This is a genomic window from Actinomadura opuntiae, from assembly GCF_030283205.1.
GTDB lineage: Bacteria > Actinomycetota > Actinomycetes > Streptosporangiales > Streptosporangiaceae > Spirillospora.
The window spans coordinates 112996-170486 of sequence record NZ_JASNWF010000011.1 but is presented as its reverse complement, the minus strand read 5'-3'; the positions used below and the strand labels follow the sequence as shown (position 1 = coordinate 170486).

The following is a 57491-nucleotide window of genomic DNA, read 5'->3' as shown; positions in this document are numbered from 1 at the left end:
GCGGTGCGAGGCGAGCCAGTCGTTGAGCGGCCGCTCGGCGGCGATGTGCAGCGTCCGCTCGAGGTCGTAGAGCTGCCGGCCGTGGTCGGCGGCCGCGGCGCGCCGGTCGCCGACCGGGAAGGCGGCGGCGACGGCGTAGAGGGCGAAGAGCGACAGCCCGAACGCGAGTTCGCGCGCGAGCGGCGGGCGGTGGCCCGCAGGCGCGGAGGGGTCGGCTTCTGGGGTCACTAACCAGTAGTAACCCAAAAACTTGGCCTATACACATATATATGATCGGTTTCGCGTTTACCAGGCGATCGACGGGGTTATGGGGATCACTGCGACCGGCAGAGCGCCGCACCGCCCCGCGCGCCGCCCCCGAAGGAAACGATGTCCATCAGCGAGCGCTTATGGAACGAGACCTACGAACGCCAGATCCGGAACCGCCTGCAGGCCAGGGAGAACTTCCCGGTGGCCGCCCGGCTCCTTCCCGCCCGGCACCGGGCGCACCTGCTCGACGTCTACGGCTACGCCCGGCTCGTCGACGACATCGGCGACGAGGCGCCGCCGGATGAGCGCACCGGCCTGCTCGACCTCGTCGACCGCGACCTCGACCGGATCTACGCCGGCGGCGTCCCCGAGATCCCGGTCATGCGCGCGCTGGCCCGCACCGTCCACGAGTGCCGGATCCCCGCCGAGCCGTTCCGGCGGCTAGTGCAGGCGAACCGCCGGGACCAGGTCGTCACCCATTACGGGACCTTCGACGAACTGCTGGAGTACTGCACGCTGTCGGCCGATCCGGTCGGGCACATCGTCCTGCACGTCTTCGGCGCCGCCACCCCGGCGCGGCTGCGCCTGTCCGACCGGATCTGCTCGGCGCTGCAGGTCATCGAGCACTGCCAGGACGTCGGCGAGGACCACCGCAACGGCCGGGTCTACCTGCCGGCGGACGACCTGCGCCGGTTCGGCTGCACCGACGAGGACTTCCGCGCCGCCGCGACCCCGACCCGCCTGCGCGGTGTCATCGCCCTCCAGGCGGGAAGGGCAGGACGGCTGCTCGCCGAAGGGGCGCCTCTCGTCCGGAGCCTTCCGGGTTTCGCGCGCGTCGCCGTGGCGGGGTACGCGGCGGGCGGCTTCGCGGCCCTGGCGGCGCTCGACCGCCGCGCCTACGACGTCCTGGAAGGCCCGCCACGCCCGGGGAAGAGGCGGCTGCTCGCCGAGTGGTCGCGGATGTTGGGAAGGAGATGGGATGGACGCAGCCGGCGCCTACCGGCACTGTGAACAGGTCGTCCGGTCGCAGGCGCGCAACTTCTCGTACGGGATCCGCCTCCTGCCCCCGCCGAAACGCCGCGCGCTCAGCGCCGTCTACGCCTTCGCCCGGCGGATCGACGACATCGGCGACGACAACGACGCGCCTCCCGATGCGAGGCTGGCCGCGCTGGCGGCCGAGCGCGAGCGGCTCGCCGCCTTGGACGCCCACCCGGACGACCCGGTGCTGGTGGCGCTGGCGGACGCGGCGCACCGCATGCCGATCCCGCTGGAGGCGTTCGGCGAGCTGATCGACGGCTGCGAGGCCGACGTCCGCGGCGCGGCCTACGACACCTTCGACGACCTGCTCTGGTACTGCCGGTGCGTGGCCGGCTCGGTCGGCCGCCTGTCGCTCGGCGTGTTCGGCACCCGCGGCGACCTGCGCGCGGCCCGCGCCCGCGCGGACGCGCTCGGCGTCGCGCTGCAGCTGACCAACATCCTGCGCGACGTGCGCGAGGACCGGCTCGGCGGCCGCGTCTACCTGCCGGCCAAGGACCTCGCCAAGTTCGGCTGCACCCTCGACCAGGACGCCTCCGGCCGGTTCACCGACCCGCCGGAGCAGCTGGCCGACCTGATCCGGTTCCAGGCGGCCCGCGCGGGGGAGTGGTACGGCACCGGGCTGCGGCTGCTGCCGATGCTCGACCGGCGCAGCGCCGCGTGCACGGGGACCATGGCGGGCATCTACCGGCGGCTGCTGCGGCGCATCACCGCCGACCCGCAGACCGCGCTCCGGACCCGCATGTCGCTGCCCACCCGGGAGAAGGTCGCCGTCGCCGCGGCGGCGCTCACGGGGATACGGCGGTGAGCCCGCCGGGGAACGTCGCCGTCGTCGGCGGTGGGCTGGCCGGGATCAGCGCCGCGTTGGCGCTCCAGGAATCGGGCGTTCGGACCACCCTTTACGAGGCGCGTCCGCGGCTCGGAGGCGCCACCCACTCGTTCGACCGCGACGGCCTGACCGTCGACAACGGCCAGCACATCTTCCTGAAGTGCTGCACCGCCTACCGCGGGCTGCTGGAGCGGCTCGGCGCGCAGGGCCGCGTTCGCGTCCAGGACCGGCTCGACGTCCGCGTCCTCACCCCGGGCGGGCCGGCCGGGAGGCTGCGCCGGGCCAAGGCGCCCGGGCCGCTGCACCTGCTGCCCGCGCTGGCCCGGTACCGGCTCCTCTCGCCGGGCGACCGGCTGCGCGTCGCGCGCGCGTCGCTGGCCCTGCAGCGCCTCGACCCGCAGGACCCCGCGCTCGACGGCATCGCCATGGGCGACTGGCTGGCCGCCCACGGCCAGCGCGAACGCGCCCGCGCCGCGCTGTGGGAGCTGTTCCTGATCTCGGCGCTCAACATCGGCGTGGACGACGCCGCGATGGGCCCCGCGACGATGGTGTGCAAGGAAGGGCTGCTCGGCCGCTCCGACGCCGCCGACATCGGCGTCCCGACCGTCCCGCTCGGCGAGCTGCACGGCGCGATCGCGGCGCGGCGGCTCCAGGAGCTCGGCGGCCGGATCCACCTGAAGGCGAAGGTCGCGGCGGTCGAGGCCGGACCCAAGCTCGTGGTCGACGGCGAACCGGTCGCCGCGGACGCCGTCGTCGTCGCGGTGCCGCACCGCGCCGCGGCCCCGCTCGTCCCGGCGCAGGCGTGCCCGGACCGGGACCGCTGGGCCGGCCTCGGCTCCAGCCCGATCATCAACGTGCACGCCGTCTACGACCGGCCGGTCATGGACCTGCCGTTCACCGCGGCGATCGGCTCGCCCGTGCAGTGGGTGTTCGACCGCACCGAGATCAGCGGCCTCGACCGCGGCCAGTACCTCGCAGTGTCGGTGTCGGCCGCCGACGGCTGGATCGACACGCCCGCCGCCGACGTCCGCGCCGCGTTCCTGCCCGAGCTGGAACGGCTGTTCCCGGCCGCCCGGCGGGCCCGCCTCACCGACTTCTTCGTCACCAGGGAACGCCATGCGACGTTCCGCCAGAGCCCCGGCAGCGGCGCGCTGCGTCCCGCGTCCGCGACCCGGCTGCCGGGCGTCTTCCTCGCCGGCGCGTGGACCGACACGGGCTGGCCCGACACCATGGAGGGGGCAGTGCGCAGTGGACTGACCGCCGCCCGGCTGGTCCGGCGGCACCTGGACGGGGTGAGCGGCCGATGACCGCCGTCCCCGCCGCGATCACCGACGGCCGCGCCCTGGTCGAGGAGGCGATGCGCGCCTGCGTGGACCGCCTCGACCCGGCCAACCGCCGCGTGATCGCCTACCACCTCGGCTGGACCGACGCCGACGGCCGGCCCGCCGCCGCCGGCGGCAAGGCGCTGCGCCCCGCGCTGGCGATGCTGTCGGGACGGGCCGCCGGCGCGCCGCCGCAGAACGCCCTGCCCGGCGCGCTCGCGGTGGAGTTCGTGCACGCGTTCTCGCTGCTGCACGACGACATCATGGACGGCGACCGGACCCGCCGGCACCGCCCCGCCGCCTGGACCGTGTTCGGCGCGGCGGCCGCGATCCTCGCCGGCGACGCGCTGCTGGCCCTGTCGGAGGAACTGCTGCTGGAGCAGCACACCCGCGGCGCGCACTGGGCCGCGGAGGCGCTGACCGCCGCCACCCAGCGGCTCATCTCCGGCCAGGCCCTCGACATGGGGTTCGAGACGCGCGCCGACGTCACGCTCGAGGAGTGCCTGACGATGGCGTCCGACAAGACCGGCGCGCTGTTGGCCTGCGCCTGCTCCATCGGTGCGATGCTCGGCGAGGCGCCGGCGGAGCTGGTCACCGCCCTCACCGGGTACGGCACGGAGATGGGCCTGGCGTTCCAGCTGGTGGACGATCTGCTCGGCATCTGGGGGAGCCCGGAGACGACCGGCAAGCCGGTGCTGTCGGACCTGCGCGCCCGCAAGAAGTCGCTGCCGGTCGTGGCGGCGCTGACCGCCGGGACCGCCGAGTCGGCGCGGCTGGCCGAGCTGTACGCGGCGCCCGGCGACCCCACCGAGGCCGACCTGCGGGAGATGGCCGGGCTGGTCGAGGCCGCGGGCGGGCGCGCGTGGGCCGAGGCCGAGGCGGACCGCCGCGTCGCGCTGGCCGGCAAGTACGTCGGCGACGTGGAGATGGACGACGCGGTCCGCACCGAGTTCCGCGACGTCGCGCTGTTCGTCACCTCCCGGGACCACTGAACGACGCGGCTCCGCCGGCGAGGACGGAGGCCGTGAGAAAGCAGGATGCCGAATGACCACGACGCAAGCCCCCGGACTCACCGAAGCGGCCGGGGCCGCCGTCGACGCGGCCCGCGACCACCTGCTCGGCCTGCAGTCGGCCGAGGGCTGGTGGAAGGCCGAGCTGGAGACCAACGTCACCATGGACGCCGAGGATCTGCTGCTGCGCCAATTCCTCGGTATCCGCACCGCGGACGAGACCGCCGAGGCGGCCCGCTGGATCCGCTCGCAGCAGCGCGACGACGGGACGTGGGCGAACTTCTACGGCGGCCCGCCGGACCCGTCCACCACCATCGAGGCCTACGTCGCGCTGCGGCTGGCCGGCGACGCGCCCGACGCCGAGCACATGCGCAAGGCCGCCGCCTACGCGCGCGAGGCCGGCGGCATCGAGGGCAGCCGGGTGTTCACCCGCATCTGGCTCGCGCTGTTCGGCCAGTGGTCCTGGGACGACCTGCCCGTGATGCCGCCCGAGCTGATGTTCCTGCCGAGCCGGTTCCCGCTGAACGTCTACGACTGGGCCTGCTGGGCGCGGCAGACGATCGTGCCGCTGACGATCCTGGGGTCGCTGCGGCCCGTCCGGTCGCTGCCGTTCGACCTGCCCGAGCTGCGCGCGGGCCGGCGGCCGGAGCGCAGGGCGACCGGCTGGGGCCGGGCGTTCAACGCCCTCGACCGGTTCCTGCACGTGTACGAGAAGGCCCCGGTGCGGCCGCTGCGCACCGCCGCCCTGCGCCGCGCGGCCGAGTGGATCGTGGCGCGGCAGGAGGCGGACGGCTGCTGGGGCGGCATCCAGCCGCCCTGGGTGTACTCGCTGATGGCGTTGAGCCTGCTCGGCTACGACCTGGACCATCCGGTGATGAAGCGCGGCCTCGCCGGGCTCGACCGCTTCACGATCCGCGACGAGAAGGGCCGCCGGCTGGAGGCGTGCCAGTCGCCCGTCTGGGACACCGTGCTCGCGATGAACGCGCTGTCGGACGCGGGCGCGCCCGCCGGCGACCCGGCACTGCTGCGCGCCGCCCGCTGGGTCGTCGGCGAGGAGATCCGCGGGCCGGGCGACTGGTCGGTGCGGCGGCCGGACCTGCCGCCGGGCGGCTGGGCGTTCGAGTTCGACAACGACCTGTACCCCGACACCGACGACACCGCCGAGGCGATCCTGGCGCTGCGCCGCTCCGGGCTGCCCGAGGCCGAGGTCCGCGGGCCGATCGACCGGGCCGTCCGGTGGATGGCGGGGATGGCGTCCAAGGACGGCGGGTTCGCCGCCTTCGACGCCGACAACACCCGGGAGCTGTGCACCAAGCTGCCGTTCTGCGACTTCGGCGCGGTCATCGACCCGCCGTCGGCGGACGTCACCGCGCACGTCGTCGAGGCGCTCGCCAAGGAGGGCCACGCGGAGTCGCCCGTCGCCAAGCGCGCCGTCGTGTGGCTGCTGAAGGCGCAGGAGCCGGACGGCTCATGGTTCGGCCGCTGGGGCGCCAACCACGTCTACGGCACGGGCAGCGTGGTGCCCGCGCTGATCGCCGCGGGCGTCCGCCCGGGCAAGCCGCAGATCCGCCGTGCCGTGGCGTGGGTGGAGCACCACCAGAACCCCGACGGCGGCTGGGGCGAGGACCTGCGCTCCTACGACGACCCGTCCTGGATCGGGCGCGGCGAGTCTACCGCGTCGCAGACCGCGTGGGCGCTGCTGGCGCTGCTCGCGGCCGGAGAGCGGTCGCCGGCGGTGGAGTCCGGCGTCCGCTGGCTCGTGGAGCACCAGCGCCCGGACGGCACCTGGGACGAACCCCAGTTCACCGGCACCGGCTTCCCCGGCGACTTCTACATCAACTACCACCTGTACCGGCTGGTGTTCCCGATCAGCGCCCTCGGCCGCTACCTGGGGCGTGCGGCGTGACGCGGCCGACCGGGCACGAGCACGTCGAGGGCACGCCCGGCGAAGCGCCGCGCTCCACCGTGCCGACCACCGAATTCACCTTGCCGAAGGAGGTTCGACCATAATGCCGATGCCAGTGCGCCAGAGCGTCCGCGTCGCATCGCACATCTTGAGCAACAAGGTGCGCGGCAAGGACAAGTTCCCGCTCATCATGGAGCTCGAACCGCTGTTCGCCTGCAACCTCAAATGCGCGGGCTGCGGCAAGATCCAGCACCCGGCCGACGTGCTGAAACGGCGCATGCCGGTCGAGCAGGCCATCGCCGCCGTCAAGGAATGCGGCGCCCCGATGGTGTCGATCGCGGGCGGCGAACCGCTCATGCACCCGCAGATCGGCGAGCTGGTCGACGAGCTGGTGAAGATGAAGAAGTTCGTGTTCCTGTGCACGAACGCGCTCCTCATCCCCAAGAAGCTCGACAAGTTCAAGCCGTCGCCCTATTTCGCCTTCACCGTGCACATCGACGGCCTGCAGGAACGGCACGACGAGTCGGTCTGCAAGGAGGGCGTGTTCGACGAGGCGGTCGCCGCCGTCAAGCTGGTCAAGGAACGCGGCTTCCGGGTCACCACCAACACCACGTTCTTCAACACCGACACCCCGCAGACCGTCATCGACGTCCTGAACTACCTCAACGACGACCTGCAGGTCGACGAGATGATGCTCTCGCCGGGCTACGCCTACGACAAGGCGCCCGACCAGGAGCACTTCCTCGGCGTGCAGGAGACGCGCGAGCTGTTCAAGAAGGCGTTCGCCGACGGCAACCGCAAGCGGTGGCGGCTCAACCACTCGCCGCTCTTCCTGGACTTCCTGGAAGGCAGGGCCGACTTCGGCTGCACGGCATGGGCGATCCCGTCCTACTCCCTGTTCGGCTGGCAGCGTCCGTGCTACCTGATGTCCGACGGCTACGCGAAGACCTACCAGGAACTGCTCGACGACACCGACTGGGAGTCCTACGGCCGCGGCCGCGACCCGCGCTGCGCGAACTGCATGGCGCACTGCGGCTACGAGCCGACCGCGGTCTTCAAAACACTCGGCTCCCTGAAGGAATCCTTGCGCGCCCTGCGCGAGAACTGAAATTACCCAGGGGGCTGTGTTTTCCCAGGGGGGCGACCCCCTGGAACCCCCGTCAACGACTGGCGGGTTGTTCTACGCTCCGCTAGCGCTCCGCGTAGAACAACCCGCCAGTCGTCGGGCGTGCCCCGCTCCGCTCGCTCCGCGTGCCCGCCCGTGCTCACCCCAGCGCCTGGGGCGTCATACTCCGTACATTTGCTCGCGTAGGTGTTGCAGGGTCTTGCTGAGTAGGCGGGAGACGTGCATCTGGGAGATGCCGAGCTCCTCGGCGATCTGCGACTGGGTCTTGTTGCCGAAGAACCGCAGCAGCACGATCGTGCGTTCCCGTTTCGGCAGCTCGGCCAGCAGGCCGTGCAGGGCCTCGCCGTCGACGACGTGCTGCAGCGCGGCGTCCTCGCAGCCGAGCCGGTCCGCGAGCGGGCTCGCCTCGGGGTCGCCGTCGCTGCTGCCGTCCAGGGAGAGCGGGCGGTAGGACTCCCACGCGAGGAGGGCGTCGGTGACCTCCTCCGCGGTGACCCCGAGGAGGGCGGCGAGTTCGCCGGGTGTGGGGGAGCGGCCGTGCGTCTGCACGAACCGCTGGGTGGCCTGCTGGATCTGGGGGCGCAGCTCCTGGATGCGGCGCGACACCCGGATCCCCCAGGTGCGGTCCCGGAAGTAGCGGCGGACCTCGCCGAGCACCATCGGATAGGCGTAGACGACGAACTGGCCGCCGCGTTCGGGATCGAACCGGTTGATCGCGTTGACGAGGCCCAGATAGGCCACCTGGGCCAGGTCCTCCACCGGTTCGCCGCGGTGGGCGTAGCGGTGCGCGATCCGCTGCACCAGCGGCGCGTACATCCGGACGAGCGCCGCGCGCAGTTCTTCCCTGCGCGCCGCGCCCACGCCCGGACGGTTCATCTCCATCAGCAGCGCCTCGGCGGACCCGTCCGCCGGGGGACCGTCCGCTCGGGGCGGAACCGCGGCCGACGACGCGGGGGAGCTCAGGTCGATCACCTCCTGTCGATACCGGGGATCTAATACATCGTCTCACGATGTATTAGGCCGCAATAAGCCCGTCCGAACAAACCGTCGTGTGCGGGGGTGCGGCTAGGTATCAGCTCGAGCCGGGCAGCTGCCCGAGCGTCACCGACACCTGCTTCTTCGTTCCGTCGGGCTGCTGGACCTGCACCTTGATGCTGTCACCGGGCTTGAGGCCGGCCAGCAGGCTCCCCAGCGACGTCGGGTCGGGGGTGGGCGTGCCGTTGACCGCGGTGATCAGGTCGCCGGGCTTGATCCCGGCCTGGTCGGCCCCGCCCCCCTTCGCCACCCCGACGACGGCGACCGCGACGGGCCGCCCGCTGGCCGGGTCGACGATCGCGCGGACGGTCACGCCCAGCGCCGCCCGCCCGGACTGCGACACCTTCCCGTTCTGGATCAGCTGCGGGACGATCTTCTTCACCGTGTTGCTCGGCGTGGCGAACCCGATCCCCACGGCCGCGCCGCCCATCTGCGGGTCGGAAGCCGCCGCGGTCGGGATGCCGATGACCTGGCCGCTCAGCGTGACCAGGGCGCCGCCGCTGTTGCCGGGGTTGATCGGCGCGCTGGTCTGGATGGCGTCGGCGATCGTCGCGCCGGGGAACGCCCCCTCCTGCTTGGTGGACACCGTCCGGTTCAGCGCGGACACGATCCCGTTCGTCACGCTTCCCGCCAGGCCGAGCGGATTGCCCATTGCCAGCACGATCTGCCCGACGTCGGCCTTGCCGGAGTCGCCCCAGCTCGCCGGCCGCAGGGAGCCGCCGTCCACCTTCACCACCGCAAGGTCGTCGGCCGCGAACGAGCCGACGAGGCTCGCATTGAGCGGGCTGCCGCCCCCGGACGTCGTGACCTCGATCTTGTGCGCTCCGGCGACCACGTGCGCGTTCGTCACGATGTCGCCCTTGGCGTCGTAGACGACGCCCGACCCCTCGCCCTGGTCCGTCGCGATCTTCACCACCGACGGGAGGACGCTGTCCACCACCTTCTCGTACTGCTGCTGCAGCTGCTGCGCGCTCCCGCTGACCGGCGCCGACGCGTCCGCGCGCGCTTTCGGGGACCCGTCCGAACCGCTGCATCCCGCCAGCGCCACCATGCCCGCCGCCGCCAGCGCGCCCGCCTTGACCCTTGTCTTCCTTTCCACAGGTTCACCTCCGGATATGTCGTTCCCGCCACGCGAGAATTAGCCGTTACGGACCGTGACGCCGCCGGGCCCGACCGGCTGAAGTGCGGAGACAGTCCCCGTTTGTGGGCAGGGTCACTCGGCGGCGCCCCGGACCCCGAAGCGACCGGGGCGGAACTAACTGGAGGGCGACCGTCCGCTTGATGCTAGGTTGGGGGCATGGACGCGACCTTCGCCGCGGTGGACCGGCTGCTGGACGACGGGACCGGGCACCGGCCCCGCGCCGACGCCCGGCGCAACGTGGAGCGCCTGGTGGCGGCCGCCCACGAGGCCGCCCGGGAGTCCGGGTCGCAGATCACCGCGCACGACGTCGCGCGCCGCGCGGGCGTCGGGATCGGCACCTTCTACCGCCGCGTCGGCTCCCTCGAGGACCTGCTGAAGGCCGTCCTGGACGAGCTGATCGGCGAGATCACCGCGGCGGCCGACGCGTGCCTGGCCGCCGACGACCCGTGGGAGGGGTTCCGCGAGTTCGCCGCGGCCTACGTCCGCCGCCGCAACGAGTTGTGCGACATCAACGAGGCGCTCGGGCACGTCCTCGACCATTCGCGCGCCGACCTGCGCGACCGCATCCGCAGGCTGGTCGAGCGCGCGCAGGAGGCGGGCGCCATGCGCGCCGACGTCAGCTGGACCGACGTGGCGTTCCTGCTGGTGTCACCGGCGACCGGCCCGCACACGCTCGGCCTGCGGGCGGGCGACCGGCAGTGGGACCGCAACCTGCACATCATCCTGGACGGCCTGCGCGCCCCCGGCTCCGGTGACCTGACCGGCGAGCCCCCGCAGGAGCTCTGACAGGGTCAGGGCCGGCGCCGCGCGGGGGAGACGGCGCCGGCCCTGAGTGCAGGGGGTCAGCTCAGGCCGTCGTCGAGCGCCTTGGTGAGCACGCCCGGGTCACCGGACATCTCCCAGATCATTGCGCCCAGCAGGTGCTTGCTCTTCAACCAGGCCGTCTTCTTGCCGATCGACCAGGCGTCGTCGAACGACCACCACTGGCCACCGTCGCCGGTGAAGCACGACGTCGCGACGGCCTGCTCGTCGTGCGCGATCGCGCAGTTCGGCACGCTGGAGATCAGGTTGCCGTAGCCGCGTGTCCCCGCCTCCTCCGGGAACTGGCCGGGCGCCGCGCCCTTGGCGGCCTGCCATTGGCCGCCCTTGCCGCCGTCGGACACGCCCTGCCAGCCGCGGCCGTAGTAGGCGAGCCCGATCGTCAGCTTGCGCGGGTTCACCCCTGCGCCGAGGTAGGCGTCCACCGCGTTCTCGACGCTGAAGTGGAACGGGTACGGGTCGTCGGTGTCGGTGTAGAGGTTGCCCTGGTGGCCGGTGCGGTTCGGCTCCCAGGAGTTGTCGCTGCCCGAGCCGTGGAAGTCGTAGCCCTGGACGTTGAAGATGTCCAGCGACCTGGCGACCTGGGGCAGGTCCCAGCCGGACTGGATCTTCGCCGGGTCGGCGGGGGTGAACGCGGTCAGCTCGTAGCGCTCGCCGCCCTGCGCGGTCAGCGCGTCCAGCTGCCGGCGGAACTCGGCGATCAGCAGCGTGTTGTTCTGCTTGTCGGCCGCGCTGACGTGGTTGCCCGGGTGCCCTTCCGAGCCCGGCCACTCCCAGTCGAGGTCGATGCCGTCGAAGATCCCGGCGGCCGTGCCCGGCCCGCCCGCGTTCTCGTATTCGGGCAGGTTTCCCTTGATGTAGGTGTCGATGCAGGAGCTGACGAACTTCTTGCGCGAGGCGTCCGTCGCGGCGACGTCGGAGAAGTACTTGGAGTACGTCCAGCCGCCGATCGAGATGAGGACCTTCAGCTTCGGGTACTTCGCCTTCAGCTTCCTCAGCTGGTTGAAGTTGCCGCGCAGCCTCTCCCAGCCGGTGTCGGCGACGCCGTCCACCGACTGCGCGGCGCTGAACGGGCGGCCGTAGTCGGCCTCGGCGTCGCCCGCGCCGTCGCCCTGGTTCGGGTCCTCGGGGTCGGACGTGGTGCCCTTCGTGACGCCCTGCAGGCAGGTCAGGTTCTTCGGGTCGATGTTGGCGAACGCGTAGTTGAGGTGGGTGAGGCGCGCGGCGTTGCCGGTCGTGTCCAGGTTCTTCACGAAGTACTGCCGCCCGTAGATGCCCCACTGGACGAAGTACCCGACGCGCGCGTAGCCGCCGACCACGTCGTCGGTCGTGACCTTCACCGCCGCGCTCTCCGCCGACAGGTTGTCGTACAGGTCGCGGGCCCGCACGGTGAAGGAGTACTCGGTGGACGGTGACAGTCCCGCGACGGTCGCGGAGGTCCCGGTCACCGTCGTGGCGACCTTCCCGTCCAGCAGCACGTCGTAGTTGGCGACGCCGGTGTTGTCGGACGAGGCGTTCCACGCGAGCTTGACGCCGGCGGAGTCCTTGCCGGTGCTGTGCAGCCCGGACGGAACGGACGGCGCCTGCGTGTCATCGGCCGGGTCGTTCGTCTTCACGGTCACCGGCGCGCTCGCGGGGGAGAGGTTCCCCTTCCGGTCGCGTGCCTTGACCGTGAACGTGTACTGGGTGTTCGGCGTCAGGCCCGTGACGGTGGCGCCGGTGTCCGGCACCGTCGTGGCGAGCGCCGACCCGTTGTACACCTCGTACGCCGTGACCGGCAGGCTGCCGGCCTTCGCCGCGTCCCAGCTCAGCGAGACGGTCTTGGTCGTCTTCACCGTCACTTTCAGCCCGCCCGGCGCGCTCGGCGGGACGTCCGCGGACCCGTCGCAGTTGGCGTCGTTGACGCGGCAGCTCGTCGGCTCCGCGCCGGACCTGCTGACGGTGAACGCCGGGCTGTACGGCTCGGTAGTCCTTCCGGCTCCGACCGTCGAGTTGTAGTAGGTGGACGTCAGGGTCACCGTGGTGCCGCTCTGGCTGATCGACCCGTTCTCGGCGTCGCTCGCCGTCACGCCCGCCGGAAGGTCGAACACGATCGTCCAGCCGTTCACGGCCGTGTCGGTGTTGTTCGCGACGACGAACTTGGCCCGCGTCCCGTTGACCGAGTACTCGGCCGTCACCGCCTTCACCGTCGGCGGCGGATCGCCGCTCCCGTCGCAGCTCGCCCCGTTCAGCAGGCAGTTCGCCGGCTGCGCGGCGGAGCTGAGCGTGAACGTCGGGCTGTACGGCTCGGTGCTCCCGCCCGCCTTGACGGTGTTGATGTAGAACGCGGGCGTGAGCGTCACCTTCGTGCCGTTCTGTGACACCGTCGCGTTCTGCGGGCTGCTCACCGTCACGCCCGACGGCAGCTCGAACGTGAGCTTCCAGCCGGTCACGTCGGACGTTCCGGGGTTGCTGACCACGTACTTCCCGGTCGTCCCCGACAGGCTGAACGCCGCCGTCAGCCGCGCCGCCGCGTGCGCGGGAGCGGCCGCCAAGGCCGCGACGACCACGAACGACACCAGGAGCGCGAGGAATCTTCGCATGCCGAACACCTACTTCCGGGGTGGAGGGATCTCGGTGGACGCGTCAGGGGAGGGCGTCGAGGAGCGGCCGGTGGGCGTTCATGAACTCCCAGCCGTAGTAGCGGTCCCAGTTGATCGACCACGTCATCAGCCCGCGCAGGTCCGGCGACGTCCCGCCGCGCAGCGCGTACGAGCCGCACCCCTGCCCCTTCACCAGGCAGGTGACGGCCTGCTGCACCTGCGCGGGCGGCGTGTACCCGTTGCCCGCGCTGACGGCGGCGGGCAGCCCGATGCCGATCTGGTCGGGACGCAGCCCCGGGAACGCGTGACCGGTGTTCGCGACCGGGAACCCGGCCTTCAGCATGTCGGTCATCGCGACGTGGAAGTCGGCGCCGCCCATCGTGTGGTACTGGCCGTCCAGGCCCATCACCGGGCCGGAGTTGTAGTCCTGGACGTGCAGGACGGTCAGGTCGTCGCGCAGCGCGTAGATGACCGGCAGGTACGCGCCCGTCCGGTCGTCGCTACCGCCCGAGCCGCCGTAGAACTGGTATCCGACCTGCACGAAGAACGTCTCCGGTGCCATCGTCAGCACGAACTTCGCGCCGTACCGCGCCTTGAGCGAGCGCAGCGCCGAGATCAGGTTGACGATCACCGGCGTGGTCGGAGCGCGGAAGTCGGTGTCGCCGGGATCCAGGGACAGCGAGTGGCCCTCGAAGTCGACGTCGAGCCCGTCCAGCCCGTACCGGTCGATGATCTCCGACACCGACTGGACGAACGCGTCCCGCGCCGCCGCGGTGGTGAGCCGCACCTGACCGTTCTGGCCGCCGATCGACAGCAGCACCTTCTTGCCCCGCGCCTGCTTGGCGCGGACGGCCGCGATGAAGTCCGCGTCGCTCTCGGCGTTCGGGCAGTCGCTCACCGGGCACCGGGTGAACCCGATCTCCCCGGACGTCGGCGACGTCGGCTCGCCGAACGCCAGGTCGATGATGTCCCAGGCATCGGGGACGTCCGCCATCCGCACGTAACCGGAGCCGTTGGCGAACGTGGAGTGCAGGTATCCGATCAACGCATGCTTGGGGAGCCCGCTGTCGGTGCAGCCGCTCGTCCGCCCGCTGACAGGCGCCGACTTGGCGGACTCGCCAACATCGTTGTAGGCGGCCACCACGTACGTGTGGGAACTACATGCCTTCAGGCCCGACACGGTCGCGCTCGTACCGGTCACCGTGGCCCGCACATCGGATCCTTCATAGACCCGGTAGCCGGTGACCGTCCCGGAGGACGCACCCCATGACAACGCCAGCGAACCGTCCGTGACAGCGCCCAGCTTCGGCGCACCGGGGGTACCGGGCACTCCCGGCACGGGCTGCCCGCCGGGGCCGTCAAGCACGACATCGTCCGCGTAATAGGTCCCGTTGCCGTACCAGCCGTGCAGGAAGACCTCTGTCGAAGTCTGTGCCGCACCTGTGGTGAAGGAGACCGACAACTGGGTGAAGCCGGTAGCGGACGGCGTCCAGCGAGACGCCCCGCCGGTCACGCCCAGGTAGACGTACGAGCCCCGCACCCAGGCCGACAGCGTGTACGCGGTGTTCGGCTTCACGCTCACGGTCTGCGTGCACTGCCCGGTATCGCCCGCCGTCACGCCGCCGGCCAGCGCGTACGAGCCCGTCCGCACCGGACTGGTCGTCACCGACCCGCCCGAGCACGACCACCCGTCCAGCGAACCGCTCTCGAAACCGCCGTTGACCAGCACGTTGTCCGCACGCGCGGGCCCGGTGACGCCGATCAGCAGCCCGGCCACGAGGACCGCCACGGCCCAGATCCGCGCGCTCACGGCAGCGTGTCCAGGTGCGCGCCGACGGTCCTGGCGAAGCCGCCGCCGTCGGTGACGTCCCAGTTGATGGACCACGTCATCGCGCCGCGGATGTCCGGATAGGTGTGCGGCGGCTTGAACGATCCGCACCCGGTGCCCTTGGCGAGGCAGTCAAGGGCGTCATCGACGATCGACGGCGCCACGACCCCGCCGCCCGCCGCGCCGGGCCCGGCCGGCAGTCCCAACGCGACCTGGTCGGGCCGCAGCCCGTTCTCCAACTGGATGCACGCCAGCGCGGTCATGAAGTCGACCGAGCCCTGCCCGTACACCTTCTGGTCGCAGCCGAGCATCGCGCCCGAGTTGTAGTACTGCATGTTGACGACGGTGAGGATGTCCTTGATCTTCAGCGCCAGCTGGAAGTAGGACCCGCCGGTCGACTGCATGTCCACCGTCTGCGGCGCCATCGTGATGATGAGGTCGCCGGCCTTCGCCCGCAGCGAGCGCAGCGCCTGCTCCATGTACGCGGGGTTCAGCCCGTTCTCCAGGTCGATGTCCACGCCGTCGAACCCGTACTCGGACATCAGCGCGCTCATCGAGCCGGCGAACGCCGCCGCCGACGCCGCGTCCGACACCCGGATCGCGCCCTTCTCCCCGCCGACCGACAGGATGACCTTCTTGCCCTTGGCGTGCAGCGCCGCGATGTCCGCCTTGAATTGCGCGTCGGTGTACCCGCCGAGCGCGCTGGACAGCTCCGGGTGGAGTTGGAACGCGACCTCGCCGGGCGTCGCGGTGGCCTCCCCGAACGCCACCGCGATCAAGTCGTACTGGTCGGGCACCTGCGACAGCTTCAGCTCCTGCGCCGCGTTCACGAAGTCCTGCCAGTATCCGGTCAGGAAGTGCCGGGGGAGGGGCCCGGTGGCGCACCCGCTGGTCGTCCCGGTGACCGCGTCGCTCGCGTCGGACTCTCCGTCCGCGCCGTACGCCTTCACCATGTACGTGTGCGTCGAGCACTTGTCGAGCCCCGAGATGACGGCACTGGTGCCGCTGACCGTCGCCCGCACATCGGCGCCCTCGTACACCCGGTATCCCGTCGGCGTCCCGGATCCGGCGCTCCATGACAGCGTCAGCGACGAGTCGGTCCGCGCGGTGATCCCGGGCGCGCCGGGCCGGCCCAGCCCGCCCGGCTCGCTCGCCCCCTCGCACGGCTGCCCGTTGAAGGTGCATTTCTCCGGACTCCCGGGACCGCTCCCGAGGAACCCGAACGTCACCGACCCGCCCGCCGGGATCGTGGCGTTGTAGTCGCGGTTGACGAACGTCTGGTGCTGCCCGTCCTTGGTCAGGACGGCGTCCCAGAACGACCCGATGGACGTCCCGGCCGGCAGGTCGAACGCGACCCGCCACCCGTTGATCGCGGTGCCGGACCCGTTGGTGAGCGTGAACCGCGCCTGCCAGCCCGACCCCCAATCCGAGGTCTTGGCGAACACGGCGGACGGCCGGCCGTCGGCCCGGGCCCCGGGCGCCAGGGCGAGGACCAGCAGGAGAGCGGCGAGGACACTGAGAACCGAGCGGGAGCGCAAGACTCACTCCAGGTGCCGAAGGTGACGGATTCCCCCGAACCCCGAGTCGCTATTTGATAGGAAGGTTTCCTATTAATTCGACAACGTAACCGCCGCCCGCCCGCCCGGCAACCCCCGCCCGGACACCCCCGCGCCAACCACCCCAGCTAGCACACCGAACCACCCGACAGCCCACCGAATCTCGGCACAAACCACCAAAACAACCGAGCATCCCCGGCAAGCCCTGCCAACGGCAGGAGCGTCCGCAGCCTTCAGTAGGCGGCCTGGAGCCGGTCCCGATGGGCGTCGATCATCGTGCGGAACATGGCGACGACCTCGGTGCCGAAGGCCGCCACCCGCTCCGGCGCGGGATCGTCGACCTCCAGGCTGCGGCGCAGGACCTCGGCGAGCAGGTCGGCCCGCTCGGCCAGTGGGAGCGCGCCGGAGTCGGCGCCGAAGAACCCGAGCATGACGCTGCCGAGGACGTGGCCCGCCGCCTCCGGGCTCAGGCCGGCGCGCAGCACCCCGGCGTCCTTCATCAGCGTCAGGTAGTCGGGGTTGCCCGCCATCTCCTGCTGGGCTGAGCGGACCGTCTCGTCCTCGGCCAGGCCGCCGAGCACCTCGGCGTCGGCGAGCAGCAGCGCCCGCACCAGCGGACGTCCCGCCACCTCGACGAACATGGCGCGCATCAACGCGTGCGGCAGCGCGAACCACGGGTCGCGGCGCAGATCGACGAGGACCTTCTCGAAGAGGTCGACGGCCTCGCGTTGCAGCACCGCCCAGAACAGCGCCTCACGGGTGTGCCAGTGCAGGTAGACGGTCCCCTTGCCGATACCGGAGAGGCGGGCGACGTCGTCGATGGTGACCCGCCGGTAGCCGTGCTTGTTCAGCAGGTCGGCGGTGACGTCGAGGATGCGTTCCGCGCGCTGCTGCCGGGCACCGGAGCCGGCGGCCAGCCGGGAAGGACGGGGCACGCACTCAGCATACCGACCGAGACGATTGACCAATTTTAAAAATTAGTCATACCGTAGAAGCGCAGCACGGCGACCGACCGCCCCTCCAGAGAGAAGACGTCTCCCATGCCAGTCACAGGTACGGACCGGCCGCTGCGGACGCGCTGGTGGGCGGTGGGCGCGCTGACCCTGAGCATCCTGGTCATCGGCCTGGACACCTACGTGCTCGCGACCGCGCTGCCGACCCTGTCCGCGAAGCTGGACGCCTCCACCAGCCAGCTCCAGTGGATCACCGCCGCCTACACCCTGGCCTGGTCCGGGCTCCTGCTGCCGGCCGGCAAGCTCGGCGACCGCATCGGCCGGCGCGCGGTGCTCGTGGCCGGCCTGGCGGTCTTCGGCGCCGCGTCGGTGGTCGCCGGCCTGGCCGACGACGCCGACCAGCTGATCGCCACCCGCGCGTTCATGGGCGCCGGCGCCGCGATGATCATGACGCTCGCCCTCGCGCTGATCCCGGTCCTGTTCCCCGACGAGGAGGAGCGCAAGCGCGCGGTCACCGTGACGACCGTCGGCACCATGCTCGGCATGCCGCTCGGCCCGCTGCTCGGCGGCTGGATCCTGGCCCACTTCGCCTGGGGCTGGGTGTTCCTCATCAACGTGCCGGTGGTCGTGCTGAGCCTGGCCGGTGTCCTGCTGTGGGTGCCCGAGAGCCGCGACCCGTCCGCTCCGTCCCTCGACTGGCCGGGCGCGCTCGCGGCCGTCGCCGGCGTCACCGGCCTGGCCTACGGGATCATCCAGCAGCCCGTCCACGGCTGGGGCGACCCCACCGTGCGTGCCGGCCTCGCCGGCGGCACGCTGTTCCTGGCGCTGTTCCTGCTGCGCCAGCGCACCGCCGCGACGCCCCTGGTCGACCTGCGGCTCTTCCGCAACCGCGGGTTCACCTGGGGCACCATCGCCTTCGCCATGATCAGCTTTGCCATGATGGGGGCGCTGTTCGTGCTGACCGTCTACCTCCAGATCGTGCAGGGCAACGACGCGGAGGGCACCGGCCTGCGGCTCCTGCCGATGATCGGGGCGATGCTGGCCGCCGCAGCCCTCGGTGAGCAACTCGCCGCGAGACTGGGTCAGAAGGCGGTCATCCTCACCGGGATGCTGGTATCGGCCTGCGGACTGGGCGTGCTCGCCAACGCTGGCAGCGGCTACGGGATCGTCGCGCTCGGCCTCGCCGTCTTCGGTGCGGGGCTCGGCTTCAGCATCCCGCTGTCGGTCGACGTCGTGCTCGGCGCGCTGCCCGTCGACCAGGCGGGCACCGGCAACGGGATGTCCCGGACGCTGCAGAACATCGCCGTGTCGTTCAGCACCGCGATCATCGGCAGCGTCCTCAACAGCGGCTACCGCGACCGGCTGGCGAGCGCGCTAGGCGGCCTGCCCGAGACCGCCCGTCGCTCCGCGAACGCCAGCGTGGCAGGCGCGCACGGCGTCGCCGCGCACCTGCCGACCGGCGCGTCCGGGCGTCTGACCACGGCCGCAGACCGCGCCTACGCACACGGCATGAGCACGGCCCTAGAAGTCGGCACGACCGTCCTGGCAGTCACCTTCGCCCTAACCCTGGCCTTCCTGCCAAGCCATGCCCACACGACGCCCCCGACGCCGCAACGGCAGCCGAACCAGAACCAACGCCTTAACGCGACCTCACCAAACCCGAACGCGCGCCCAAGAAGAAACCCGAACCAGATCAGCGACAGCACCCCGAGGGGGCGTGGGGGGCGGAGCGCCCCACATCGGGGGTCCGGGGGTCGCCCCCCGGGCAATACGACGAAGGAGTGGCGGGAAAGGAGCCACAGGCTCCGACCACACCACTCCCAACTCCGAAGTGGGCGATACTGGGATTGAACCAGTGACCTCTACCGTGTCAAGGTAGCGCTCTCCCACTGAGCTAATCGCCCGCGCGCGTGGTCTCCGGGGGAGTCACGGCGGTTGAGGTGGAGACGGGATTTGAACCCGTGTACACGGCTTTGCAGGCCGTTGCCTCGCCTCTCGGCCACTCCACCAGAAGAGACCTTCTGGGTCACAGCCTGAAAGGCCCCTCAGAGCGGAAGACGGGATTTGAACCCGCGACCCTCACCTTGGCAAGGTGATGCTCTACCCCTGAGCCACTTCCGCGCGTGCTGCCCGGTGCCTTGCGGCCCGTTGCGGCGACGGGGAAAACCTTAGCGCGTCCGGGGCCGTTCCCCAAACCGGGTTTCCCGGCGTGCCGGGCCGGATGCTTCGACGCGGGTCGAAGGGTGCGGCGCATAGGGTCGTGGCATGGCGGAACTTGTCGTTACTTCGGACATCGCGCCGGTGGCGGCGCTGCTGGCCGACCGGGCGCGCGCGGCGATGCTGACGGCGTTGCTGGACGGGCGTCCGCTGGCGGCGGGGGAGCTGGCGCGGGCGGCGGAGGTGAGCGCGCAGACGGCGAGCGCGCATCTGGCGCGGCTGCTGGACGCGGGGTTCGTCTCGGTGGTGAAGCAGGGGCGGCACCGCTACTACCGGCTGCAGAACGCCGAGGTGGCGCAGGTGATCGAGGCGCTGTCGCGGCTCGGTCCGCCGGTGAGGGTGCGGAGCCTGCGGCAGTCGCGGGACGCGCGGCGGCTGCACCAGGCGCGGACGTGCTACGACCATCTGGCGGGCGAGGCCGGGGTGGCGCTGTTCGCGGCGCTGGTGGACGGCGGCCTGCTGGAGCGGGACGGCGAGGAGTCGTACGAGGTCACCGAGAAGGGCGAGGACCGGCTGGGCGCGCTGGGGCTGGACGTGCCGGCGCTGCGGCAGGCGCGCCGCAGGTTCGCCTGGCACTGCCTGGACTGGACGGAGCGGCGCCCGCATCTGAACGGGGCGCTGGGCGCGGCGCTGACGGACCGGATGATCGAGCTGGGCTGGTTCGAGCGGGGGCCGACGCGGCGGGCGCTGACGGTGACGGAGGCGGGGCTGAAGGGCCTGGCAGATTCGTTCGGGTGCGTGCTGGTGTGAGCTTCGCCTATGCGGGCGGGCGGCTGGCCACGGGGCTCGCGGAGGTGACGGGCGATCCGGCGGCGCTGGATTCGCGCGGCTGGTGGGCGGTCGTGGTCACCTACGAGGGCGAGGTCACGTGCGCGCGGTTCGAGCGCGTCCGGGAGGCGCCTCACCCCGGCGGTGCTTGGCCGGGCGTGGGGGAGTGGGAGAGCTCGCTGGACGAGGCGGCGTACGTCGCCGGTGTCGAGCGGATCAGGGCGGAGATCGCGGACGGGGTCGTCTACCAGGCGAACCTGTGCCGGGTGTTGTCGGCGGAGCTGCCGGCCGGGGCGGACATCGCCGGGCTCGGGGCGCGCCTCGCGCGGGGTAATCCGGCGCCGTACGCGATGACGCTGCGGATCCCGGGGCTGGAGGTCGCGTCGGCGTCGCCGGAGCTGTACCTGTCGCGGGACGGGGACGTGGTGGAGTCCCGCCCGATCAAGGGCACCGGCCGGACGGCGGCCGATCTGCTGCCCAAGGACCGCGCCGAGAACGTGATGATCGTCGATCTCGTCCGCAACGACCTGGGCCGCGTGGCGGCGACGGGATCGGTGCAGGTCCCGGCACTGTGCGAGGTGGAGGAGCATCCCGGCCTCGTCCACCTGGTGTCGACGGTCCGGGCGCGGCTGGAGGACGGCGCGGGCTGGCCGGAGCTGCTCGCCGCGACGTTTCCTCCCGGTTCGGTGACGGGCGCGCCGAAGTCGAGTGCGCTGACTCTGCTGGATGAACTCGAACCCGTCCCCCGCGGCCCGTACTGTGGGGCCGTCGGCTGGGTGGACGCGGATTCCCGGCGCGGCGCCCTCGCGGTGGGCATCCGGAGCTTCTGGGCGCGGGACGGCCTGTTGCGCTTCGGCACGGGCGCCGGCATCACGTGGGGGTCCGATCCGCACCGCGAATGGCGCGAGACCGAGCTGAAGGCGGCTCGGCTATTGGAGGTGGCTTCGGGTGACGGCGCAGGCCCACGGGGGCGGGCGGGCCAGGATCTGGCTGAACGGCGAGCTGGTCGACCCTGAGCGGGCCGTGGTGTCGGTGTTCGACCACGGCATGCTGGTCGGCGACGGCATCTTCGAGACGGTGAAGGCGGCGCACGGCGAGCCGTTCGCGCTGACCCGGCACCTGCGGCGGCTGGCGGCCTCGGCGGCGGGCCTCGGCCTTCCCGAGCCCGACCACGACGCGCTCGCGCAGGGCGTGCTGGAGGTGCTGGCGGCGGCGCCGAGGTGGCCGCTGGCGCGGATCCGGATCACCTGCACGAGCGGCCCCGGGCCGCTGGGCTCGGCGCGCGGCGACGCGGGCCCGACGGTGTCGATCATCGTGGACGAGCAGGCGCCGTTCCCCGCCACCGCCGACGTCACCGTGGTGCCGTGGCAGCGCAACGAGCGCGGCGCGCTCGCCGGCCTGAAGACGACCTCGTATGCCGACAACGTGCTGGCGCTCGCCTACGCCAAGGAGCGCGGCGGCGGCGAGGCGATCTTCGGCAACCTCGCGGGGAACCTGTGCGAGGGCACCGGCAGCAACGTGTTCGTCGTCCGCGGCGGGCGGCTGGTGACGCCGCCGCTGTCGTCGGGCTGCCTGGCCGGGGTGACGCGGGCGCTGGTGCTGGAGTGGTGCGGCGGCGAGGAGGAGGACCTCCCGCTGGAGGAGCTGTACCGCGCGGAGGAGGCGTTCCTGACGTCCACGACCCGCGACATCCAGCCGATCCGGGCGGTGGACGGCACCGTCCTCTCCGAGGCCCCGGGGCCGATCACCGCCAAGGCGATGGAGGCGTTCGCAGCCCGCGCCGCCGAGCTGATGGATCCCTGACCCAAGAAAACGATCTCGTGGGTCTTTACGTGATCGCGTTCTTCGGTGACGTTAAGTGGTGACGCTTGTAGGAGGTCACCCATGGTCATCTCCCGTAGGGACTTCTCCAGAAGGCGGATCGGCGCGGCGGCCGCACTCGTGCTGGCGGGCGCGGCGCTCGCCGGCTGCGGCGGCGGCGGATCCTCGACCGATCCGAATCGGGGCAAGGACGCCAAGAGCTTTACCCTCACCGTCACCCGGAACGCCATCGCCGGCGGCAAGAACGCCGGCGAGGCCGAGTGGATCGCCAACACCGTCATCCCGAAGTTCGTCGCCGCCGAGAAGGCCAAGGGGATCACCGCGAAGGTGACCTTCCGCGGGCAGGGCGTGGACGACGAGGCCTACAAGACCAAGCTCGCGCTGGACCTGAAGTCGCGGTCCGGCGCCGACATCATGGACATCGACGGCATCTGGCTCGGCGAGTTCGCCCAGGCCGGGTACATCAAGCCGCTCGGCGAGGAGGTCGGCGTCAAGGCGGACGCCTGGGACGGCTGGTCGCAGATCCCTGGATCGGTCCAACAGCTGGCGCTGTTCGACGGCAGGAAGTACGGGATCCCGTCCGGCACCGACGGGCGCCTGCTCTACTTCAACAAGAAGCTGTTCGCGGAGGCCGGCCTGCCCGCCGACTGGCAGCCCAAGAGCTGGCAGGACATCATCGCGGCCGGACGCGCGCTCAAGAAGCTCCCCGGCGTGACCCCGATCCAGTTGGACGCGGGCACCGCGATGGGCGAGGCCACCAGCATGCAGGGCGTCCTGCCGCTGCTGGCCGGCGCGGGCGCGCAGATCTACCAGGACGGCAAGTGGACCGGCGGCGGCCAGGCGCTGAAGAACGTCCTCGGCCTGTACGCGCAGATCTACGGCTCCGAGGGCCTCGGCGATCCGAAGCTCCAGGAGGAGGCCAAGGGCCGCGACAAGTCGTTCGAGGAGTTCGCCGCCGGCAAGATCGGCGTCCTGGCGGAGGGCGACTACCTCTGGCGCGACGTACTGAACCCCAAGGACGGCGTCGCGAAGATGAAGACCCGCGACTCCGACGTCGGGTTCGCGCTGATCCCGGCGGTCTCTCCGGGCAAGGGCGTGCGCGGCCAGTCGTTCGTGAGCATGTCGGGCGGGCCGCTCACCGTGATGAACCCGAACACCAAGTACCCGCAGCAGGCGTTCGAGTTCATGGCGTTCATGAACTCGGCGGAGATGGTCAAGGCGCGCACCGCGGGCACGCCCGAGATCACGTCCCGGACGGACGTGAACAAGCAGATCCTCGCGGGCGACCCGCTGCTGACGTTCGTCTCCGAGAAGGTCCTGCCGGTCACCTCCTACCGTCCCGGCCTGGCGGTCTACCCGCAGGTGTCGACGGCGCTGCAGGAGGCGACGGCGGCGGTCGTGTCGGGCAAGGGCCCCGAGCAGGCCGCCGCGCAGTACACCAAGAAGCTGGAAGGGATCGTCGGTGGCCCCTCTCACGTCTCCACCCGGTGAGGCGGCGCGCCGCGGCACGGCCGCGGCGCCCGCCGGCGGGGACGCGGCGGGGCTCGGACGCGGGCGCGCGGCGGCGTTCGTCGCGCCCGCGCTGGTCCTCGTCGCGGTGTTCCTCGTATTCCCGGCGCTCTGGACGCTCTACCTCGGCACGACCGACTACCGGCTGACCGGGATCGCCGCCAGCGACCCGAAGTTCGTCGGCGCGCGCAACTACGGCGACGTGCTCGGCGACGGCGACTTCCACCATTCGCTGTGGCTGACGCTGCAGTTCGTGCTCGGCTCGGCGGTGATCGGGCAGACGCTGCTCGGGTTCGCGATCGCGTGGGTGATGCGCGACCGCAAGGGGCTGGTGCGGCGGGTCGTCGAGGCGCTGGTGCTGCTGGCGTGGATCCTGCCCGGCTCGGTGATCGCGTTCCTGTGGATCGCGCTGCTGGACCGCGACGGCGGCACGCTGAACGCGCTGCTCGGCACCCCCGGCACGGCCTGGCTGATCGACCATCCGATGGCGTGCGTCATCGTGTTCAACGTCTGGCACGGCACCGCGTTCTCGATGATGCTGTACGGCGCCGCCCTCGGGAACGTTCCACCGTCGCATCTGGAGACGGCCCGGCTGGCCGGCGCGTCCACGCTCCAGACGCTGCGGGACGCGGTGTTCCCGCGCATCCGCGGGCACGTGCTGACCAGCCTGCTGCTGATCAGCCTGTGGACGTTCAACGACTTCACCCCGTTCCTGATCACGGCCGGCGGGCCGGACAGGCGGTCGGAGATCATGTCGGTGTACGTGTACCGGACCGCGCTCGGCGACGGCCGGCTCGGCTTCGGCGCCGCCATCTCGCTCGTCATGATCGTGATCAACCTGGTGATCGCGCTGGTGTACCTGCGCGCGCTGCGCGAGCGGGGCCGCCGCGAGTCGCGAGAGGCGGTGGCGGCGTGAACACGGTCGTCCGCGAGACGCTGCGGAGGATCGGGCTGGCGACGTTCGTGTCGGCCGTCCTCGGCTTCTTCGCTCTGCCGCTGCTGTGGCTGGCGTTCACCCCGTTCGACGCGAACCCCGGCATCGCGGCGTCGCTGCCCGACTTCACCCTGCACAACTTCAAGGTCCTCATGGACAACCCGTACGCGCTGGAATCGATGCGCAACTCGGTGCTGCTCGCCGCCGGGACGGCGCTGCTCGTGGTCGGCTGCGCGGCGCTCGCGGCGTACGCGCTGAGCCGCGTCCGGGTGCCGGGACGGGACGCGCTGCTGTACGTCCTGCTCCTGCTGTCGTCCATCATCACCGGGACGGCGGCGATGGTGCCGATCTTCCTGCTGGCCTTCAACCTGCACCTGATCGACTCGCGGCTCGGCGTGGTCCTCGTGCTCACCGGCGGGCTGCTCCCGGCCGCGATCTTCCTGCTCAAGGACTTCACGGACTCGACGCCCACGTCCTACGAGGAGGCCGCGCGGGTGTTCGGGGCGTCGCCGCTGCAGATCCTGCGGCACGTGGTCGTCCCGGTGATCCGTCCCGGCCTCGCCACGGTCGGGGTGTGGACGGTCGCGCAGGTGTGGGGCGACTTCCTGATGCCGTTCCTGCTGCTCCGCAACCCGGACAAGGCGCCCGCGTCCGTGATCATGTACACGTTCTACACCGAGGGCGGGCAGCCCGACCTGCCCCTGATCTCCACGTTCTCGCTGCTGTACTCCCTGCCGGTCGTGGTCATGTACCTGTTCGTGAGCCGCCGGTACGGGTTCCGCTTCCACGGAGGGATCAAGCGCTGATGGCGGCCATCACCATTCGGGAGCTGACCAAGGTCTATCCGGGCGGCGTGCGGGCCCTGGACGCGCTCGGCCTCGACGTGGCGGACGGCGAGTTCTTCGCGCTGCTCGGCCCGTCCGGCTGCGGGAAGACCACGCTGCTGCGGACCGTCGCGGGGCTGGAGACCGCGACGTCCGGGACGATCGCGCTCGGCGGCACCGACGTCACCCGGCTGCCGCCCGGCCGCCGCGACGTCGGCATGGTGTTCCAGGACTACGCGCTCTTCCCGCACATGAGCGTCCTGGACAACATCGCCTACCCGCTGAAGATCAAGAAGCGGAGCAAGGCCGACCGGCACGCCCGCGCCGCCGAGGCGGCCCGGTACCTGGGCCTGGACGGGCTGGGGAAGCGGCGTCCCGGCGAGCTGTCGGGCGGGCAGCAGCAGCGCGTCGCGCTGGCCCGCGCCCTGGTCGCCGAACCGCGGATCTTCCTGCTGGACGAGCCGCTGTCCAACCTCGACGCGCGGCTGCGCCTGGAGGCCCGCACGTTCCTCAAGCGGCTGCAGAAGGAACTGGCCGTGACGACCGTCTTCGTCACCCACGACCAGGCGGAGGCGCTCGCGCTCGCCGACCGGATCGCCGTCATGGAGAAGGGGCGCATCCGGCAGCTCGGCACGCCCACAGAGGTGTTCCGGCGCCCCGCGAACCTGTTCGTCGCGTCGTTCATCGGATCGACCCCTATGAACCTGCTGCCCGCACGCGTCGAGGAAGGGCGCGTCGTCGCGGCCGGCGCCGCCCTGCCCCTGCCGGACGAGCCGCGCGTGGCCCTGTCGGTGGGGGAGGAGATCGTCTGCGGGGTACGACCCGAATATCTCGACTACAGCGACCACCCGGTCGACGGCGCGTTCGCCGGGCGCGTGTCGGTGGTCGAGCACCTGGGCGGCAGCGCCCTGGTGACGCTGGACGTGGAGGGCGAGCCGTTGCACGTCGTCGTGGGGGAGGGGTGCGAGCCCGAGCCCGGTGACGAGGGCTGGGCGCTGCCCCGGCCCGGCCGCGTCCTGCTGTACCGCGACGGCGAGCTGGTGACCGCGGCGGACAGGCCCGGCGCGCCGGAACCGAGGATGGCCCCGACCGGGAAGGACAGCGGATGACCGTTCATCGGGGGAGATGGACTCTGGAGGACCGCCTCGAACAGGGCCTGCGGGAACTGCCGTTCGACGTGCCGCCCGGCACGGCGGCGGTCACGGTGGAGCTGTCGTTCGACGGCGGCGTCATCGACCTCGGCTGCGCCGGGCCCGGCGGGTTCCGCGGCTGGTCGGGCGGCGCCCGCCGCGCGTACACGGTCGCCGCGGACTGGGCGACGCCCGGCTACCTGCCGGGCGAGCTGGAACCGGGCACCTGGCACGTCTGGCTCGGCCTGCACCGGATCCCGCCCGACGGCGTGCCCTACGAGGTCACTGTGACCACCTCGTCGTCGCTGCCGCCGCGTCCGGAGGCCCCGGCGCCGCCGCCCCGCCCCGAACGCCCGCCGCGCCGGGATCTGCCCGCCCCGTCCGGGATGCGGTGGCTCGCCGGCGACCTGCACTCCCACACCGTGCACAGCGACGGGACGCTCACCGTCCACGAGCTGGCCTGCCTCGCCGCGTCGCGCGGGCTGGACTACCTCGCCGTCACCGACCACAACACCGTCAGCCACCACCCCGAACTGCCCGCCGCCGGCGCGCACGCGGGCGTCCTGCTGCTGCCCGGCCAGGAGGTCACCACCGACCTCGGGCACGCCAACGTGTTCGGCGACACCGGCTGGGTCGACTTCCGCCGCCCGAGCGCCGACTGGGCGGCGTTCGCGCAGGCGCGCGGCGGGCTGATGTCGATCAACCATCCGCTCAGCGGCGACTGCGCGTGGCGCCGCCCGCTGCCGCCCGAGTCGCGGCCGGGGTTCGCCGAGATCTGGCACTCGTCCTGGTGGGACCGGCGCTGGGGCGCGCCGCTGGCCTGGGCGGACGTGTGGCGGCCCACCGGAGTCGTCCCGCTCGGCGGCAGCGACTTCCACGACCCCGCGCAGTTCAAGAACCTCGGCGAGCCGGTCACCTGGGCGCTCACCGAGGACGACCGGGTCCTGGACGCCCTCGCCGCCGGGCGGGTGGCGATCGCGGCGGGCCCGGACGCCCCCGTCCTGCTGCGCGTCGAGGACGAGTTGATCGCGCTGGACGCCGACGGCACCGTCCTGATCCGGCCGGACGGGCGGCGCCTCGCCGTCCGCGGCGACAAGGTCCGGATCCCGGCGGAGGGGCCGGGGACGCACCGCCTGGAGACCCACGAGAACGAGGTGATCGCACTGTGCGGCTGAACCCCGCCGAGATCGTCGTCGTGCCCCACACCCACTGGGACCGCGAGTGGTACCTGCCGTTCCAGCGGTTCCGGCTGCGGCTGGTGTCGCTGATGGACGGCGTCGTCGACCGCATGGAGGCCGACCCGCGCTGGCGCTTCACCCTCGACGGCCAGATGGCCGCCGTCGACGACTACCTGGAGATCCGTCCGGAACGCCGCGAACGCGTCGCCGCGCTGGTGCGGGACGGGCGGCTGGCCGTCGGCCCCTGGCAGATCCTGCACGACGAGTTCCTGTGCTCGGGGGAGAACATCGTCCGCAACCTCGAGCTCGGGATGCGCCGCGCCGACGAGCTGGGCGCGGCGATGATGGTCGGCTACCTCCCCGACCAGTTCGGACATTGCGCGCAGACGCCGCAGATCCTCCGGCTCGCCGGGATCGAGCACGCGTGCGTGTGGCGCGGCGTCCCCGACCGGGTCCGCACCCGGTCGTTCGCGTGGGAGGCGCCGGACGGCACCGCGGTCCGCACCCAGTACCTGCCCGAGGGCGGCTACGGCAACGCCGCGTCGATGTTCGAGGACTTCGGCGACGGCGCGTCGCTGCTGCCCGGCCGCGCCGCCGGGTTCGCCGAGGCGATGAGCCCCTGGTACCCGGACGGCGGGGCCCTGCTGGCGATGTACGGCGCCGACCACACCGCGCCCGCCGCCGACCTCGCCGACCGGATCGGCGGCGCCGGCGCCGACATGCGCCTGGACACCCTCGCCGGGTACTTCGCCGCCCAGGACCCGTCCAGCGGCGGCCTCCCGCGCGTGCAGGGGGAGCTGCGCTCGCACGCCCGCGCCAACATCCTGCCCGGCGTGATCTCGGTCCGCCCGCGGCTGAAGCAGCTGATGGGACGCGCCGAGCGGCTCGTCGAGCGCTACGCCGAGCCGCTCGCCGCGCTCTGGTACACCGGCGACGCGCAGCGGTTCCTCGACCTGGCCTGGCGTCGGCTCATCGAGGTCAGCTGCCACGACTCGGTCACCGGCTGCGGCAGCGACGAGACCGCCGAGCAGGTCGCCGCCCGGATGGCCGAGGCCGAGCAGCTCGGACGGGCCGTCTGCGACCTGGTCACCGCCGAGCGCGCCGCCGCCGTCCCGCTCGGCGCGCACCTGGCCTTCAACCCGACGCCGCACGCCCGGACGGGCCTGGTGTTCCTCGACGTCCCAGGCGACGGCGGAGCGGGCCTGGCAACGGGCGACGGGCGCCCGGTGCCGGTCCAGGTGCTCGAGACCGCGCCGACCGTGCTGGACGACGCCGTCCATCCCGCGTCCGCCCTGCCCGTCCTGCTGGAGCGGGTGTACGGGCGGGTGCTGTTCGGGCAGGAGATCCGCGACTGGTCGGTATCGCGGGACGACCGCACCCTCACCTTCCACGTCACGGCCCGCGCGGACACCCCGTTCGACATCGGCGACGTGCGGGCGGCGCTGCGCGACGCCGAAGGGGAGTGGCGGGTGCGGATCCTGGCCGACCCGCGCCGCGAGGTCGCCGCGCTCGTCGATGCGCCGCCGCTGGGCCTGGTGACCGTCCGCCCCGGAGGTCCGGACGCCGCCCCGGACGTCCCGGTCACAGCCGACGGCCGCGTCCTCGACAACGGGCTGCTGCGCGCCGAGATCCGCGACGACGGCACGATCGGCCTCCGGACATCCGGCGGCGGCGTGGTCGAGGGCGTCGGGCGGATCATGGACGGCGGCGACCTCGGCGACTCCTACAACTACGCCCCGCCCGCCGCCGACCGCCTCGTCGGCGACCCTGTGTCGGTGCGGGTGGAGCCGGTCTGGGACGGCCCGCTGGTCGCCGCGCTCGACATCGTCCGGACGTACCGCTGGCCCGCGTCCGGCGACGTCGCGGGCGACGCCCGGTCCGCGGCGGAGGAGGACGTCAGCGTCGTCACCCGCGCCGAGCTGCGCACCGGCGAACCGTTCCTGCGGCTGCGCGTCACCTTCGACAACCGCTGCGCCGACCATCGCGTCCGCCTGCACATGTCGCTGCCACGCCAGGCAGGCTCGTCGTTCGCCGAAGGCCAGTTCGCGGTCGTGGAGCGCGGGCTGACGGCCGAGGGCGGGTTCGGGGAGCGGCCGGTGCCGACCTATCCCGCGAACGGGTTCGTCGCCGCCGGCGGCCTCGCCGTCCTGCTGGAGCACGTCACCGAGTACGAGGTCACCGGCGGCGGACGCGAGCTGGCCCTCACGTTGATGCGCTCGATCGGCTACCTGTCGCGCGACCGCAACGCCTACCGCGACCAGCCCGCCGGCCCGCAGCTGCCGACCCCGGGCGCGCAGTCGCGCGGCGAGCGGACGGTCGGGATGGCGATCATGCCGTACGGCGGCGAACGGCCCGGTCACGACGTGACCGATGCCGCCGAGCGGTACCGGCACGACCTGCTCACCGCCACCGGCTACGGACCGGCGGACGCGCCCGCCCCGCCCGCGCGGGACGGCCTCTCGATCACCGGCCCCGGCGTCGCCATGACCTCGCTGCGCCCCCGCGGCGACGGCTGGATCGAGACCCGGCTGGTCGCCCAGACGACCGAGCCCACCACCGCCGTGCTGCGCGGGACGTTCACCGAGGCCGTCCGCGCCGACCTGCGCGGACGCCCCGGCCTGCCCCTCGACGTGCACGACGGCACCACCACGCTCGCGTTGCGGCCCTGGGAGATCGCAACGGTCCGCCTGCGCACCGGCTAGCCGGCGCGAGGGTCAGCGGGCGGCCTCGGCCGTCCCGCCCTCGCGCTGCCGCCCGCCGGTCGTGCCCGCCTCGCGCACCTCGTGCGGGCCCGGCCCGGCGACCTCCGCGGGGTGCGCCGCGGCCGCCGCCATCGCCGCCCCCACGATCCCCGCGTTGTTCACCAGCCGCGCCGGCACGATCGGCGCCCGCACGCCCTCGATCAGCGGGACGAACCGGTCGGCCTTCTTGCTCACCCCGCCGCCCACGATGATCAGCGACGGGGAGATCAGCGCCTCCAGGTGCGCCATGTACTCGCTCAGCCGCCGCGCCCACTTCTCCCAGCTGAGATCGTGCTCCTCGCGGGCCTTCGCCGACGCCCGGACCTCGGCGTCCCTGCCGTTGATCTGGATGTGCCCGAACTCGGTGTTCGGCACCAGCACCCCGTCGGTGAACAGGGCGCTGCCGATGCCGGTCCCCAGCGTCAGCACCACCACCGTGCCCTTGCGGCCCCGGCCCGCGCCGAGCCGCATCTCCGCGACCCCGGCCGCGTCCGCGTCGTTCAGCAGCGTGATCTCCCGGCCCGTCGCGTCCGCGATCAGCGACGCGGCGTCCAGCCCGATCCAGTGCTTGGAGACGTTGGCGGCCGACAGCGTCACCCCGTCGATCACCACGCCCGGATAGGTGACGCCGACCGGCCCCTCCCACTCGAAGTGCTCCACCACCTCGGCGAGCACCTTCACCACCGCGTCCGGCTTCGACGGGTGCGGCGTCGCGACCCGGTACCGCTCCGCCGTGAACCCGCCCGTGGACACGTCGACCGGCGCGCCCTTGATCCCGGACCCGCCGATGTCGATCCCCAGCATCCGCATGCTCATGACCTACCCCTGCCCCTGCTCATGACCCACCTGTGCCCGCTCGACGGCCAGGGTAGGCCGCGAAGATCATGATTCGTCCGCCGGAACCCCTTATGCCGGCCGCACGCCCCGGTCAGACTGGGGGCGTGAACGACTTCGATCTCCTCGTCCTCGGCTCGGGGCCCGGCGGGCAGCGCGCGGCCATCGCCGCCGCCAAGCTCGGCCGGAAGGTGGCCATCGTCGATCGCCGCGAGATGATCGGCGGGGTCTGCATCAACACCGGGACGATCCCGTCCAAGACGCTCCGCGAGGCCGTGCTGTACCTCACCGGCCTCAACCAGCGCGAGCTGTACGGCCAGAGCTACCGGGTCAAGGACGACATCACGGTCGCCGACCTCGGGATGCGCACCCAGCACGTCATCGGCCGCGAGACCGACGTGATCCGCAGCCAGCTGGCCCGCAACCACGTCACCGTGCTGGCGGGCATCGGCCGGTTCGTCGAGCCGAACGCGGTCGCCGTCTCCGGCGGCCGGGAGCCGGCCGGGCGGGAGCAGAAGGTCACCGCCGACAAGATCGTGATCGCGACGGGCACCCGTCCCGCGCGCCCGGACACCGTCGCCTTCGACGACCGGACGATCATCGACTCGGACGGCATCATCCACATGGACCACGTCCCCGAGACGATGGTCGTGGTCGGCGCCGGGGTGATCGGCATCGAGTACGCCTCGATGTTCGCCGCGCTCGGCACCAAGGTCACCGTGGTCGAGCGGCGCGAGCGGATGCTGGAGTTCTGCGACCTGGAGATCATCGAGGCCCTGAAGTACCACCTGCGCGACCTCGCGGTCACCTTCCGGTTCGGCGAGACCGTCGCGTCCGTCGAGCGGATGGCGCGTGGCGCGATCACCGTCCTGGAGAGCGGCAAGCGCATCCCCGCCGACACCGTGATGTACTCCGCCGGGCGCCAGGGCATGACCGACGGCCTGGGGCTGGAGGCGGCCGGCCTGGCCGCCGACCGCCGCGGCCGGATCGAGGTGGACGAGCACTACCGCACCGAGGTCCCGCACATCTACGCGGTCGGCGACGTGATCGGCTTCCCGTCCCTGGCCGCCACCTCGATGGAGCAGGGCCGGCTGGCCGCGCACCACGCCTGCGGCGAGCCGGTGTCCGACATCATCGAGGTGCAGCCGATCGGGATCTACACCATCCCGGAGATCAGCTTCGTCGGCCGCACCGAGGACGAGCTGACCGAGGCCAAGGTGCCCTTCGAGGTGGGGGTGTCGCGCTACCGGGAGCTGGCCCGCGGCCAGATCATCGGCGATTCCTACGGGATGCTCAAACTGCTGGTCTCACCGGACGACCGCAAGCTGCTCGGCGTGCACGTTTTCGGCACCGGGGCGACCGAGCTGGTCCACATCGGGCAGACCGTCATGGGGCTGGGCGGCACCGTGGACTACCTGGTCAACGCGGTGTTCAACTACCCGACGCTGGCCGAGTCCTACAAGGTCGCCGCGCTGGACGCGATGAACAAGATGCGCCACATCGCCCGGCTGTCGCAGTGATCACGACGGCCAGAGCAGGTTCTCCAGCTCGTCGTCGATGTCGATGAACTCGCTCTCCTCGCCGGCCGGGACCGCCTGGTAGGTGCGGTGCAGGAAGTCGGCCAGGGGAGGGAGCGGCACCTCGAACAGCGCGTTGCCGAACGGCGACGACAGCGCGATGTTCAGCGTGCCGTCGTCGCGGGCCGGCCAGACCTCGACGTCGCCGTCCCCGACCTTGCGCACGATCCCCACGGTGAGCAGCTCGCGCGCGAAGATCCACTCCACCGGCTCGTCGTCGCCCACGTAGAAGGCCATCCGGATCGCGTACGGGTCGTCGGCCGCGTACTCCAGCCCGGCGAGCAGGGGAACGCTCGTGCGGTCGGGGACGACGAGACGAAGGCCCAGCTCTGCTGAGACGGTGGTACTGCTGTTCATGGCCATTCCCTCTTACGTCGGTCCCGCTGGCTCGCGGGGTGCTCCGGTGAGCGCTTCTCCCTCTCCCGGATGTCCCCCCGATCTATGACGCCTAACTGCCGGGGCGCGGTCCGACATTCCACGGCCCCCGCTCATTGTGATCCATCTCACGTGTCCAAAACCAGCTTCTGACCTGCGTAAAAGCCGATCTTCACCAAAGATCGCCCGCCCGCCGGCGGCGGCCGCGGCCGGGTAGGCTCGCGGGTGTGGGGCGGCGATCCTCTGGCTTAGGGTAAAAGCGTGACAATTAATGACGAAAAGGATGCTCCACCGGGCGAACCCGGCCTCCTGAAGCGCTTCCGCGAGTCCCTGCGGCGCAACCCGATCCTCAACACGGCCTGGCGCGCGGGCGTCTTCGCCGTCGGCGCGACCGTCCTCGTCGGCGGCCTCGTCATGATGGTCACCCCGGGCCCCGGCATCGTCGGGATCGTCCTCGGGCTGGCCATCCTCGCCACCGAGTTCGCCTGGGCCCAGACGGCCCTGCGCCGCGCCAAGGCCGCCGCCGAACGCGCCAAGGAGAAGGCCCTCGACCCCCGCACGCGCCGCCGCAACACCGTCCTCGGCGCCACCGGGGGAGTGCTCGCCGGCGCCCTCGTCGTCGGCTACCTCGTCGCCTACGGCTTCGACCTGCCGTGGAACGTCGAGGACCTCACCTTCTGGAACTGACCGCCCATCACCTAGCGTGATCACATGGATCACGCCCGTCACCGCACGGCCCGCGAGCACTGGACGGCCTTCCGGGAGTCCCCGTTCCTGCCCGCCGTCGTCCTGCTGCTGATCCTGGGTGCCGCCGCGGGGCTGTTCGCCGGCTCCTACTGCTACGCGATGGCGAACCCCGCGCCCCGCCACGTCCCCGTGGCCGTCACCGGCCACGGGGAGTCCGCCCAGCTCGTCCGCGCCCTGGACGCCGGCCTGGACACCTCGCTGTCCGTCCGCCGCTACGCCACCGACCGGGCCGCCCGCCACGCCGTCGAGGAGCAGCGCGCCTTCGCCATCCTGCTCCTCCAGGGGGACCGCGCCCAGCTCGACGTCGCGGCCGCCGCCGGCGCCTCCGTCTCCCGCCTGCTCACCCAGGCCGCCCCCATCGCCGGCCGCACGTCCGGCGTCCCCCTGACCGTCCGCGACATCAAACCGCTCCAGCCCACCGATCCCCAGGGCCTGGCGATCTTCTACATCTCCCTCGCCTCGGTGATCATCGGCTTCGTCGGCGCCATCCAGCTCAGCGTGCACGCCCGCGCCCTCAACGCCGGCGAGCGCATCTTCTTCACCGCCGCCTACGCCGTCCTCGGCGGCTTCGCCATCTGCGCCGTCGTCGACTGGCTCCTCGGCGTCCTCGACCTGCCGTTCCGCGAGTCCTGGGGCATCTGCGCCCTCACCATGTTCACCAGCGGCATGGTCTTCACGATGTTCAACACCCTCGTCGGCCGCTGGGCCATGATCCCCACCTGGGGCCTGATGGTCCTGATCGGCAACCCGTCCTCCGGCGGCGCCGTCTCCTGGCCCCTCCTGCCGTCCCCCCTCGGCCTGATCGGCCGCTGGCTCCCGCCCGGCGCGTCCGTCAACGCCCAGCACACCGCGATCTACTTCCACGGCCACCAGCACGTCCTGCCGTTCGTCACCCTGGCCGCCTGGACCCTGCTCGCCACCGCCGTCTTCCTCGTCTGGCGCCACCGCCACCCGGGCGGCCGCGAGACCGCCCACGCCCACGCTCGATGAGCGAGCACCCCGCGACATGCGCTAGAGTTTCCGTCGTCGGAACACCCCACACGACGTTCCACCGGGGCGATTAGCTCAGTGGGAGAGCGCTTCGTTCACACCGAAGAGGTCACTGGTTCGAACCCAGTATCGCCCACCCCGTTTTAGCAGGTCAGCAAGGGTCTCGGAGATCACTCCGGGACCTTTTTCGATCTTCGGGGCCGTCCGGGAGCCAAACGGGGAGCCACCGCTCCCAGACCTATGCCGACCGGCTCCGACCGAAGACCGTGTTCATGGCCTCGGCTCCCTGCGTGATGACCGGCCTGAGCTGGTGCCGGTACACCTTCTCGGTCACGGCCGTCCCCGCGTGCCCGACCAGATCGGCGATCGTCTCCAGAGGCACCCCGCTGTCACTCATGATCGAGACGAACGAGTGACGGAGCTCTCGGGGAGTCCAGTCTTCCCCGATACCTGCCTTTGAGGTGATCAGTCGGAAGCCGCGCCGCACATTGGCGGCGTCCAGCGGCGTCCCGATCCCTGTGCAGAAGACCAGGTTGTTGTCCTCCCAGAGTTCCGTTTTGAGCCGCTGGACGGCCTGCCGCGTGTGGTGCTTTCGCAGGGCCTCTGCGGCCTGCGCGGGCAGCTCGAGCGTCCGGCGAGACTTCTTGGTCTTGGTGTCACCGTGCTTTCGCACCGACCGCCAGACGTAGAGAGCGAACCTGTCGTGTTCGAAGCCGGCCTCGCAGACAGGCCGCCAGGCGTCCGCCTCCTCGTCCCAGGCGACAACGTGATTCCACTGAAGAGCCCGCGCCTCTTCGGTGCGGATTCCGGCCATGAGGCTGAGCACCACGTACGCGTGCAACCGGGATGACTTGGCTGCCTCGAGGACGGCCATGGCCTGGGGGAGTGTGAGCGCCTTGCTTGGGCGCCCGGTCGTCCCCTTGGGTGTCGTGACGAGCTCGGCCACGTTCCGCGTGACCCGGTCCCGTGCCTGCGCCTGCCGGATTGAGCGCTTGAGGATCGCGTGGATGCCCTGCAGGGTGCGTGTGGACAGCCTGTCCTTGAGGCTGTCGAGCCACTCGTCGACGTCGTCGGCGCGCAGCTCCTTGAGCTTCGCCTTGCCGATGAGCGGGATGACGTGCTTGTCGGCGAGGATGCGGTTGGTCGTGACCGTGCCGGCATCGCGGCCCTTGAGCCCCCTGGCCAGCCAGTCCTCGACCGCGTCGGCCACCGTGTAGTTCGCGGGAGCCTTGACTCCGGCCTCGAGCTCCTTCGCTGCCCTGATGAGCTTGTCGCGGACCTCGGTCTTGGTCCTCCCCTTCCGCTTGAGCCGCTTGCGCTTACCGTTCGAGGCGAAGCCGAGCGAGATGGCGCCGGTCCACCCGTCACCTTCCTCGTAGATCGACCCCTCGTACTTACCGATCATGATCTTTGCCAATGAACTCCTCCTCGATCCCTTGAGAAACGTCACGATCGTTAGGGGACAGGGCCCTAACGGTCCAGCGTCGCCGCGCTCGGATGACCAGCGCTCTTGACGACCCGACCCAAGCATGCCACTGCAGAAAGTAATGAAACCTTGACTATCGGTAACTATCCGAGTGTGTCGTCAAGGTAAAGTTGATCTACGACGTAAAGGGTCATGGCGGGAGAAATCTCTCAAATACGGTAATCGAGGAGACTGGGCCGCGCCGCCCGGGAGCGACGGCCGCACCCTGCACCAGCCGCCGAAGCTTGCCTCGCCGCGGGCACCCGGCGCTCGGCTGCTTGAGCTGATCGGGTTCACCGGCGTGGTCCGCGACGGTGAGGCCGTCACCGGCGCGACGCCGGACGCCACGCCACGGGCTGCCGGCCGTCGGTGGATCGCAGGGCATATCGATGGGCACGTCACTTCAGGGGGCCTACGATGCGGTGGAACTTCAGCCTGGCAGGGCGTATTCGACGTCGCGCATCATCGATAAGCGGCCCTGCTGGCCTGGCCAGGCGCTACCCGAAGATTGTTGTTAGTCAATGCCAGGGCGGTAGTGACCGAGACGGTGAAGGAGACGCAGACTCCGTTGGCGAACTCAAGCCTTCACGTGACTGGGGCATCAGCTGATGGGACGGCGACTGACGGAACCAAGCTGGTAGTCGCAATCGGTGTCAAGGGCGGTCTTGGTGGTCAGTAGCTCTTGACCCCAGGCACGGCAGACCAGTCGATCAAGGTCGATGGAAGTCGATCGGGGAGCCTCTCACCTGCAGGAAAACCCTGGGGGAGTCGCGGCGGGTCTTGGGGAGTCCACCAACGTTGGCTCCCCAATTGGCTCCCTGCGGCTCCCGCGACATGGGAGGTGCTCAACGACGAACAAGATCATATTCGGCGGCAGAGGCCGCTGCAGCGTCAGACGCCCTTGGTTCGTGTCGATGGAGTGGACCGACGGACAAGGCCGCCTCTCACCTGGATGAACACGGATGCCGGTGGGCGGATCCCAGCAGCTCGACACTCTGCGGATTAATAGGCGACCTGCTCAGTGTCGGCCTGTGTTGATCCGTCTGCATTGAGCCCGATTCTCGTGCCGTACGGTGCCGCCGCGTGCCGATCCGGTTCGGAACCGCCGAGCCGACAACGAGCCGACATGGACCGTTGGCGGGGTCTCGTGACTTGCTCATCGGCGCCCCTGTCTGACCAGTACGGATGGAGTTTCCGGCAGGCGCAGTGTCCGCTACGTGGTGATCAACCTGTGAGGGTCTCCTTCTCGGCGCGCGTCGTCTGATCCGACATCACGATGCCGCGCCAACTCAGGAGCACAGCGAGGATTGCCCCGGCTGTGATGCAACTGTCCGCGGCGTTGAAGGTGGCGAAGTAGCGTACGTCGATGAAGTCGACCACTGCGCCGCGGCCTGCGCCGGGAGCGCGGAGCAGGCGGTCGATGAGGTTGCCGACGGCACCTGCGAGGATCAGGCCAAGCGCCACGGCCCAGGCGCTCGAACGCAGGGTTGAGGCCTGGCGGGCGATGACGACGGCGACGCTGACTGCAATCGCGGAGAACAACAAGGTGGCCATCGGGGCGAAGGAGAAGGCCGCGCCTGAGTTGCGGTAGACGTCGAGGGTCAGGCCGTCGCCGAGAATGTGCCTCGGAGCCTTTCCCTCCAGGTCCGCAACCGCCAGCGCCTTCGTGATCTGATCCGCTGCGATGCCGACCAGCGTGACCAGCGCGAGCAGGCCCTGGACAGAGATCTTCGGACGCATCCGGCCATTGTACGGACGGTGTCGACTCCTCATGGCTCCACCTCACCCGCCCCGCTCAGCCACTACGCCCACCTACGAGCATGCCTCCCCGACCATGCCCGGCACCTTGTCGCAGAGATCGACGAAACGCGCCAGTGACAGATAGCCCTGTGCCTGCCGAAAACTAAGAGTGTGTCTCACGTGGGTAGTTTTGCGAGCTTCTTGTAGCAGGTGATGGCGGCGGCGAGGGCGAGGAAGGCATTGAACAGGTGGCCGTGGCGTTCGTAGCGGACGGTCAGACGCCGGTAGCCGAACAGCCAGGCCAGCGTCCGTTCGATCATCCAGCGGTGGCGGCCCAGGCGTTCGCTCGATTCGACGCCCGCTCGGGCGATCCGCGGGACGATCCCGCGTCTGCGCAGCCAGGCCAGATGCTCGGCGGAGTTGTAAGCCTCATCAGCGCGGACTTCGACCGGCCTGCGCCGGCGCGGTCCCCGCCGGGACCGGATCGCCGGCAATGCCATCAGCAGCGGCTTGAGTGCCTGGCTGTCGTGGACGTTGGCCGCCGACACCGCGACCACCAGCGGCAGCCCGGCGGCGTCGGACAGTACGTGGAGTTTGCTGCCCTTCTTGCCTCGATCGACCGGATTGGGGCCGGTCAGCGTGCCCCCCTTTTCGCGCGGACAGCCGCGGCGTCCACGATCGCCGACGCCCAGTCCACCTGCCCCCGCGCACCCAACTCGTCCAGCACCGCGCGATGCAGCCGCGGCCACAACCCCGCTCGCGTCCAGGCGGTGAACCGGCGATGCGCGGTCGGCACACTGACACCGAACTCCGCAGGCAGATGCCGCCACGCACACCCGCTGGTCAGCACGTACACGATCGCGGTGAACACCGCCCGATCATCCACCGCCGCCGTCCCGCCACCCTGCCGCCGCGGCCTGAACGCCGGTATCAGCGGCTCAGCAAGCTCCCACAACTCATCCGGCACCAGACGCAACGCAAGATCCGACAACACGATCCCGCATTATCCCGCAGAACACGCAACCCACGTGAGACACGCTCTAAGTCCGTGCAGATGAGACGTATAGGGCGTGGGCTCCGACGTGGGGCTTGATCAGTCTCAAGGGCAGGCCGCGGCGAGGTGGTTGCCGCGGGATGGTGGGCGGCTGGTGTTCTTGCGACCGGCCTACTTGACCGCGGCGAACGCGTTTGGGGTGCTGCGTTTGCTTCCGATGACCGAACGGGAGAAGGACGCCGAAATCTTGGTGCTGCGGCATCACATCGCCGTGCTGGCGCGCCGGCTTGCCGGAAAGCGGGTGCGGTTCACTGCGGCGGACCGGGCGCTGCTCGCGGCGCTGCTGCGCCGGTTGCCTTCCGGTGTGCTGCGGCGGATGCGGCTGCTGGTTCGGCCGGACACGGTCTTGCGCTGGCACCGGGATTTGATCGCGGCCCGGCATGCCGCCCGGTCCAAACCCAAGCGGCCGGGCCGCCCGCCGACTGTGCGTTCCATCCGGCTGCTGGTACTTCGCCTGGTGAGGGAGAACCCGAGCTGGGGCTACCGGCGAGTGCACGGTGAGTTGCTGGTGCTCGGCGTCAAGGTCGCCGCCTCTACCGTCTGGGAGATCCTCAACGATGCCGGCGTTGATCCGGCACCGGAGCGTTCCGCCGTCACCTGGGCTGGCTTTCTGCGCTCCCAAGCCGAAGTGCTGCTGGCGTGTGACTGTCTGGAGACCGTGGCCCTCACCGGCGACCGCATGTACGTGCTGGCGGTCATCGAGCACCACAGCCGCAGCATCCGGGTTCTGGGCGCCACTGCTCACCCGACCGCGTCGTGGGTGACCCAGGCGGTCCGGAACCTGGTCATGGACTTGGAAGACGCCGGTTGCCGGGCACGGTTGCTAATCCGCGACGGCGACGGCAAGTTCCCTGAGCTGTTCGACGCGGTCCTGGCCGATGCCGGCGTTCGGGCGGTGCTGACCGGGGTGAGGATGCCGAGGATGAACGCGGTGATGGAGCGGTGGGTGCAGACGTCCCGCCGCGAACTCCTGGACCGCACGTTGATCTGGAACCAGCGGCACCTGCCCTACGCCCTCCGCGAGTTCGAGACCTTCTACAACCAGCATCGCCCGCATCAGGGCATCGCCAACGCCCGCCCGTTGAAGCCGCTGCCTCCGCCGATCAGCGAACCAGACCAGATCGCCCACCTGAATGTCCGAAGAAGGCAACGGCTGGGCGGGATCCTCAACGAGTACCGGCATACAGCTTGACCTGCACGGACGAGGTTTCCGGCAGGGGCACGGCTCTGCGCCGCGTGTGCGGCCGCCACGGCCTGCGGAACCGGCGCGACGGCCGTGACGAGATTCGACAGGTTGTCGGCGTAGAGCAGGTTGGTGATACCGGCGGAGTGGTCGATGTCGTAGTGGGTGACCAGGATGTAGTCCGGCCCGCCCAGCGGCAGCTCCGTCACGATCTTGTCGTGCACGGTCTCGGCATAGCGGTCCAGTCCTTCGTCGATCAACAGCGACCTGCGGCTGCCCGGGACCGACGTATCATCGGCGATGATCAAGCTGCTCTCGCCGGCGTTCACGTCGATGGTGTGGATGTCCAACTGCCAGGCCACAATGCCCCCTCGCCCATCCGATCCCCAGGGAGAACAGTGCGGTCGATCTCAGGGGTCGTCAAGGTCACCGCGCGGGTCCGGCGGTACGGTGCCGGGTGCCTCGGACTGCTCGGGACGTGCGGGGGGCGGGCGGTGCCGCTGCCCTGATCCGGAGGATCCGCAGCCCGGCGATCGCTGAGTGAGCCGGCGGCGCCTTGTATCCCTCGCCCCTGCCCACGTCCAGTGCTGTGAATGACAGGAAACCGAGATCCCCGGGCCACCACACGCTCACGGCCGCCGACCCCCGCCATGGTGACGGTACGCAGCCCGGAGCGGACGCCGAAGGTCCGACCTGTCTGCTTAACCGGTGCGGATGGCCGCCGTGCCCGGGCGCTGATCGACGATCTGTTCAGTGCCGGGGCGGGCGTGCCGCCCGCCGACGGGATGATCGCCGCGCACTTTTTCTGCAGCCTGGACGGCAGCCAGGTGCTGAACTACGCGCTGTGGACCAGCGCCCGCGACTACGAAACCTTGCCGACCCGATCCGAAGCCATGATCCACGTCGCGATGAGCAACCTGATGACCCGCCGTCACACCGGCGAGGCCACTGTCACCTGGCGGGACACTTGACACCACCGATACAGGACGAAACTCCCTCTCAGGGCGCACGGAACCACCGGCGGGGCACCACATCATCGTCGTTGTAGAGCAGGTCACCCCCGGTCAGCGGTTGCTGCACCCGATGCCGGACTTCTACCGCGGACCGCGTCGTCTACGCCGTTTCCCGGCAGGGGCTGCTGCCGCGGCCGCACCATCCGCCGCCGCGCCCGCCCGAGGCCGGGATCGTGCTGCCGGCCGAACCGATGAGCCTGCGCGAGCTGCTGCGCTGGAGCAGGCTCGGCGTCCGCGGCAACGGCGGGGAGTGGCACGGCTTCGTCGACGCCGTCCGGCCGCACGTCCCGGCCTTGTGGGGACGGCTTTCGGAAGCCGACCGGCGGCGCTTCCTCGATCTCGTCGCCCGGCATTGGGAGGTGCACCGCCACCGGATCCCGCCCGCCTCGGCCGCCCGGATCGACGCGCTGCGCGGGTGGGTGTCTCCGCGTCCTGCGCGGCCGCATCGACGACGTCCGGGCCGACGGGCGGGACCGGCTCGCCGTGCGGATCGGGGCGGACGCCGGAGAGGCCGGGGAGCTGCAGGTCGGCTGACTGATCAACGGGACGGAACCCGCGGCCGGGCCGGCGGCCGAGACGTTCCTGTCCGGCCTCGTCACCGCGGGAATCACCCGTCCCGGACCCCTCGGCCTCGGACTGGACGCCGACGCGGGCGGCGCCGTCCGGGACGCGGCGGGGCACCCGCACGGCGACCTGTTCACCCTCGGACCGCCCCTGCGCGGAGGCCGCTACGAGACCACGGCCATCCCGGGGATCCGCGCGCAGGCGGCCGTCCTCGCCGACCGTCTGGCCCTCCTCGACCGTTCCGTTCGCCGAGAGCCCGGCAGGGGGAACCAGGCGATCTTGTCCTGGCCGTACTGGGTGCATCGGGATATCGGCGAAGCTCGCGTCCGCAGCGCCCTGTGCCGCGATCACACCGGTACCCGGACGGCTCGCCCGCTGGCGGTAGGGCACAGCGCTGTGCGAGGTTGATGGGGGTCGGCTCGGACGCCGGCCCGTTTCGAGGATGGCGTGGGGGCCGAGGTGGTGAACGGCGAGCCGACCGGTGGCCACGAGCCGCGCCTCGAGGTCCGCTTCTGCGCCGCCGAGGGCGGGACGCGGATCGCGTACGGCACGGTCGGCGACGGGCCCCTGCTGATCCTCCCACCCGGCTGGATCAGCCACCTCGAGCTGTCATGGCAGGACCCGGCCGTCCGCGCCTTCCTGGTTCCCCTGGCCGCGCGGCGGACGGTGGTGCTGTACGACAAGCCCGGCTGCGGACTGACCGACCCATGGCCGTGCCGCCAGACCGTGGACACCGACGTCCAGGTGCTGCGGACGGTGGCCGGCCACCTGGGGCGGGAGCGTTTCGACCTGCTGGGCGTCTCGACGGCCGCGGCGGCGTCGCTGGTCTTCGCCGCACGGCATCCGGAGCACGTCGGACGGCTGGTCGTCTACGGCGGCTACGCCGACGGCCGCCAGGTCGCCTCCCCGCAGGTCCGGGCGGCCGTGCTCGGCATGGTGCGCGCGCACTGGGGGCTGGGCTCGGACGTGCTGACCGACATCTTCATGCCCGACGCCACCGCCGCCACCAAGGCGCACTTCGCGCGGTTGCAGCGGGGCGCGGCCACCGCGGAGTTCGCCTGCGAGTTGCTGGAGCAGTGCTACGAGGCGTGCGTGCAGGACCAGCTGGAAAGGGTGGTCGCGCCGACGCTAGTGCTGCACCGGAGCGGCGACCGGGCGATCCCGTACCGGCTCGGGCGCGACCTGGCCGCGCGGATCCCCGGCGCGCGGCTGATGACGCTCCCCGGCCGCAGCCACTTTCCGTGGGTCGGCGACTCCGCGACGATCGTCCGCGCCGTCCTGGAGCACCTGGGCGAGAACGCCGGCTCGGGGGAGCGGCGCATCCCGCCGCCCATGGACGATGTGCTCACCGCGCGGCAGCTCCAAGTCGCCGCGCTGGTCGCGGACGGGCTGAGCAACCGCCAGATCGCGCGGCGCCTCGGAATCAAGGAACGCTCCGCCGAAGGCCACGTCGAACGGATCCGCCAACGGCTCGGCGTCCGCTCCCGCAGTCAGATCGCCGCCTGGTGGGCCCGGCGCGTCCCGTTGGGGTAGCGATGCAGGTAGAGCCTGGGGCAATTCCCCGCCTGACAGAACGCCACGCGCCACCGCATCCTGCAGGAGCCGCCGCACTTATGGCCGGTACGGCCGTCCTTCCTGCCGGCGGCATCGACGTCGAGGAGCGCACATGCCCGATGCCAGCACGTTGCCGGCGCTGAGCCCCAACCCCGTACGCGGGCGCCTGAACTCGGCGTTCTTCGCGCTCACGACCGGCTACACCGACCACCGGCTCGCCGGCCACAAGAGGAAAGTCTTCCCCAGGGGCGGCGTCGTCGCCGAGATCGGCGCCGGCAACGGCCCGAACCTGCGCTACCTGCCGCCGGGGACGACCGTGCACGCCATCGAACCCAACCCGTACTTCCATCGACGGCTGGAACGCACGGCCGCCGACCACGGCATCGACCTGGCCATCCACGCCGTACCGGGCGAGGCGATCGACCTCGAGGACGCGAGCGTGGACGCAGTGGTGGGCACCTGGGTGCTCTGTACCGTCCACGACCCGGCGCAGGTGCTCCGGGAGATCCACCGCATCCTGCGGCCCGGCGGCCGGTTCGCGTTCATCGAGCACGTCGCCGCGCCGCACGGCGCCGTGCGAGGCGTTCAACGGCTGGTACGCCGACCGTGGCGGTGGGCCTTCGAAGGCTGTCACACCGACCGCGACACCGCGGCCGCCGTCCACGCGGCCGGCTTCGCCTCGGTGGAGATCACCGAATTCCGGTTCCGCTCCAGCTTCATCCCGGTCCGAACGCAGATCGCCGGCATCGCCGTGCGGTAGAGCCGCAACGCGGCCGCGCCGCCGCAGCCGCCCCGAACCTCGGCCACCCCTTCCTCCCGCACTCGTCGGGGATGCACCCTGTTGTGTGGTCGGGCGGCCTCTGGCGCACCAGGGAGCGGACCGACGCACAGGTCGTCGCCGACCTGGAGGAGGTCCGCGCGGCGCATCCCGGGGAATGGGAGCCGGATTACCTGCTGGGCCTGCTGCACCTGGAGCGCGGTGACCCGCAGGCCGCCGAGGAGGCGCTGCTGGCCGCCAGGCGGACGGCGCCGGACGTCGCGGAGGTCACCGCCGCGCTGGAGCGGACGCGCACCGTGCCCCGGCCCCGCGCGCCCCGGGCCCTGAAGGGGCACGGCGAGCCGGTGAACGCCCTGGCCTTCAGCGGGGACGGCCGGTTCGGCCTGTCGGCGGGCGAGGACGGGAAGGCCCACGTGTGGTTGTGGGGGCCTAGAGGTACCGCTTCTCGGGCCTGGGCGGGATGGTCGGAGGCCGGCTCGAGCCGCCGAGCCAACATCGAGCCAACAGGGGAACAAAGCAGGGCATCCAGGGCAGCGGACAAACCGGGGCGTTCTCGCGTTTGCCCTGGTCAGTAGTGGTGGGTCGCGTGGGACTCGAACCCACAACCTACGGATTAAAAGTCCGGAGCTCTCGTACCAGATCGGCACTCCCTGTGTCGCTCTGTGTCGAACTGTCCGCATGAAGCCCCATCCTTGTGCTGCTCCATGCCGCCGCGTGCCGATCCGTTTCGGAACCGCCGAGCCGACAACGAGCCGACGGGGGGCGTTGGTGATCTGGCTTCCTCGTTGGCGGCCCCACTTAGCCTGCCCGGACGAGGTTTTCGGCAGAGACAATCCCGCTGGCCCGTCCGGCTCGGAAGAGCAAATGGCGACCGGCGCTCGCCACTGCGCGGTGCCTATGATCGCCAGATGCCCCTAGGTCATCTTGGCGTCAATGTCCGGGACCTTGGCCAAGCCAAGGCGTACTACGACGAGTTCATGCCGCTGGTCGGCTTCGAAAGCTTCTTCGCTACCGACGACGAGTTCTCCTACCGTCCGGTCGGCGGGAAGCCAGGCACGTACCTGTTCTTCTATCCGGCACTGGAGGACGGCGACTACTCGCGCCACCGTCCAGGTCTCCAGCATCTCGCTTTCATGCTGAAGACCCGGGAGGAGGTGGATCGCCTGCACGAGTGGGCGGTCGAGCGGGGTGCGAACATGCTCCACAAGCCCCAGGAGTTCCCGCAGTACGGCCCCACCTACTACGCCACGTTCTGGGAAGGCCCCGACGGCGTCACTCTGGAAGCCGTCTGCCACCGGTGACCGCGAAGAACTAGGCGCCGGGGCTCGGAGCAGGGCTGTCCTGCGGCGCCCAGGACAGCAGGATGCGAGGTGCGTCGTCGGACGGCGTCCCCGGTTCCGCGGTGAGGACCATGAGCCGCTGACCGCTGTCGTCCGGGCTGTTCCAGGTGTCGCAGTCGAGCGTGAGATCGCCGACCACGGGGCGGCGGTAGCGGTTGGTGCCGTGGCCCGCGGAGTTGACGCGGGGCTCGGCCCACCAGGTGCGGAAGTTGTCGCGCGCATCGTGCCGCCAGTCTCGGTGCATGCCGCGCATCCCCAGGTCGGTGAACATCAGGCGGACGTAGTCGTGGTCCCCGGCCGACCGGGCGGGGCGGGGTGGCAGGGCACGATCGACCGGTAAAGGGCCTGGCCGGTGCCGTCGTAGCCGGCCAGCACCAGCATCGGCTGCTATGGGCCGGGCTCGCATCCGCCCCACCGAACGTGACGAGCGGCAGGTCGAGCGCTGGAGGGAGGAGCGGCGTCAGCGCCCGCGGTGTCGGCGGAAAGAGACGACCGGCGAGCGTGCCGCATCACCGGCGAAGCTCACCTGTTCCAGGGAGGGAATGTTGTGACTCCTTCGAGGCAGGAAAAGGAGATGGCACATCGACGATCAATGCGCATTCAGCCCGGCTAACAGCCTGCGGTCGGGGGCTCATGCGGGAACCGGTGGAGGAGCCGGCTCGCTGGCCGAGGCGGCGTCGCGCAGTGCCGTCTCGACTCGGCGGTTGCTGGTCATCGTGGCCGTGACGGCGGTCATGGCCAGGAGGAGGCCGCCGGCGGTGTAGAGCGGAGTGCGCAGGTCGTAGGCGGTGGCCAGCCAGCCACCGAGCACGGCGCCGAACGGGGCCGCGCACATGGCGAGCATGCGGGAAGTGGAGGTGACCCGGCCCATCAGGCGGGCCGGGACGACCGCCTGCCGCAGCGAGGGTGCGAGCACCATCGTGGCGCCCATGCCCGCCCCGCAGACGGCGAGAGCAAGCCCGGCCACGTAGGGGTTCGCGGCGGCGGCGAGCCCTAAGACGGCCACTCCTTCGAGCATGGCCGTGCAGGTCAACGCGGTGCCGGTGCCGAGTCGTCGGCCGAGGAAGGAAGCGATGCCCGCGCCGAGCAGGCCACCGGTGGCCTCCGCGGTGAGGAGCAGGCCGAAACCGAAGGCGCCGATCCCGAGACGTTCGTGCGCGAAGAGCGCCAGGACGGTCTCCACAGCGACGAAGGCGATGTTCCCGACCGCCGGGCGGAGCGCGAGCCCGAGCAGCAGCCGGTCCCGGAAGACGTATGAGGCCCCGGCTCGGGCTTGGCGCAGCAGTGACTCGCTGGCGGCTGCTGCAGGCCGCGGCACGGTGGGCAGCGATCGTACGAGCAGGGCGGAGAGCGCGAACGACACCGCATCGGTGAGCAGCGGGACCGCCCGCCCGAGCGCCAGCAACGCACTGCCCGCAGGTGGTCCCGCGAAGCCGGACGCGGCGGTCTGGGCGCCGCGCAGGCGGGAGTTGGCGCGTTGCAGGAGTGCGGGGTCGCGGCCGAGCAGATCGGGCAGGTACGCCGTGGCGGCCGTATCGAAGAAGAGTCCACCGAGGGCGAGCAGGAAAGCGACGGCCGCGAGCAGCCCGGTGCTCAGCACGTCCAGCGCGGCCGCTGCCGCGGCCATCGCGAGCAGCGCCGCGCGCGCCACGTCCGCGACCCACATGGTGCGGTGGCGGTCCCAGCGGTCCACCAGCGCACCGCCGAGCGTTCCGAACAGCAGCCAGGGCAGCGTCCCGGCAGCCGTGACGGCGGCCAGCGCCATCGGATCCCGCGTCACGGTCAATGCCAGCAGCGGCAACCCGGCATGCGTCACCCCGTCACCGAGCGAGGACACCGTCTGCGCGGTCCACAGTCGCGCGAACCCGGTCGGGGACTTCGCCACATCATCGGTCAGCTTCGGGATCACTTGGCATTCCCCTCGATCTGCCGGCCCGGGGCCGGCCGGAACGGTGCGATCGCGATCACGCGTCGGAGAGGGCCACGCGCTCGACGGCGCGCACCCCGTGCTCTCTGTGGTTCACGGCAGCAGGTGGGCGGCCTTGACCGAGTGGAAGTGGATCACCACGTCGAAGGACTTGCCGAGGGAGGCCTGGAATGCCTGCTCGGGTGTCCAGAAGCCGCCGCCGATGACGCGGGTGGGCCGTTGCCGGGCCAGCCACAGCTTCGCCGCCGCCGGCGTCGTGCGGGCCCGTCCGGGCGTCCCGAACATCACCGCGAACCTGGAGAGGGCCAAGCCGGGCGACATCCTGCTGTGCCATGACGGCGGCGGCGACCGCTCCCAGACCGTCGCGGCCCTGCGCACCGTCATCCCCGCTCTCAAGCAGCGCGGCCTGACCTTCGTCGCCCTCCGACAACGAACGCGCGGCCGGCGACCGGCCGCGAACTTGGGCGTCCGGTGAACCGCCCGGTGAACGACGAAGGAAGCCCCGCCCCATGAAGGGTCGGCGTGGCCAACCAGTGAATCTGGTCATCTACCGGTGCCCGCGACGCCCCCGACGTCCGCAGTGGTCACAGTCGGATGATGACCGGGACGATGTCGTCGGGGGCGCCGGTGGCGACGCCGAGTTGACCGGGGCTGTACTCCAGGCTGGCCTTGGGACAGGGGACGTGTTCGGGCCGGGCGCCCAGCGGAGGATCGGTGGCTCGGTTCAGCAGGTCGCAGCCGCCGTGCGGGTGCAGCAGGACCGGCGGCGGGCGGTCGGCACTGCTGTGTCGGGCTCTGGCCCGCTCCTGATGACCGGTGACTCAGAGTGAGCTCGATGAGCGCTGGGGCACCGTGATCGGTCAGAACATTCCGTGCGGGTGGAGCACCTGTTCGGGGACCGGTTGAACGACGTCCCAGTGCTCGACGATCTTGCCCGCGTCGAGACGGAAGAGGTCGACGGTGGCGAGGTCGCCCTGTGGGGTGGCCACATGGGTGTGCACGGCGACCAGGGCGTCGTCGGCGAGCACGTGCTTGGCCGCCACGGTCGCGTCCCGCAGGTGCGCGCTGCCGGGTCCGCTCAAGAAGTCCGCGAACGCTTGGCGCCCCGACTGGGTCGCAGGGTCATGCGCCACGCGCGGGTTATGCGATACGAAATCCTCGCCCAGCAGTTCAGTGAAGCCGGCGATGTCGCTCGCGCCGAACCGGGAGACGGCCTCCAGGACGAGCAGCCGGTTCTGGTCGGTGAGTACGGGCGATGTCATGTCATGCCTTTCGGGTCCGGTGGTCGGTATCCACCTGGTGAGACGGATGCGGGTCCGCCGACGTCACGCGTGACGTCGGCGTCCCCTGGATCGTCTTGTTGATGAGGTCTTGTACGGGAGGTGCGATGGACGCGGCGGGCGAACTATTCGAAAGGCACCGGGCCCCGCTTTCGGCAGCGGCGTACCGGATGCTCGGTAACCGGGCAGATGCCGACGATGTCCTGCAAGAGGCATGGCTTCGCTGGAGTCGAGTGGACCACCGCTCGGTCAACGACCCCGGCGCGTACCTGTTCCGGCTGGTGACCCGCCAGGCGATCGACGAGCTTCGCAGGATACGGGCGCGCCGGGAAGTACAAGCCGACCAGGATCGGCCGGACGGGCCACCGGCCGGCCCGTCCGCCGGACCGCGACCGGCCGACGAGGTGGCGGCGGGCTTGTTGGTCGTCATGGAAACCCTGGCTCCGACGGAGCGCGCGGTGTTCCTGCTGCACGACGTGTTCGGCTTCCCGCACGCGGAGATCGCGGTCATCGTCGGACGCACCGAAAGGGCGGTCCGGCAGATGGCGTACCGGGCCCGGCGGCATGTCCGAGCGCGCCGCCCGCGGTTCCGGCCCACGGCGGGCGAGCACCGGGCGACCACCGAACGCTTCCTGGCCGCCGCCGCCCTCGGCGGCGACCTGGCCGGCTACGGCAGGGCATGCGCCGCGGCCTCAGCCTGAGCGCTGATCCGCACGGCTCCGGTCTGCACGCCAGAGCTTCAGGCTCTCGATAAGCGAGGTGCGTGCCGTGCGGACGGGCTCGAACCACGAGCGACATCCTTGATCAACAACAGGTGTGGTGGTGACCCGGACGGGTGATCTCGCCGGTCTCGATGGCTCGCTGGGTTGGCAGGGGGCAGCGGACTTGCTGATGCAGGGCGGGGGATTCGCGTCCGCGGGAGTTCGAGGTTGTCTGCTCTGGTCGGCTCGGCTGCCGGTTGCTGCGGGCGATGTGCCCCGGCTTGTGGGGGCCTACAGGTGCCGCTTCTCGGCCTGGGTGGGGGTGGTTGGAGGCCCGGATCGGGCCGCCGAGCCAACAGGTGAACGAAGCGAGACATCCCGGGCGTGGGACATACCAGGGCAACCTCGCGTTTGCCCTGGCAGGGGTGGTGGGTCGCGTGGGACTCGAACTCGCAACCTATGGATCAAAAGTCCGAAACTGCCGTATCGCAGCGGCATGCTCAGTGGTTCCGCGGACGCCGAGCACCTCACACCTCCAGCATCTGCACTCCGGCATCCGCGAGGGCCGCCCCCGTGTCCGGATCGACCGGGGCGTTCGTGATGACCACGTCCAGGTCGGTGGCATCGCAGACCTTCGCCATGCCGGTGCCCGGGAACTTGCCGGCGTCGGCGACGAGGACCACCTGCCCGCTGGCCGCGATCATGGCTCGTTTGACCGGCACCTCGACCACCGTCGTGTCCATGACGGTTCCGGTCGGCCGTATCCCGCTGGTGCCGAGGACGAGCCGGTCCGCGTGGATCTGCCGCAGGTTGTCCTCGGTCAGGTAGCCCACCAGCGACCGGTAGTCACGGCGCAGCATGCCGCCGAGAACGACGAGTTGGACGTGCTGGTCGTCGGCCAGCGTCTCGACCACCGGGAGGCTGCTGGTGACGACCGTCAGCGCCCGGCCCCGCAGATGCCGCGCCACCATGTGCGCGGTCGTGCCGATGTCGAGCAGCACGGTCTCGCCGTCCTGGATCAGCTCGGCGCAGCGCAGCGCGACGGCGTCCTTCTCGGCGGCCCGGACCTCGGCGACGTCCGTGAAGGGGTCGTCGTGGCCCTCGACCGGCATCGCACCGCCGTGCACCCGTTTGAGCAGGCCCTCCTCGTCGAGCTTTTGCAGATCGCGGCGTATGGTGGCGAGGCTCGCCGCCAAGCGCTCGGCCAGCGTCTCCACCGTCACCGGCCCTTCGGAGCGCAGGACGCGGAGGATCAGCTCATGGCGTCGGTCCCGGAGCATGCGTCGACCGTACTCGCGCAAGACCGATCACCACCAGACATTCTCCATCACGCTCCTGCGCGTCGACTCTCGCGGGCGCACGAGCCGACGCGCGCGCCTCACCTGCCCGCCGTCGTGGCGAACCGACCGACGCTTCCGTCAATTGCAAGCAGGAGCGCTCACTTATGTGACCGGTCCTGCTGACTCTTGCGCGTCTCGTTCCGCTCGGGGCACAATTCAGCGCACTGCCCGCCCGGGCCGGAGGCCATGGGCTGGGGCGCCTCGTTGCCATGGAGGGTGCGCGATGACCGGACTGAAGCGACGTACGGGAAATGGGCTGGTCTCCCTCGTGGCGGGCGCCGTGCTGGCGCTCGCCGTGGGCACGTCCGCCGCCAGCGCGGGCGCGGGCGAGGACAGGACCGCGCGGGCCCGTGCCACATCGGCCGTCGACGCGATGATGGGGTTCTACGACCAGGCGAGCGGACGCTGGCAGCCCGAGAGCCCCTGGTGGCAGTCGGGCAACGCGCTCCAGGCGCTCCTCGACTACATGGCGCGGACCCGCTCGACCCGCTACCTGCCCCAGGTGAAGAACACCATCGAGCTCCAGCGCAAGCCGCTGCCCTGGTGGCCGCAGGGCGGCGGCGAGTTCCGCGCGGACTCCACCGACGACACCGGCTGGTGGGCGCTGGCGATGGTCCGCATGTACGACCTCACCCGCGACACCAGGTACCTGAAGATCGCCGAGACCGACGAGGCGTACATGCGCCAGTACTGGGACGACACCTGCCGCGGCGGCATCTGGTGGGACCTGCCCGGTAAGACCTACAAGAACGCCATCAGCAACGAGCTCTACCTCAAACTGGCCGCCTCCCTGCACAACCGGATCCCGGGCGACACCGAGTACCTCGCCCACGCACGCCAGGCCTGGCGCTGGTTCGCCCGCAGCGGGATGATCAACGGATCCCACCTGGTCAACGACGGCCTGGCGACGCAGAGCGGAAACTGCGGCAACAACGGCGGCACCACCTGGACGTACAACCAGGGCGTCATCCTGGGCGGCCTGACCGAGTTGCACCGCGCCACCGGCGACCCGTCCCTGCTCGCCACCGCCCGGCGGATCGCCGACGCCGTGACCACCGACCCGGGCCTGTCACCACGCGGAATCCTCACCGAACCCTGCGAGGCCGCCGCCACGTGCAACTCCGACCAGGCGGCGTTCAAGGGCATCTTCGCGCGGAACCTCGCCGAACTCGACCGCGCGCTCCCCGGCCACCCGTACCGGAACTACCTGACGACCCAGGCCCGCTCCGCCTTCACCTACGACCGGAACAACGCCGACCAGTACGGCCTGCGCTGGACGGGCCCGTTCGACCAGGCCGACATCGCCCGCCAGGAGTCCGCCGTAAGCCTGCTCACCGCCGTCCTGTAACCACTGAGCGAACGGACTCGCCCGCCTCGCCGACGTCGCCACATCCGCCACGCCATGTGAACACCGGCCGGCGGATGTGGCGATGGGCGTTCAGGCGCCCGCGCTGTGCGGCGGTATCTCACTCCGGTGCTGGGGCATCTGCTGCTGGCGGAGGAGGACCCGGCGTCGCTGGTGGCGTTGCCTCCGACCCGGAGACCTGCGGCACGGCGCTGCCATGCTGGCGTTGGCGGCCGGGGTGGAGTTGAAGGTGGTGCAGGAGATGCTCGGGCATTCCTGCATCGTGCTGACTGCCGACACCTACACCTCCGTGCTACCCGAGGTCGCGCACACCGCGGCGGAGAAGACCGCCGCGTACCTGCTCCGCGCGGCTGGTGTGGTGCCTGGCACCACCCAGCGCCGGGGCCGTGCTCCGACTCAGCGTCGACGGCTGGCGGCGAGCCATACCCGGGCGGGCCTGGTGCGGCGCCGGTCGACCGCTTCGCGCCCTGAACCGGCGTGGCACCGCATCCGGGCTCGGCCTGCCGTTCGGGTTCGCGTCGATAACACGGCTTCTGCGGCGTAATCGAGAGCATCCGCTCCCTGTCCTTGCCCGTCGGCCTGCGAAGGGACTAACCGCATACCGGAGGCGCGGCGGCTGCGAGCAGCTCGGCGCGGGAACTCGGCCTTGCCCTCCGCCAGGATTGGGCGGACACGGGGTGTTCGGCTTGGCCTCCGTGCATGGCGGCCCCAGGGCGGCCTCAACCCGGCCCCAGGCATGATCACCAACGGTCGACAGAAGTCGCGTTTGCCCTGGTCAGGGGTGGTGGGTCGAGTGGGACTCGAACCCACGACCTACGGCTTGAAAGCCGGAGGGGGGACGGCGTGACTCGGTCTCGCCCCGGCTCCGCTCTGCTGGACGACGTCCATCGGCTGCTCGGCCGACGGATTCGGGACATCACTGTGGGACGGGGCCGTTGACCTCGACCAGTGGCGGTGCGACGTAGCACGTGCAGGGAGAGGTCGTCCCGACGGCCCAGATCGAGCCGTCCAAGCGGGTGAGCCCCTCGACGGTTCCCTCGGTCTCCTCGCTGGTGCCGGTGATCCAGCGGGTGCCGTTCCAGTGCAGGAACAGCGGCCTGCTCGTCACCCCGCCGTCCGTCATGCGGTAACCGCCGACCCAGGCCCCGCCGCTGCCGTCAGGTGCCACGGCGCTCAGCCACGACTCGGTGAGCGCGGGCTCCGGCAGGACGCGCCAGCGGGTGCCGTTCCAGTGCATCACCAGCGGCTTGCCCTCATGGTCGCCGACCGCCCACACATTCTTGGCCGACACGGCGGAGACGCTCTGCAGCTCGGTGCTGCCCGACGGAAGGGTCACCGGGCTCCTGGTCCAGGCACGGCCGTCCCAGTGCAGGACCAGCGCGACATTGTTGCCCGCGTCGCTGAGGTACCACCCGACCGCCCACGCGTTGGTCGCGGACAGGGACGCGACGCCCTGCAGGGTGTTGCTGAGCGGGCCTGGGCTCGGAGAGGCCACCCGCGACCATTTCGTCCCGTCCCAGCGTTCGACCAGGGTAACCGGGCCGGGGGTGTTCCGGCCGGAGAAGGACCCGACCGCCCATGCCTGCGTCCTGGAGACCGCCGCTATGTCGTTGAGCCGGTCCGCGCCGACGTGCGAGCCGTCGGGTGGCGCGGCGGGCTGGACCGCCGTCCACGCGACACCGTCCCAGTGCCGGATCACCGGTCCAAGGCCGGTGCTGTCTCCGACGGCCCAGACGTCGTCGGATCCCACGGCGCTGACACCGTCGAGGCTGCCGGTGCCCGTCGGCGTGTCGGGAACCGGCACCTCCTTCCAGGACGCGCCGTCCCAGTGCTCGGCGACCGGATCGGCGGACTCGTACGGCGGATGCTTCTCCCCGACCGCCCACGCGTCGCTCCCACCGAGCACGGCGACGTCCTTGAGAGTGCCCTCCGCACTGGAGTGCGGCACCTTCCGCCAGTCCGCTCCTGCCCCGAAGACGGGCGGCGCCCCGGCGAGCACCGCCCCCGCCACCACCACCACAGGAATCGCGAAACGTCTCATGAAGCGCACATGAACCCCTTCCCCCGGTTTCCGGACGTGCAGTGAGGACGCCCCGGTCACCGGCCCGGTTGCCGTGATCGCCAGAAGACCACCCCGACCAGAACCGGCCCCCGCGCCGGCTCTCTTGGCCGAGTTGAGGCGGCGGTTGACGTTGGGCCCTGCTGTCACCGTCCTGCCGGGTTGGGGTGACGTTAACGGCGGTGTCGTCGGCTTTGCGGCCCAGGATGGCCTCAGGGCAGCCCCAGATGTGATCAAGGCATGCCCAGATGGAGGCGTTTGTTCTGGTTAGGAGTGGTGGATCGCGTGGAGACTCGAATCCACAATCCACGAACTAAGAGTGTGTCTCACGTGGGTTGCGTACGTCCTGCGGGATAATGCGGGATCGTGTCGTCGGATCTTGCGTTGCGTCTGGTGCCGGATGAGTTGTGGGAGCTTGCCGAGCCGCTGATCCCGGCGTTCAGGCCACGGCGGCAGGGTGGCGGGACGGCGGCGGTGGATGATCGGGCGGTGTTCACCGCGATCGTGTACGTGCTGACCAGCGGGTGTGCGTGGCGGCATCTGCCTGCGGAGTTCGGTGTCAGTGTGCCGACCGCGCATCGCCGGTTCACCGCCTGGACGCGGGCGGGCCTGTGGCCGCGGCTGCATCGCGCGGTGCTGGACGAGCTGGGTGCACGGGGGCAGGTGGACTGGGCGTCGGCGATCGTGGACGCCGCGGCCGTCCGCGCGAAAAGGTGCCCCTATGTTCTTGGTCAAGCTGGAGCGGGGGTTGGCGGTCGATACAGAGTGCCGTTGCGGAGCATGGCGTAGAGGACGTCGATGCGGCGTCGCGCCAGGCAGGTGATGGCGGCGACGTGGTGTTTGCCCTCGCTCCGCTTCTTGTCGTAGTAGGCCCTGCATGTTGGGTCGCGCAGTGAGGCGAAGGCAGCGAGGTAGAAAGCGCGTTTGAGTTGCCGGTTGCCGCGCCGGGGCGGGCATTCGCCTCGGATGGAGGAACCGGAGGTTCGGGTGGCGGGGGCCAGGTCGGCGTAGGCGGCCAGGTGTCCGGCGCTGCGGAAGCGGCTGAAGTCTCCGACGTCGATCAGGATGCGGGCGGCCGTCCTGAGCCCGATGCCGGGCATTGAGGTCAGGACCTGGGAAAGAGGGTGGGCGTCCAGGAGTTCTTCGATCCGTCCTGCCAGGACGGCGCGTTGGTCGGCCACGGAGTTCAGCGACCGCGCCAGACCCGGGATGATCAGTGCGGCCGCGTCCGTGCCGGGCACCGTGACGGTCTGCTCCTGCAGGGCGGTCAGGATGTCGTCGGTCAGGCGTTCGGCCATCCGTGGCGCTTGGGATCGCAGCACGCGCACCAGTCGGCCACCTCCGGCCTTTCTGAGCTGCGCGGGGGAGCCGAAGCGTTCCAGCAGGGTGCGCGTGGCGGGGCGGTCCAGCCGCGGCCCCAGCACCCGCTCCAGGGCGGGGTGGATCTGGGTGAGCAATCCGCGCAGGCGATTGACCAGTCGGGTCGATTCTTGGGCCAGGTCATCGTCGAAGCCGACGAGCATCTGCAACTCGGCAAAGGCTTCGACCTCGGGCGCCAGCCGGCGAAGGGTGTGCGGCATGGTGCGGGCGGCAGCGATGATGAACGCGTCTCGGGCGTCGGTCTTGGCCTCGCCGGGATACAGGTCGGCGATCCGCCGCATCGCCAGTCCAGGCAGGTAGGCGACCTGGCATCCCATGTCACGTGCCACTGCCAGCGGCAACGCGCCGATGGAGGCGGGCTGGTCGACCACCACCAGTACCGTGCCCCATCGAGATCGGAGCCGCTCGAAGAGCTCTCGCAGCTTGGGCTCGTTGTTGGGAAGCCGCTGATCGAACACCTTCTTGCCCCCGGGAGTCAGTCCGGTCGCGTGGTGTTCGCCTTTGCCGACGTCCAGGCCGCAGAAGACGCCGATGTCGCGGGGGTCGCTCATGCGTCGCTTTCTGTTCGAAGCATCTCCTTCCCGGCCTCACCAGCGGCATCAGCGTGCCGGCACCCACGTTACAAAGAGCCTGCCAGCCCGAGGGCTGCGCGTCATGCCCCTCATCAGCGGTCTGCCGATGCCTCCGAACCTGGTGACATCACCTTTTCGATCATGAACCGACTGGGGGCACGCAGTCATGCCAGATTCAGAGACCGGGGACCCGTTTCCGGATCAGGAAGAAGGTAACGGGGGCACGCTGACCGAGCCCAATCCGGTCGATCGGGGCAAGAAGGGCAGCAAGCTCCACGTGCTGTCCGATGCCGCCGGGCTGCCGCTGGTGGTCGCGGTGTCGGCCGCCAACGTCCATGACAGCCAAGCGCTCAAGCCGCTGCTGATGGCGTTGCCGGCGATCCGATCACGCCGCGGGCCGCTTCGGCGGCGGCCGGCGAAGATCCGCGCCGACAAGGCGTACCACTCCGCCGAGCACCGGACCTGGCTGCGGCGACGCGGAATTGTGCCGCGGATCGCCCGGCCCGGCGTCGAGTCCGGCGAGCGCCTGGGCCGGCACCGCTGGGTGATCGAACGGACGCTGGCCTGGCTGTTCGGCTACCGGCGCCTGACCATCCGCCATGAACGCCACGGCCACCTGTTCAACGCCTTCCTCGTCCTGGCCGCCGCCATCACCTGCTACAAGAAGCTCGCCAAACAGCCCACATGAGACACACTCTAAGGCGGCGGCCTCATTCGGACAGGGCATTACTTTTGGGCAGGAGGTGCGCGAGTATCTCAGGGAGATGAGCCCCCAAGTCTGCAGCATCGTGTAGCGATCGCCGCCGAACATGGCACTCTTCGCGCGGATTCCCGCTTGCCAGAACGCGGTGAGTTGTTCCCCCTGATAGGCCGCACCATCGGAAGGAGACCTGCGATGCACTTGTACTTAAAGGGGATATTTTCTGCTGCCTGCGCGATGACCGCTTTTTCCCTGCCAGGACTCGCCCGCGCCGACGCCACAGCCCCAGCGCGCCCGATTCCGGATTTCGCCGCCGTCTCCCAGAGCGTTCCGCATCCCGACGCGAGATTTATGCGCAACCAGGCGCGTGTGAATAAGGTTGCCGACGCCGTCAGCGCCGCCTACAAGAGACTTCCCGGCGACTCGGGATACACCGACA

50 protein-coding genes, 4 tRNA genes and 2 pseudogenes (2 of these 56 only partly in view) are annotated in these 57491 nt (G+C 71.0%); 33 read left to right on the top strand and 23 right to left on the bottom strand.

Annotation, left to right across the window (positions count from 1 at the left end; all coding sequences use genetic code 11):
- Nucleotides 1-228, bottom strand: the start of a protein-coding gene (locus QP089_RS24485) for a bifunctional phosphatase PAP2/O-acyltransferase family protein (protein WP_285914259.1). It extends 1839 nt beyond the left edge of the window; only the first 228 of its 2067 coding nucleotides appear in the window; the start codon lies at nt 226-228; its stop codon lies beyond the left edge, outside the window.
- A gap of 141 nt (nt 229-369) precedes the next feature.
- Between QP089_RS24485 and hpnC the strand changes: the two genes are divergently transcribed.
- The 6 genes from hpnC (at nt 370) to hpnH (ending at nt 7459) form a co-directional block, all read left to right on the top strand.
- Nucleotides 370-1260, top strand: coding sequence for a squalene synthase HpnC (hpnC, locus tag QP089_RS24480; protein WP_285914257.1), 891 nt, complete (start codon nt 370-372; stop codon nt 1258-1260).
- Nucleotides 1229-2092 carry a presqualene diphosphate synthase HpnD gene (gene hpnD / locus QP089_RS24475; protein WP_285914255.1) on the top strand — a complete coding sequence of 288 codons (864 nt, stop codon included), beginning with the start codon at nt 1229-1231 and terminating at the stop codon, nt 2090-2092. The genes hpnC and hpnD overlap by 32 nt, the downstream gene beginning before the upstream one ends.
- A complete protein-coding gene (hpnE, locus tag QP089_RS24470) occupies nt 2089-3420 on the top strand; it encodes a hydroxysqualene dehydroxylase HpnE (RefSeq protein ID WP_285914253.1) in 1332 nt (443 codons plus the stop codon). Before hpnD ends, hpnE begins: the two co-directional genes overlap by 4 nt.
- Nucleotides 3417-4427, top strand: a complete 1011-nt coding sequence (locus QP089_RS24465) for a polyprenyl synthetase family protein (protein WP_285914252.1) — start codon at nt 3417-3419, stop codon at nt 4425-4427. Before hpnE ends, QP089_RS24465 begins: the two co-directional genes overlap by 4 nt.
- 52 nt (nt 4428-4479) lie before the next feature.
- Complete coding sequence (gene shc, locus QP089_RS24460) at nt 4480-6351, top strand: squalene--hopene cyclase (protein WP_285914251.1); 1872 nt, start codon at nt 4480-4482, stop codon at nt 6349-6351.
- A 109-nt stretch (nt 6352-6460) separates the two neighbouring features.
- A complete protein-coding gene (gene hpnH / locus QP089_RS24455) occupies nt 6461-7459 on the top strand; it encodes an adenosyl-hopene transferase HpnH (protein WP_285914249.1) in 999 nt (332 codons plus the stop codon).
- Nucleotides 7460-7636: 177 nt separating this feature from the next.
- On the opposite strand, the gene QP089_RS24450 is transcribed toward hpnH, so the two are convergent.
- Both QP089_RS24450 and QP089_RS24445 read right to left on the bottom strand, forming a co-directional pair.
- The gene (locus tag QP089_RS24450; RefSeq protein WP_285914248.1) at nt 7637-8449 is read right to left on the bottom strand and encodes an RNA polymerase sigma factor SigF; all 813 of its coding nucleotides are present in this window, start codon (nt 8447-8449) and stop codon (nt 7637-7639) included.
- 100 nt (nt 8450-8549) lie between these two features.
- Nucleotides 8550-9611 (bottom strand): S1C family serine protease, encoded by a 1062-nt coding sequence (locus tag QP089_RS24445; protein WP_285914247.1) that lies wholly within the window; start codon nt 9609-9611, stop codon nt 8550-8552.
- Between the two features lie 198 nt (nt 9612-9809).
- On the opposite strand from QP089_RS24445, the gene QP089_RS24440 reads away from it, so the two are divergent.
- Nucleotides 9810-10439 (top strand): TetR/AcrR family transcriptional regulator, encoded by a 630-nt coding sequence (locus tag QP089_RS24440; RefSeq protein ID WP_285914246.1) that lies wholly within the window; start codon nt 9810-9812, stop codon nt 10437-10439.
- A 56-nt stretch (nt 10440-10495) separates the two neighbouring features.
- On the opposite strand, the gene QP089_RS24435 is transcribed toward QP089_RS24440, so the two are convergent.
- The 4 genes from QP089_RS24435 to QP089_RS24420 all read right to left on the bottom strand — a co-directional run bounded on the left by QP089_RS24435 (nt 10496) and on the right by QP089_RS24420 (nt 17373).
- Entirely contained in the window at nt 10496-13054 is a 2559-nt protein-coding gene (locus tag QP089_RS24435; RefSeq protein WP_285914245.1) for a glycosyl hydrolase family 18 protein, read from the bottom strand.
- Nucleotides 13055-13097: 43 nt separating this feature from the next.
- Nucleotides 13098-14864, bottom strand: a complete 1767-nt coding sequence (locus tag QP089_RS24430; RefSeq protein WP_285914244.1) for a chitinase — start codon at nt 14862-14864, stop codon at nt 13098-13100.
- Nucleotides 14861-16420 (bottom strand): chitinase, encoded by a 1560-nt coding sequence (locus tag QP089_RS24425; RefSeq protein ID WP_285914243.1) that lies wholly within the window; start codon nt 16418-16420, stop codon nt 14861-14863. Before QP089_RS24425 ends, QP089_RS24430 begins: the two co-directional genes overlap by 4 nt.
- A 251-nt stretch (nt 16421-16671) precedes the next feature.
- Nucleotides 16672-17373, bottom strand: coding sequence for a TetR/AcrR family transcriptional regulator (locus tag QP089_RS24420; RefSeq protein WP_285914241.1), 702 nt, complete (start codon nt 17371-17373; stop codon nt 16672-16674).
- Between the two features lie 105 nt (nt 17374-17478).
- On the opposite strand from QP089_RS24420, the gene QP089_RS24415 reads away from it, so the two are divergent.
- Nucleotides 17479-19242: an MFS transporter gene (locus QP089_RS24415; RefSeq protein ID WP_285914239.1), complete on the top strand. Its 1764-nt coding sequence runs from the start codon at nt 17479-17481 to the stop codon at nt 19240-19242.
- On the opposite strand, the gene QP089_RS24410 is transcribed toward QP089_RS24415, so the two are convergent.
- The 3 genes from QP089_RS24410 to QP089_RS24400 all read right to left on the bottom strand — a co-directional run bounded on the left by QP089_RS24410 (nt 19224) and on the right by QP089_RS24400 (nt 19512).
- Nucleotides 19224-19295 (bottom strand) — tRNA-Val (locus tag QP089_RS24410). The genes QP089_RS24415 and QP089_RS24410 overlap by 19 nt on opposite strands.
- 34 nt (nt 19296-19329) lie before the next feature.
- Nucleotides 19330-19400: transfer RNA gene (locus tag QP089_RS24405), tRNA-Cys, on the bottom strand.
- A gap of 40 nt (nt 19401-19440) precedes the next feature.
- Nucleotides 19441-19512: transfer RNA gene (locus QP089_RS24400), tRNA-Gly, on the bottom strand.
- A gap of 144 nt (nt 19513-19656) precedes the next feature.
- Here QP089_RS24400 and QP089_RS24395 point away from each other — a divergent pair.
- The 9 genes from QP089_RS24395 (at nt 19657) to QP089_RS24355 (ending at nt 30474) form a co-directional block, all read left to right on the top strand.
- Nucleotides 19657-20358: an ArsR/SmtB family transcription factor gene (locus QP089_RS24395; RefSeq protein ID WP_285914238.1), complete on the top strand. Its 702-nt coding sequence runs from the start codon at nt 19657-19659 to the stop codon at nt 20356-20358.
- Complete coding sequence (locus QP089_RS24390) at nt 20343-21392, top strand: chorismate-binding protein (protein ID WP_285914235.1); 1050 nt, start codon at nt 20343-20345, stop codon at nt 21390-21392. The genes QP089_RS24395 and QP089_RS24390 overlap by 16 nt, the downstream gene beginning before the upstream one ends.
- Nucleotides 21325-22179, top strand: coding sequence for an aminotransferase class IV (locus tag QP089_RS24385; protein ID WP_285914234.1), 855 nt, complete (start codon nt 21325-21327; stop codon nt 22177-22179). The genes QP089_RS24390 and QP089_RS24385 overlap by 68 nt, the downstream gene beginning before the upstream one ends.
- Nucleotides 22180-22260: 81 nt before the next feature.
- Nucleotides 22261-23688 carry an extracellular solute-binding protein gene (locus QP089_RS24380; protein ID WP_285914233.1) on the top strand — a complete coding sequence of 476 codons (1428 nt, stop codon included), beginning with the start codon at nt 22261-22263 and terminating at the stop codon, nt 23686-23688.
- A complete protein-coding gene (locus QP089_RS24375) occupies nt 23660-24622 on the top strand; it encodes a carbohydrate ABC transporter permease (protein WP_285914232.1) in 963 nt (320 codons plus the stop codon). Before QP089_RS24380 ends, QP089_RS24375 begins: the two co-directional genes overlap by 29 nt.
- Complete coding sequence (locus tag QP089_RS24370; protein ID WP_285914231.1) at nt 24619-25446, top strand: carbohydrate ABC transporter permease; 828 nt, start codon at nt 24619-24621, stop codon at nt 25444-25446. Before QP089_RS24375 ends, QP089_RS24370 begins: the two co-directional genes overlap by 4 nt.
- A complete protein-coding gene (locus QP089_RS24365; protein WP_285914230.1) occupies nt 25446-26573 on the top strand; it encodes an ABC transporter ATP-binding protein in 1128 nt (375 codons plus the stop codon). The genes QP089_RS24370 and QP089_RS24365 overlap by 1 nt, the downstream gene beginning before the upstream one ends.
- Nucleotides 26570-27769 (top strand): CehA/McbA family metallohydrolase, encoded by a 1200-nt coding sequence (locus QP089_RS24360; protein ID WP_285914228.1) that lies wholly within the window; start codon nt 26570-26572, stop codon nt 27767-27769. Before QP089_RS24365 ends, QP089_RS24360 begins: the two co-directional genes overlap by 4 nt.
- Nucleotides 27760-30474 (top strand): glycoside hydrolase family 38 N-terminal domain-containing protein, encoded by a 2715-nt coding sequence (locus QP089_RS24355; RefSeq protein ID WP_285914226.1) that lies wholly within the window; start codon nt 27760-27762, stop codon nt 30472-30474. The genes QP089_RS24360 and QP089_RS24355 overlap by 10 nt, the downstream gene beginning before the upstream one ends.
- A 12-nt stretch (nt 30475-30486) precedes the next feature.
- Here the strand turns inward: QP089_RS24355 and ppgK are convergent, their stop codons facing one another.
- Nucleotides 30487-31323 carry a polyphosphate--glucose phosphotransferase gene (ppgK, locus tag QP089_RS24350; RefSeq protein WP_285914518.1) on the bottom strand — a complete coding sequence of 279 codons (837 nt, stop codon included), beginning with the start codon at nt 31321-31323 and terminating at the stop codon, nt 30487-30489.
- A gap of 131 nt (nt 31324-31454) precedes the next feature.
- Here ppgK and sthA point away from each other — a divergent pair, with 131 nt between their 5' ends.
- Nucleotides 31455-32867, top strand: a complete 1413-nt coding sequence (sthA, locus tag QP089_RS24345; RefSeq protein ID WP_285914224.1) for a Si-specific NAD(P)(+) transhydrogenase — start codon at nt 31455-31457, stop codon at nt 32865-32867.
- Here sthA and QP089_RS24340 read toward each other — a convergent pair whose 3' ends face one another.
- A complete protein-coding gene (locus QP089_RS24340) occupies nt 32868-33281 on the bottom strand; it encodes an SsgA family sporulation/cell division regulator (RefSeq protein ID WP_151541842.1) in 414 nt (137 codons plus the stop codon).
- Nucleotides 33282-33560: 279 nt separating this feature from the next.
- Here QP089_RS24340 and QP089_RS24335 point away from each other — a divergent pair, with 279 nt between their 5' ends.
- From QP089_RS24335 to QP089_RS24325, 3 genes are all read left to right on the top strand, one after another.
- A complete protein-coding gene (locus QP089_RS24335) occupies nt 33561-33986 on the top strand; it encodes a PGPGW domain-containing protein (RefSeq protein ID WP_285914223.1) in 426 nt (141 codons plus the stop codon).
- 24 nt (nt 33987-34010) lie between these two features.
- Nucleotides 34011-35036: an ABC-2 transporter permease gene (locus QP089_RS24330; RefSeq protein ID WP_285914222.1), complete on the top strand. Its 1026-nt coding sequence runs from the start codon at nt 34011-34013 to the stop codon at nt 35034-35036.
- A gap of 64 nt (nt 35037-35100) precedes the next feature.
- Nucleotides 35101-35172, top strand: a tRNA-Val gene (locus tag QP089_RS24325).
- A 102-nt stretch (nt 35173-35274) separates the two neighbouring features.
- On the opposite strand, the gene QP089_RS24320 is transcribed toward QP089_RS24325, so the two are convergent.
- The 3 genes from QP089_RS24320 to QP089_RS24310 all read right to left on the bottom strand — a co-directional run bounded on the left by QP089_RS24320 (nt 35275) and on the right by QP089_RS24310 (nt 39235).
- Complete coding sequence (locus QP089_RS24320) at nt 35275-36486, bottom strand: site-specific integrase (protein WP_285914219.1); 1212 nt, start codon at nt 36484-36486, stop codon at nt 35275-35277.
- Between the two features lie 1239 nt (nt 36487-37725).
- Nucleotides 37726-38241: a signal peptidase II gene (gene lspA, locus QP089_RS24315; RefSeq protein ID WP_285914218.1), complete on the bottom strand. Its 516-nt coding sequence runs from the start codon at nt 38239-38241 to the stop codon at nt 37726-37728.
- A 176-nt stretch (nt 38242-38417) separates the two neighbouring features.
- A protein-coding gene (locus tag QP089_RS24310) for an IS5 family transposase (protein ID WP_446474082.1) occupies nt 38418-39235 on the bottom strand; the annotation gives its coding sequence in 2 pieces (ribosomal slippage) (nt 38418-38885 and nt 38888-39235; 816 coding nt in all).
- 76 nt (nt 39236-39311) lie between these two features.
- Here QP089_RS24310 and QP089_RS24305 point away from each other — a divergent pair.
- From QP089_RS24305 to QP089_RS24280, 6 genes are all read left to right on the top strand, one after another.
- Nucleotides 39312-40487 carry an integrase core domain-containing protein gene (locus QP089_RS24305; protein WP_285914216.1) on the top strand — a complete coding sequence of 392 codons (1176 nt, stop codon included), beginning with the start codon at nt 39312-39314 and terminating at the stop codon, nt 40485-40487.
- A gap of 641 nt (nt 40488-41128) precedes the next feature.
- Nucleotides 41129-41449 carry a hypothetical protein gene (locus QP089_RS49050; protein ID WP_446474081.1) on the top strand — a complete coding sequence of 107 codons (321 nt, stop codon included), beginning with the start codon at nt 41129-41131 and terminating at the stop codon, nt 41447-41449.
- Nucleotides 41450-42502: 1053 nt separating this feature from the next.
- Nucleotides 42503-43588: an alpha/beta fold hydrolase gene (locus tag QP089_RS24295; RefSeq protein WP_285914215.1), complete on the top strand. Its 1086-nt coding sequence runs from the start codon at nt 42503-42505 to the stop codon at nt 43586-43588.
- 133 nt (nt 43589-43721) lie between these two features.
- Nucleotides 43722-44369: a class I SAM-dependent methyltransferase gene (locus QP089_RS24290; RefSeq protein ID WP_285914214.1), complete on the top strand. Its 648-nt coding sequence runs from the start codon at nt 43722-43724 to the stop codon at nt 44367-44369.
- Between the two features lie 71 nt (nt 44370-44440).
- Nucleotides 44441-44962 carry a WD40 repeat domain-containing protein gene (locus QP089_RS24285; RefSeq protein WP_285914213.1) on the top strand — a complete coding sequence of 174 codons (522 nt, stop codon included), beginning with the start codon at nt 44441-44443 and terminating at the stop codon, nt 44960-44962.
- Nucleotides 44963-45295: 333 nt separating this feature from the next.
- Entirely contained in the window at nt 45296-45688 is a 393-nt protein-coding gene (locus QP089_RS24280) for a VOC family protein (protein WP_285914212.1), read from the top strand.
- Between the two features lie 10 nt (nt 45689-45698).
- Here QP089_RS24280 and QP089_RS24275 read toward each other — a convergent pair whose 3' ends face one another.
- From QP089_RS24275 to QP089_RS24260, 5 genes and pseudogenes are all read right to left on the bottom strand, one after another.
- Nucleotides 45699-45998, bottom strand: coding sequence for an MmyB family transcriptional regulator (locus QP089_RS24275; RefSeq protein WP_285914211.1), 300 nt, complete (start codon nt 45996-45998; stop codon nt 45699-45701).
- Nucleotides 45999-46358: 360 nt separating this feature from the next.
- Entirely contained in the window at nt 46359-47636 is a 1278-nt protein-coding gene (locus tag QP089_RS24270; protein WP_285914210.1) for an MFS transporter, read from the bottom strand.
- 111 nt (nt 47637-47747) lie between these two features.
- A complete protein-coding gene (locus QP089_RS24265) occupies nt 47748-48038 on the bottom strand; it encodes a hypothetical protein (protein WP_285914209.1) in 291 nt (96 codons plus the stop codon).
- Between the two features lie 200 nt (nt 48039-48238).
- Nucleotides 48239-48448 (bottom strand): annotated as a pseudogene (locus tag QP089_RS48855) (hypothetical protein); the annotation flags it as partial.
- A gap of 66 nt (nt 48449-48514) precedes the next feature.
- Nucleotides 48515-48916: a nuclear transport factor 2 family protein gene (locus QP089_RS24260; RefSeq protein ID WP_285914208.1), complete on the bottom strand. Its 402-nt coding sequence runs from the start codon at nt 48914-48916 to the stop codon at nt 48515-48517.
- Between the two features lie 125 nt (nt 48917-49041).
- Here QP089_RS24260 and QP089_RS24255 point away from each other — a divergent pair, with 125 nt between their 5' ends.
- The gene (locus tag QP089_RS24255) at nt 49042-49635 is read left to right on the top strand and encodes a sigma-70 family RNA polymerase sigma factor (protein WP_285914207.1); all 594 of its coding nucleotides are present in this window, start codon (nt 49042-49044) and stop codon (nt 49633-49635) included.
- A gap of 527 nt (nt 49636-50162) precedes the next feature.
- On the opposite strand, the gene QP089_RS24250 is transcribed toward QP089_RS24255, so the two are convergent.
- Entirely contained in the window at nt 50163-50915 is a 753-nt protein-coding gene (locus QP089_RS24250) for a DeoR/GlpR family DNA-binding transcription regulator (RefSeq protein WP_285914206.1), read from the bottom strand.
- Nucleotides 50916-51198: 283 nt separating this feature from the next.
- Between QP089_RS24250 and QP089_RS24245 the strand changes: the two genes are divergently transcribed.
- Nucleotides 51199-52323 carry a glycoside hydrolase family 76 protein gene (locus tag QP089_RS24245; RefSeq protein WP_285914205.1) on the top strand — a complete coding sequence of 375 codons (1125 nt, stop codon included), beginning with the start codon at nt 51199-51201 and terminating at the stop codon, nt 52321-52323.
- Nucleotides 52324-52537: 214 nt separating this feature from the next.
- Nucleotides 52538-52885 carry a hypothetical protein gene (locus QP089_RS24240; RefSeq protein ID WP_353070614.1) on the top strand — a complete coding sequence of 116 codons (348 nt, stop codon included), beginning with the start codon at nt 52538-52540 and terminating at the stop codon, nt 52883-52885.
- Between the two features lie 372 nt (nt 52886-53257).
- Here QP089_RS24240 and QP089_RS24235 read toward each other — a convergent pair whose 3' ends face one another.
- On the bottom strand, nt 53258-54382 hold the full coding sequence (locus QP089_RS24235; protein WP_285914204.1) for a beta propeller repeat protein: 1125 nt from the start codon (nt 54380-54382) through the stop codon (nt 53258-53260).
- A 384-nt stretch (nt 54383-54766) separates the two neighbouring features.
- On the opposite strand from QP089_RS24235, the gene QP089_RS24230 reads away from it, so the two are divergent.
- Nucleotides 54767-55189 (top strand): transposase, encoded by a 423-nt coding sequence (locus QP089_RS24230; protein WP_285914203.1) that lies wholly within the window; start codon nt 54767-54769, stop codon nt 55187-55189.
- Here QP089_RS24230 and QP089_RS24225 read toward each other — a convergent pair.
- Nucleotides 55132-56331: an IS110 family RNA-guided transposase gene (locus QP089_RS24225; RefSeq protein WP_285914202.1), complete on the bottom strand. Its 1200-nt coding sequence runs from the start codon at nt 56329-56331 to the stop codon at nt 55132-55134. The genes QP089_RS24230 and QP089_RS24225 overlap by 58 nt on opposite strands.
- A 238-nt stretch (nt 56332-56569) precedes the next feature.
- Between QP089_RS24225 and QP089_RS24220 the strand changes: the two are divergent.
- Together QP089_RS24220 and QP089_RS24215 are read left to right on the top strand one after the other, a co-directional pair.
- Nucleotides 56570-57040: pseudogene (locus QP089_RS24220) on the top strand (IS5 family transposase); the annotation flags it as partial.
- 207 nt (nt 57041-57247) lie between these two features.
- Nucleotides 57248-57491, top strand: the 5' portion of a protein-coding gene (locus QP089_RS24215; RefSeq protein ID WP_285914201.1) for a chymotrypsin family serine protease. It continues 1043 nt past the right edge of the window; the window shows 244 of its 1287 coding nt (coding positions 1-244); its start codon is at nt 57248-57250; its stop codon lies off the right edge, out of view.

Coding starts and splice junctions, on each gene's coding strand:
- hpnC (WP_285914257.1), top strand. CDS start 370: ATGTCCATCAGCGAGCGCTTATGGAACGAGACCTACGAACGCCAGATC.
- hpnD (WP_285914255.1), top strand. CDS start 1,229: ATGGACGCAGCCGGCGCCTACCGGCACTGTGAACAGGTCGTCCGGTCG.
- QP089_RS24465 (WP_285914252.1), top strand. CDS start 3,417: ATGACCGCCGTCCCCGCCGCGATCACCGACGGCCGCGCCCTGGTCGAG.
- shc (WP_285914251.1), top strand. CDS start 4,480: ATGACCACGACGCAAGCCCCCGGACTCACCGAAGCGGCCGGGGCCGCC.
- hpnH (WP_285914249.1), top strand. CDS start 6,461: ATGCCAGTGCGCCAGAGCGTCCGCGTCGCATCGCACATCTTGAGCAAC.
- QP089_RS24440 (WP_285914246.1), top strand. CDS start 9,810: ATGGACGCGACCTTCGCCGCGGTGGACCGGCTGCTGGACGACGGGACC.
- QP089_RS24435 (WP_285914245.1), bottom strand. CDS start 13,054: ATGCGAAGATTCCTCGCGCTCCTGGTGTCGTTCGTGGTCGTCGCGGCC.
- QP089_RS24415 (WP_285914239.1), top strand. CDS start 17,479: ATGCCAGTCACAGGTACGGACCGGCCGCTGCGGACGCGCTGGTGGGCG.
- QP089_RS24395 (WP_285914238.1), top strand. CDS start 19,657: ATGGCGGAACTTGTCGTTACTTCGGACATCGCGCCGGTGGCGGCGCTG.
- QP089_RS24380 (WP_285914233.1), top strand. CDS start 22,261: ATGGTCATCTCCCGTAGGGACTTCTCCAGAAGGCGGATCGGCGCGGCG.
- QP089_RS24365 (WP_285914230.1), top strand. CDS start 25,446: ATGGCGGCCATCACCATTCGGGAGCTGACCAAGGTCTATCCGGGCGGC.
- QP089_RS24360 (WP_285914228.1), top strand. CDS start 26,570: ATGACCGTTCATCGGGGGAGATGGACTCTGGAGGACCGCCTCGAACAG.
- ppgK (WP_285914518.1), bottom strand. CDS start 31,323: ATGCGGATGCTGGGGATCGACATCGGCGGGTCCGGGATCAAGGGCGCG.
- QP089_RS24340 (WP_151541842.1), bottom strand. CDS start 33,281: ATGAACAGCAGTACCACCGTCTCAGCAGAGCTGGGCCTTCGTCTCGTC.
- QP089_RS24330 (WP_285914222.1), top strand. CDS start 34,011: ATGGATCACGCCCGTCACCGCACGGCCCGCGAGCACTGGACGGCCTTC.
- lspA (WP_285914218.1), bottom strand. CDS start 38,241: ATGCGTCCGAAGATCTCTGTCCAGGGCCTGCTCGCGCTGGTCACGCTG.
- QP089_RS49050 (WP_446474081.1), top strand. CDS start 41,129: ATGGTGACGGTACGCAGCCCGGAGCGGACGCCGAAGGTCCGACCTGTC.
- QP089_RS24290 (WP_285914214.1), top strand. CDS start 43,722: ATGCCCGATGCCAGCACGTTGCCGGCGCTGAGCCCCAACCCCGTACGC.
- QP089_RS24285 (WP_285914213.1), top strand. CDS start 44,441: ATGCACCCTGTTGTGTGGTCGGGCGGCCTCTGGCGCACCAGGGAGCGG.
- QP089_RS24280 (WP_285914212.1), top strand. CDS start 45,296: ATGCCCCTAGGTCATCTTGGCGTCAATGTCCGGGACCTTGGCCAAGCC.
- QP089_RS24275 (WP_285914211.1), bottom strand. CDS start 45,998: ATGTTCACCGACCTGGGGATGCGCGGCATGCACCGAGACTGGCGGCAC.
- QP089_RS24265 (WP_285914209.1), bottom strand. CDS start 48,038: ATGACGGTGCGCAGGGCCGCGACGGTCTGGGAGCGGTCGCCGCCGCCG.
- QP089_RS24260 (WP_285914208.1), bottom strand. CDS start 48,916: ATGACATCGCCCGTACTCACCGACCAGAACCGGCTGCTCGTCCTGGAG.
- QP089_RS24255 (WP_285914207.1), top strand. CDS start 49,042: ATGGACGCGGCGGGCGAACTATTCGAAAGGCACCGGGCCCCGCTTTCG.
- QP089_RS24250 (WP_285914206.1), bottom strand. CDS start 50,915: ATGCTCCGGGACCGACGCCATGAGCTGATCCTCCGCGTCCTGCGCTCC.
- QP089_RS24245 (WP_285914205.1), top strand. CDS start 51,199: ATGACCGGACTGAAGCGACGTACGGGAAATGGGCTGGTCTCCCTCGTG.
- QP089_RS24240 (WP_353070614.1), top strand. CDS start 52,538: ATGCTGGCGTTGGCGGCCGGGGTGGAGTTGAAGGTGGTGCAGGAGATG.
- QP089_RS24235 (WP_285914204.1), bottom strand. CDS start 54,382: ATGAGACGTTTCGCGATTCCTGTGGTGGTGGTGGCGGGGGCGGTGCTC.
- QP089_RS24225 (WP_285914202.1), bottom strand. CDS start 56,331: ATGAGCGACCCCCGCGACATCGGCGTCTTCTGCGGCCTGGACGTCGGC.